The organism is Bradyrhizobium sp. UFLA05-89 (genome assembly GCF_059803475.1).
This window is the reverse complement of record NZ_JBANBA010000012.1, coordinates 57,672-114,638: the sequence shown is the minus strand read 5'-3', so window position 1 is coordinate 114,638 and position 56,967 is coordinate 57,672. Positions and strand designations below refer to the sequence as shown.

General features: G+C 63.8%; 52 protein-coding genes, 1 other RNA gene and 1 pseudogene (1 of these 54 cut by a window edge). 23 read left to right on the top strand and 31 right to left on the bottom strand.

The genetic code is table 11. From position 1 onward, the window contains the following. From SO139_RS09420 to SO139_RS09410, 3 genes are all read right to left on the bottom strand, one after another. A protein-coding gene (locus tag SO139_RS09420; RefSeq protein WP_449379232.1) for a tripartite tricarboxylate transporter TctB family protein crosses the window boundary here: on the bottom strand, positions 1–510 show its 5' portion. It extends 255 nt beyond the left edge of the window; only the first 510 of its 765 coding nucleotides appear in the window; the start codon lies at positions 508–510; the stop codon falls past the left edge of the window. A 93-nt stretch (positions 511–603) separates the two neighbouring features. Continuing rightward, positions 604–1,134, bottom strand: a complete 531-nt coding sequence (locus tag SO139_RS09415; RefSeq protein WP_284266397.1) for a chromate transporter — start codon at positions 1,132–1,134, stop codon at positions 604–606. Then, on the bottom strand, positions 1,131–1,733 hold the full coding sequence (locus SO139_RS09410; protein WP_449379233.1) for a chromate transporter: 603 nt from the start codon (positions 1,731–1,733) through the stop codon (positions 1,131–1,133). The genes SO139_RS09415 and SO139_RS09410 overlap by 4 nt, the downstream gene beginning before the upstream one ends. A gap of 85 nt (positions 1,734–1,818) precedes the next feature. On the opposite strand from SO139_RS09410, the gene ssrA reads away from it, so the two are divergent. The 8 genes from ssrA to SO139_RS09370 all read left to right on the top strand — a co-directional run bounded on the left by ssrA (position 1,819) and on the right by SO139_RS09370 (position 7,871). Further along, positions 1,819–2,184: a transfer-messenger RNA gene (ssrA, locus tag SO139_RS09405) on the top strand. A gap of 134 nt (positions 2,185–2,318) precedes the next feature. Then, positions 2,319–2,837: an SspB family protein gene (locus SO139_RS09400; protein ID WP_449379234.1), complete on the top strand. Its 519-nt coding sequence runs from the start codon at positions 2,319–2,321 to the stop codon at positions 2,835–2,837. Positions 2,838–2,924: 87 nt separating this feature from the next. Beyond that, positions 2,925–4,355, top strand: a complete 1,431-nt coding sequence (gene fumC / locus SO139_RS09395) for a class II fumarate hydratase (protein ID WP_449379235.1) — start codon at positions 2,925–2,927, stop codon at positions 4,353–4,355. Positions 4,356–4,629: 274 nt separating this feature from the next. Beyond that, positions 4,630–4,818, top strand: a complete 189-nt coding sequence (locus tag SO139_RS09390) for a DUF4169 family protein (RefSeq protein ID WP_449379236.1) — start codon at positions 4,630–4,632, stop codon at positions 4,816–4,818. Continuing rightward, a complete protein-coding gene (locus tag SO139_RS09385) occupies positions 4,815–5,069 on the top strand; it encodes a ribbon-helix-helix domain-containing protein (RefSeq protein ID WP_254103758.1) in 255 nt (84 codons plus the stop codon). Before SO139_RS09390 ends, SO139_RS09385 begins: the two co-directional genes overlap by 4 nt. A gap of 114 nt (positions 5,070–5,183) precedes the next feature. Continuing rightward, positions 5,184–5,483, top strand: a complete 300-nt coding sequence (locus SO139_RS09380) for a FeoA family protein (protein WP_449379237.1) — start codon at positions 5,184–5,186, stop codon at positions 5,481–5,483. Positions 5,484–5,519: 36 nt separating this feature from the next. Beyond that, a complete protein-coding gene (feoB, locus tag SO139_RS09375) occupies positions 5,520–7,391 on the top strand; it encodes a ferrous iron transporter B (protein ID WP_449379238.1) in 1,872 nt (623 codons plus the stop codon). A 342-nt stretch (positions 7,392–7,733) separates the two neighbouring features. Further along, positions 7,734–7,871, top strand: coding sequence for a hypothetical protein (locus SO139_RS09370; RefSeq protein ID WP_498539957.1), 138 nt, complete (start codon positions 7,734–7,736; stop codon positions 7,869–7,871). 122 nt (positions 7,872–7,993) lie between these two features. On the opposite strand, the gene SO139_RS09365 is transcribed toward SO139_RS09370, so the two are convergent. After that, on the bottom strand, positions 7,994–8,203 hold the full coding sequence (locus SO139_RS09365) for a hypothetical protein (RefSeq protein ID WP_449379239.1): 210 nt from the start codon (positions 8,201–8,203) through the stop codon (positions 7,994–7,996). A 327-nt stretch (positions 8,204–8,530) separates the two neighbouring features. On the opposite strand from SO139_RS09365, the gene SO139_RS09360 reads away from it, so the two are divergent. Together SO139_RS09360 and SO139_RS09355 are read left to right on the top strand one after the other, a co-directional pair. Then, positions 8,531–8,749 (top strand): hypothetical protein, encoded by a 219-nt coding sequence (locus SO139_RS09360; protein ID WP_449379240.1) that lies wholly within the window; start codon positions 8,531–8,533, stop codon positions 8,747–8,749. A 334-nt stretch (positions 8,750–9,083) separates the two neighbouring features. Continuing rightward, the gene (locus SO139_RS09355; RefSeq protein WP_449379241.1) at positions 9,084–9,365 is read left to right on the top strand and encodes a hypothetical protein; all 282 of its coding nucleotides are present in this window, start codon (positions 9,084–9,086) and stop codon (positions 9,363–9,365) included. A 162-nt stretch (positions 9,366–9,527) separates the two neighbouring features. On the opposite strand, the gene SO139_RS09350 is transcribed toward SO139_RS09355, so the two are convergent. Continuing rightward, positions 9,528–9,875 (bottom strand): hypothetical protein, encoded by a 348-nt coding sequence (locus SO139_RS09350; RefSeq protein ID WP_449379242.1) that lies wholly within the window; start codon positions 9,873–9,875, stop codon positions 9,528–9,530. A gap of 206 nt (positions 9,876–10,081) precedes the next feature. On the opposite strand from SO139_RS09350, the gene SO139_RS09345 reads away from it, so the two are divergent. Genes SO139_RS09345 through SO139_RS09335 form a run of 3 tightly spaced genes read left to right on the top strand, consistent with a single transcriptional unit; the run spans position 10,082 to position 12,703 of the window. Beyond that, complete coding sequence (locus tag SO139_RS09345; RefSeq protein WP_449379243.1) at positions 10,082–11,746, top strand: sulfatase-like hydrolase/transferase; 1,665 nt, start codon at positions 10,082–10,084, stop codon at positions 11,744–11,746. 51 nt (positions 11,747–11,797) lie between these two features. After that, a complete protein-coding gene (locus SO139_RS09340) occupies positions 11,798–12,175 on the top strand; it encodes a nuclear transport factor 2 family protein (RefSeq protein WP_449379244.1) in 378 nt (125 codons plus the stop codon). Between the two features lie 27 nt (positions 12,176–12,202). After that, positions 12,203–12,703, top strand: coding sequence for a GNAT family N-acetyltransferase (locus SO139_RS09335; RefSeq protein WP_449379245.1), 501 nt, complete (start codon positions 12,203–12,205; stop codon positions 12,701–12,703). Between the two features lie 4 nt (positions 12,704–12,707). Here SO139_RS09335 and SO139_RS09330 read toward each other — a convergent pair whose 3' ends face one another. From SO139_RS09330 to SO139_RS09295, 8 genes are all read right to left on the bottom strand, one after another. Continuing rightward, complete coding sequence (locus SO139_RS09330; RefSeq protein ID WP_498539956.1) at positions 12,708–12,842, bottom strand: hypothetical protein; 135 nt, start codon at positions 12,840–12,842, stop codon at positions 12,708–12,710. Further along, complete coding sequence (locus SO139_RS09325) at positions 12,843–13,385, bottom strand: hypothetical protein (RefSeq protein ID WP_498539955.1); 543 nt, start codon at positions 13,383–13,385, stop codon at positions 12,843–12,845. A gap of 82 nt (positions 13,386–13,467) precedes the next feature. Beyond that, positions 13,468–14,901 (bottom strand): DUF2252 domain-containing protein, encoded by a 1,434-nt coding sequence (locus tag SO139_RS09320; RefSeq protein ID WP_449379247.1) that lies wholly within the window; start codon positions 14,899–14,901, stop codon positions 13,468–13,470. Beyond that, complete coding sequence (locus SO139_RS09315; RefSeq protein ID WP_449379248.1) at positions 14,898–16,631, bottom strand: SulP family inorganic anion transporter; 1,734 nt, start codon at positions 16,629–16,631, stop codon at positions 14,898–14,900. Before SO139_RS09315 ends, SO139_RS09320 begins: the two co-directional genes overlap by 4 nt. Positions 16,632–16,920: 289 nt before the next feature. Next, positions 16,921–17,160, bottom strand: a complete 240-nt coding sequence (locus SO139_RS09310) for a hypothetical protein (RefSeq protein WP_449379249.1) — start codon at positions 17,158–17,160, stop codon at positions 16,921–16,923. A 34-nt stretch (positions 17,161–17,194) separates the two neighbouring features. Continuing rightward, on the bottom strand, positions 17,195–18,316 hold the full coding sequence (locus tag SO139_RS09305; protein ID WP_449379250.1) for a DUF2336 domain-containing protein: 1,122 nt from the start codon (positions 18,314–18,316) through the stop codon (positions 17,195–17,197). A 198-nt stretch (positions 18,317–18,514) separates the two neighbouring features. Next, entirely contained in the window at positions 18,515–22,192 is a 3,678-nt protein-coding gene (locus tag SO139_RS09300; protein ID WP_498539954.1) for an AsmA family protein, read from the bottom strand. A 303-nt stretch (positions 22,193–22,495) separates the two neighbouring features. Next, positions 22,496–23,728 carry a cytochrome P450 gene (locus SO139_RS09295; RefSeq protein WP_449379252.1) on the bottom strand — a complete coding sequence of 411 codons (1,233 nt, stop codon included), beginning with the start codon at positions 23,726–23,728 and terminating at the stop codon, positions 22,496–22,498. A gap of 110 nt (positions 23,729–23,838) precedes the next feature. Here SO139_RS09295 and SO139_RS09290 point away from each other — a divergent pair. Continuing rightward, positions 23,839–24,189, top strand: a pseudogene (locus SO139_RS09290) (HAD family hydrolase); the annotation flags it as partial. A gap of 61 nt (positions 24,190–24,250) precedes the next feature. Here SO139_RS09290 and SO139_RS09285 read toward each other — a convergent pair. From SO139_RS09285 to SO139_RS09260, 6 genes are all read right to left on the bottom strand, one after another. Next, on the bottom strand, positions 24,251–25,078 hold the full coding sequence (locus SO139_RS09285) for a potassium channel family protein (RefSeq protein ID WP_449379253.1): 828 nt from the start codon (positions 25,076–25,078) through the stop codon (positions 24,251–24,253). A gap of 6 nt (positions 25,079–25,084) precedes the next feature. Further along, the gene (locus SO139_RS09280; RefSeq protein WP_449379254.1) at positions 25,085–25,240 is read right to left on the bottom strand and encodes a hypothetical protein; all 156 of its coding nucleotides are present in this window, start codon (positions 25,238–25,240) and stop codon (positions 25,085–25,087) included. Positions 25,241–25,263: 23 nt separating this feature from the next. Then, positions 25,264–25,728, bottom strand: a complete 465-nt coding sequence (locus SO139_RS09275; RefSeq protein ID WP_449379255.1) for a YidB family protein — start codon at positions 25,726–25,728, stop codon at positions 25,264–25,266. A gap of 268 nt (positions 25,729–25,996) precedes the next feature. Further along, positions 25,997–28,582, bottom strand: a complete 2,586-nt coding sequence (locus SO139_RS09270; RefSeq protein ID WP_474799406.1) for an EAL domain-containing protein — start codon at positions 28,580–28,582, stop codon at positions 25,997–25,999. 156 nt (positions 28,583–28,738) lie between these two features. Further along, positions 28,739–30,040: an MFS transporter gene (locus tag SO139_RS09265; protein WP_449379257.1), complete on the bottom strand. Its 1,302-nt coding sequence runs from the start codon at positions 30,038–30,040 to the stop codon at positions 28,739–28,741. Positions 30,041–30,261: 221 nt separating this feature from the next. Continuing rightward, positions 30,262–32,664, bottom strand: coding sequence for a bifunctional diguanylate cyclase/phosphodiesterase (locus SO139_RS09260; RefSeq protein ID WP_449379258.1), 2,403 nt, complete (start codon positions 32,662–32,664; stop codon positions 30,262–30,264). A 327-nt stretch (positions 32,665–32,991) separates the two neighbouring features. Between SO139_RS09260 and SO139_RS09255 the strand changes: the two genes are divergently transcribed. Then, on the top strand, positions 32,992–34,152 hold the full coding sequence (locus SO139_RS09255) for an ABC transporter substrate-binding protein (protein ID WP_449379259.1): 1,161 nt from the start codon (positions 32,992–32,994) through the stop codon (positions 34,150–34,152). Positions 34,153–34,269: 117 nt separating this feature from the next. On the opposite strand, the gene SO139_RS09250 is transcribed toward SO139_RS09255, so the two are convergent. The 8 genes from SO139_RS09250 to SO139_RS09215 form a co-directional block, all read right to left on the bottom strand. Continuing rightward, complete coding sequence (locus tag SO139_RS09250) at positions 34,270–35,838, bottom strand: winged helix-turn-helix domain-containing protein (protein WP_449379260.1); 1,569 nt, start codon at positions 35,836–35,838, stop codon at positions 34,270–34,272. Between the two features lie 577 nt (positions 35,839–36,415). Beyond that, complete coding sequence (locus SO139_RS09245; RefSeq protein WP_449379324.1) at positions 36,416–36,502, bottom strand: hypothetical protein; 87 nt, start codon at positions 36,500–36,502, stop codon at positions 36,416–36,418. A 29-nt stretch (positions 36,503–36,531) separates the two neighbouring features. Next, complete coding sequence (locus SO139_RS09240; RefSeq protein WP_474799401.1) at positions 36,532–38,490, bottom strand: caspase family protein; 1,959 nt, start codon at positions 38,488–38,490, stop codon at positions 36,532–36,534. 288 nt (positions 38,491–38,778) lie between these two features. Then, positions 38,779–39,066, bottom strand: coding sequence for a hypothetical protein (locus SO139_RS09235; protein ID WP_449379262.1), 288 nt, complete (start codon positions 39,064–39,066; stop codon positions 38,779–38,781). 272 nt (positions 39,067–39,338) lie between these two features. Further along, positions 39,339–40,316, bottom strand: a complete 978-nt coding sequence (locus tag SO139_RS09230) for a hydroxyacid dehydrogenase (RefSeq protein WP_449379263.1) — start codon at positions 40,314–40,316, stop codon at positions 39,339–39,341. A gap of 14 nt (positions 40,317–40,330) precedes the next feature. Beyond that, a complete protein-coding gene (locus SO139_RS09225) occupies positions 40,331–42,190 on the bottom strand; it encodes a TRAP transporter large permease (protein ID WP_449379264.1) in 1,860 nt (619 codons plus the stop codon). Between the two features lie 7 nt (positions 42,191–42,197). After that, on the bottom strand, positions 42,198–43,229 hold the full coding sequence (locus tag SO139_RS09220) for a TRAP transporter substrate-binding protein (protein ID WP_449379265.1): 1,032 nt from the start codon (positions 43,227–43,229) through the stop codon (positions 42,198–42,200). Between the two features lie 409 nt (positions 43,230–43,638). Further along, positions 43,639–44,079 (bottom strand): DoxX family protein, encoded by a 441-nt coding sequence (locus tag SO139_RS09215; RefSeq protein ID WP_449379266.1) that lies wholly within the window; start codon positions 44,077–44,079, stop codon positions 43,639–43,641. A 96-nt stretch (positions 44,080–44,175) separates the two neighbouring features. On the opposite strand from SO139_RS09215, the gene SO139_RS09210 reads away from it, so the two are divergent. From SO139_RS09210 to SO139_RS09200, 3 genes are all read left to right on the top strand, one after another. Further along, a complete protein-coding gene (locus SO139_RS09210) occupies positions 44,176–45,096 on the top strand; it encodes a LysR family transcriptional regulator (protein ID WP_449379267.1) in 921 nt (306 codons plus the stop codon). 146 nt (positions 45,097–45,242) lie between these two features. Continuing rightward, a complete protein-coding gene (locus tag SO139_RS09205; RefSeq protein WP_498539953.1) occupies positions 45,243–46,727 on the top strand; it encodes a caspase family protein in 1,485 nt (494 codons plus the stop codon). 121 nt (positions 46,728–46,848) lie between these two features. Next, complete coding sequence (locus SO139_RS09200) at positions 46,849–48,528, top strand: SulP family inorganic anion transporter (RefSeq protein ID WP_449379269.1); 1,680 nt, start codon at positions 46,849–46,851, stop codon at positions 48,526–48,528. A gap of 10 nt (positions 48,529–48,538) precedes the next feature. On the opposite strand, the gene SO139_RS09195 is transcribed toward SO139_RS09200, so the two are convergent. Together SO139_RS09195 and SO139_RS09190 are read right to left on the bottom strand one after the other, a co-directional pair. Continuing rightward, positions 48,539–48,940: a hypothetical protein gene (locus SO139_RS09195; RefSeq protein WP_449379270.1), complete on the bottom strand. Its 402-nt coding sequence runs from the start codon at positions 48,938–48,940 to the stop codon at positions 48,539–48,541. Between the two features lie 97 nt (positions 48,941–49,037). Beyond that, on the bottom strand, positions 49,038–50,084 hold the full coding sequence (locus tag SO139_RS09190) for a Spy/CpxP family protein refolding chaperone (RefSeq protein ID WP_449379271.1): 1,047 nt from the start codon (positions 50,082–50,084) through the stop codon (positions 49,038–49,040). A gap of 36 nt (positions 50,085–50,120) precedes the next feature. Between SO139_RS09190 and SO139_RS09185 the strand changes: the two genes are divergently transcribed. Beyond that, positions 50,121–50,402, top strand: a complete 282-nt coding sequence (locus SO139_RS09185; RefSeq protein WP_449379272.1) for a hypothetical protein — start codon at positions 50,121–50,123, stop codon at positions 50,400–50,402. A gap of 70 nt (positions 50,403–50,472) precedes the next feature. Here the strand turns inward: SO139_RS09185 and SO139_RS09180 are convergent, their stop codons facing one another. Beyond that, a complete protein-coding gene (locus tag SO139_RS09180) occupies positions 50,473–51,897 on the bottom strand; it encodes an FAD-binding oxidoreductase (protein ID WP_449379273.1) in 1,425 nt (474 codons plus the stop codon). Positions 51,898–52,095: 198 nt separating this feature from the next. Here SO139_RS09180 and SO139_RS09175 point away from each other — a divergent pair, with 198 nt between their 5' ends. Continuing rightward, positions 52,096–52,602: a thioesterase family protein gene (locus SO139_RS09175; protein ID WP_449379274.1), complete on the top strand. Its 507-nt coding sequence runs from the start codon at positions 52,096–52,098 to the stop codon at positions 52,600–52,602. 130 nt (positions 52,603–52,732) lie between these two features. On the opposite strand, the gene SO139_RS09170 is transcribed toward SO139_RS09175, so the two are convergent. Next, positions 52,733–52,906, bottom strand: a complete 174-nt coding sequence (locus SO139_RS09170) for a DUF1328 domain-containing protein (RefSeq protein ID WP_449379275.1) — start codon at positions 52,904–52,906, stop codon at positions 52,733–52,735. Between the two features lie 254 nt (positions 52,907–53,160). Here SO139_RS09170 and SO139_RS09165 point away from each other — a divergent pair, with 254 nt between their 5' ends. From SO139_RS09165 to SO139_RS09155, 3 genes are all read left to right on the top strand, one after another. After that, positions 53,161–55,746 carry an ATP-dependent helicase gene (locus SO139_RS09165; RefSeq protein ID WP_449379276.1) on the top strand — a complete coding sequence of 862 codons (2,586 nt, stop codon included), beginning with the start codon at positions 53,161–53,163 and terminating at the stop codon, positions 55,744–55,746. A 91-nt stretch (positions 55,747–55,837) separates the two neighbouring features. Beyond that, positions 55,838–56,254: a hypothetical protein gene (locus SO139_RS09160; protein WP_449379277.1), complete on the top strand. Its 417-nt coding sequence runs from the start codon at positions 55,838–55,840 to the stop codon at positions 56,252–56,254. Beyond that, positions 56,254–56,922, top strand: a complete 669-nt coding sequence (locus SO139_RS09155; RefSeq protein WP_449379278.1) for an OmpA family protein — start codon at positions 56,254–56,256, stop codon at positions 56,920–56,922. The genes SO139_RS09160 and SO139_RS09155 overlap by 1 nt, the downstream gene beginning before the upstream one ends. Positions 56,923–56,967: the final 45 nt, after the last annotated feature.

Sequence of the window (56,967 nt, the reverse complement as noted above, 5' to 3'; positions counted from 1 at the left end):
CGCTCCCTCGGTCAGCAGTCCCGTCAGCGCGATGGCCGCAGACAGCACTACCAAGAGCCCGCCGAACATGCGCGGCGCCGTGCCGGCTCCGAAGGAGAAGCCGCGCATGCCCTGCAAGTCACTCGACGCCCACAACGCGAACAGCGCGACCGCCATCAGCACGATGCCGCCGATATAATCCTGCGGCGCGCGGATGGTCATGAAGAGCGTGAGGATTGCGACCGCAAACAGCGGATAGGAGTAGATCAGCGCCAGCAGAACGTCCGAGGACAGCGCCTTCTTGGCATCAGCGCCGAACGTCCCGAGGACCGCGCCGGGCGCCCCAGCCAAAAGCGCGGTCGCATGGCTGATCAGGACGGTCGCCGGGCCGCGCCCGCTCCCCCATCCGAAGATCGTGCCAATCGACCAGATGAATTCGAATATCTGCGGCGCGAGCGCCAGCAGGACGATGCCGATGGCGACCGATGTGTTTCGCGTCGTTGTCGCCGAGTGGCCCATTATGTCGGCCATGCATGTCTCCTCCGCGACCCCGTAAGTCACGAGCCCTGTTGTTCTATTGGATGGAATTGGATCCCCACCAGCATCATTGCCTAGCGATTTTCATTAGACAACGCCAGCAAAACCCAAGACGCCCCCGGCAAGCAACAGCCAGAGCGGATTGACGCGCGACACCGAGGCGAGCACCGCAACGCCCGCCATCAGCAGCGCGGCAATCACGGTGTGCGTGGTGGATTGGGCCAGGATCAGAGCGCTTGCCGCCATCAGGCCGATCGACAGCGGAACCAGCGCAGCCTGGATCATGGCGGGCCAGCGCGATTGGCTGGGACGGTTGAGGAGGCGGCTCACATAGTAGGCAAGCAGGGCGGTCGGAAGGCACATCGCGAGCGTTGCCGCGAGCGCGCCGGGAATGCCGGCGACCGCATAGCCGATCAGCGTGACAATCAGGACGTTCGGTCCGGGCGAGAGCTGCGAGATCGCAAAGGCATCCGCGAACTGCTTGTCGGTCATCCAGTGATGCACGTCCACGGCGATGCGGTGCATCTCGGGCACCGCCGCGGCCGCACCGCCGACCGCGAACAGCGACATCAGGCCGAAAGTCGAGATCAGCGCCCAGATCGGATTCTCGCTGTTCATGCTGCTACCTTCCGTCGCAGGACAACCGTGATGGCGATGCTGGCAGGGATCGCGACCAGCAACACGGCTTGCAGCGGCAGCCGCAGCACGCCGATCGCGACGAACACGGCGGCCATCAGGACGAGGGCGATGGCATCGGCGCGCTTCAACAGCGGTGTCATCATACGAAAGACCACCGCGATCAGCAGCCCGACGGCCGCGCAAGATACCCCGGCAAGAGTGCGGCGCAAAACCTCGAGCTCGCCGAAATGGGCGTAGAGTACGGCGAGAGCCGTCATGATCAGCGTCGGCGGCACCAACAGCCCGGCGAAGGCGGCGACGCCGCCGGCAAGCCCGCGCAGGCGCGAGCCGAACACCATCGACAGGTTGACGATGTTCGGACCGGGGAGGAAGTGGCAGAGGGCGAAGGTCTCGTTGAACTCGTCCGCCGTCATCCAGCGGTGGTCGTCCACGATCGCCCGCCGCGCGAACACCAGGACGCCGCCGAACCCGGCCAGCGACATCCGGGCAAAGGCCATGAACAGGGCGAAGAGGCCCGGTGGGTCGGTCTTGACGGGGATATCCGGCTCTTGAACGGCCGGTGCGGAATCCGAGGACATCGTGGCAGCTTAAGGGGGCCGCTATCCCCGCGCCAAGGCTGGCCATCCGGGCGGCCAGCACCTATCCAAAGGAACTCTCGCCAAACCCCTGTCTTTCCCGATCTTTGCCGCCTATATTGGGGGTGCCGGCTTGCCGGCTATGGAAATAAACGGTCGTCGCAATAAACCATTCGGACCCGGGGGCGGTACCCGGCGCCTCCACCAAAGCCCACCAGCGGGCTACCCGAGAGCGGGCTTTGGCGGGGGCGAAATAGGATCGACGAGGGCGTAAAGGGCGTGCTTTTTCCCGGTATTGTTCCGCCGTTATCGGGCTACTGCAATAGTTGCCAACGACAACTTTGCTCCGGTTGCTCAGGCTGCGTAACGCAGTTTGAAAGACCACTTTAAAGTCCTAGCGGGTTAAGCTCCGCTAGGCGGGGTTCGGAGGCACCTGGCAACAGAAGCCTCCACTTCCATTTTTCTCCCGCCTTTTTTCTCGTGGGCGGGGACTCCTTCTGGCCGGTCGGGCGCGGTACCATTGCGGCCTGGCGAGTCGGCGCGGCACCGGCTCGGGAAATACGACAGGACCGATAGTCAGGATCCATAATGGCGACCGATCATATCCGATACGACGTGCTGGCACGCGACGCATTGCGCGGCGTGCTGCGGAAGGTGCTGAGCGATGCCGCAGCGCACGGATTGCCGGGCGAGCATCACTTCTTCATCACCTTCGTATCGAAGGCGGAGGGCGCAAAGCTGTCGCCGCGGCTGCTCGCGCAATACCCCGACGAGATGACCATCATCCTGCAGCACCAGTTCTGGGATCTGACCGTGCTCGAGGACCGTTTCGAGGTCGGCCTGTCCTTTGGCGGCATCCCGGAGCGGCTGGTGGTGCCGTTCAGTGCGATCAAGAGCTTCCTCGATCCGTCGGTGAAATTCGGCCTCCAGTTCGACACCTCCGATGTCGCGGAAGTGCCGCCCGCGGCACTCCCCGCGGCGCCTGCCCCCTCGGCTGTCGCGGTCCCCGCGCCGGCTGCCGAGAAGGCGGAAGCCGAGGACGAACCCACCGCGCCCAACCAAGGCGGCGCCGAGGTCGTCCGACTGGATCGCTTCCGCAAGAAATGATCGAGTTCGCTGGGCACGAGCGCCCAAGCGCAGCCAAACCACCTATATAGATGAGCTCGAGAAGCCGCGCGCATTCCGCGCGGCAGAATGGATGCGCTCATGGACAAGACGACCCGGCCCTCGCGCCGCTCTGCCACCCGAATCGAGACCGACAGTTTTGGTCCGATCGAGGTCCCTGCCGACCGTTACTGGGGCGCGCAGACTGAACGCTCCCGGCAGAATTTCCGCATCGGGGAAGACCGCATGCCGATCTCGCTCGTGCATGCGCTCGGCATCGTCAAGCTGGCCGCAGCCCAGACCAATCGCGAACTCGGCCTTCTCGACCAGCGCCGGGCGAACGCGATCATCCGCGCCGCGCGCGAGGTGGTCGAGGGCAAGCTCGACGACCACTTTCCGCTGGTGGTGTGGCAGACCGGCTCGGGCACCCAGAGCAACATGAACCTCAACGAGGTGATCGCCAACCGCGCCAACGAGCTCTTGGGCGGCGAGCTCGGCGCCAAGAAGCCGGTGCATCCCAACGACCACGTCAACATGAGCCAGTCGTCGAACGACTCTTTTCCGACCGCGATGCACATCGCGGCCGCCGGCCGGATCACGGCCGATCTCATTCCTGCACTCTCCGAGCTGCTCGTCGCGCTGCACAAGAAGGAGAAGGCGTTCGCTGGGATCGTCAAGATCGGCCGCACGCACACCCAGGATGCGACGCCGCTGACGCTCGGCCAGGAGTTTTCCGGCTATGCCGCACAGGTCGAAAGCGGCATCGCGCGATTGAAGGTCGCGGTAAAGGATCTCTATCCGCTGGCGCAAGGCGGTACCGCGGTCGGCACCGGTCTCAACTCAAAGCCGCGCTTTGCAAGGCTGTTCGCCAAGCAGGTCGCCGGCATCACGAAACTCCCCTTCACCAGCGCCGCCAACAAGTTCGAGGCGCTGGCGTCGAACGACGCCTATGTGCTCGTGCATGGCGCCATCAATTCAGTAGCGACGGGGCTGTTCAAGATCGCCAATGACATCCGCCTGCTGGGATCAGGCCCGCGCTCGGGGCTGGGCGAACTGATCCTTCCCGAGAACGAGCCGGGATCCTCGATCATGCCCGGCAAGGTCAACCCGACCCAGTGCGAGGCGATGACCATGGTGTGCTGCCAGGTGTTCGGCAATCACACCGCGATCACGGTCGCCGGCAGCCAGGGGCATTTCGAGCTCAACGTCTTCAAGCCCGTGCTCGCCTACAACATGCTGCATTCGATCCGGCTGATGGCCGATGCCGCGCGCTCCTTTACCGAGCATTGCGTATCGGGCATCCGCGCCGACGAGAAGCGGATCCGCGAGCTGATGGAGCGCTCCTTGATGCTGGTGACGGCGCTGGCGCCGAAGATCGGCTACGACAACGCGGCCAAGGTGGCGAAAACGGCGCATGCCAACGGCACCACGCTCAAGGAAGAGGCGCTCCGGCTCGGCTTGGTGTCGGCGGACGAGTTCGAGCGGCTGGTCCAGCCCGAAAAGATGACCCATCCCGGCTGATTTCCGAATTTCGATAGGCCTCCGTAAAGATACGGAGGAAAAAACGGCATGAAATTTGGGGTCCGGGCAAGGGGATTTGATTACCGTCAATGTTCTGGCCTTGGCGCATGCTAGGCGAGTGTTTGCCCCTGACCGGGCGAAATTGATTGTTTGATGGTACCAGAGGCCGATTGACGAGGATCAAATGGCGATCAAGTGTCATGGAGCGCGGCGCAACGCCTTATTTCCGCATGTTTCACCCCGCCCGCCGAGGATCGAGTGATGGAGACGCGGCATGGGGAACGTCATCAACCTGAACCGCTTCCGGAAGCGCGCCGAGCGGGAAGCCTCGGCGAAGCAGGCGGAGGCCAACCGGACGAAGTTCGGCCGCAGCAAGGCCGAGCGATCGGCGGAGGAGAAGCGCGAGGCCCAAGCGAAGGAGCGCCTGGATCAGCATCGGATCGAGCGCGAGGAACAGCCATGAAATCGCCCGTCGTCAAGCGATCGATCGTCGTCGCCGGCCACAAGACAAGTGTCAGCCTGGAAGAGGCCTTCTGGAATGGCATGAAGGAGATCTCCGGCCTGCGCAACATGACGCTGTCGGAGCTGGTCGGAGAGATCGACGGCAATCGCCAGCAGGGCAACCTGTCGTCCGCGATCCGGCTGTTCGTGCTCGATTACTTCAAGAACCGCGCTGCAGCGGTCCTGCCCGAGCAAAAAGTGCCGGCCCAATAGGCCGGAGCCGTCAGGTAAAGCATCCGCGAGGCCGCACTTTATAATCACTCTAAGGTGCGGTCCCGGCTGCGTGAGCGCGCTTGACCTGTCTCGCTGCCGTTGAAAATACAGGGCATGACCGACGACAACATCACGCTCCCGCAGACATCCACGCACCTGCCCTCGGGTTCGCCTCTGGGGCTGGCCGAACGCGGCTATTCGGGCGTCATCCAGCATCTTTCCGCCAACGGTGCGGGCTCGGCCCTGTCGGACGTCGAGCTGGAAAGCCGCCTGATCGAGCTCGGCTTCGTCGAGGGTGCCAAAGTCGAGATCCTGCACGAGGGCATCGTCGGCCGTGACCCGATTGCGGTTCGCGTCGACAACGTCACCATCGCGGTGCGCCGTCGCGAAGCCATGGCCATCATCGTCGCGTAACGAGCGACCGGACCGCTGACCCAGGCCTTTAATCCCATGGAAGCTCCCCTGCTGCATCTGGCCCTGGTGGGCACGCCGAACAGCGGCAAGACCTCGCTGTTCAATGCGTTGACCGGCAGCCGGCAGAAGGTCGCGAACTATCCCGGCGTCACCGTCGAGCGCAAGGAAGGCTTTTTCGTCACTCCCTTGGGACGCCAGGTCTCGGTTGTCGACCTGCCCGGCACCTATTCGCTGCGCGGCCGCAGCCCGGATGAGGAGATCACCCGCGACATCGTGCTCGGCAAGGCCTCGGGCGAGACGAAGCCCGATCTCGTGCTGTGCGTGGCCGACTCCACCAATCTGCGCCTGACCATCCGCCTCCTGCTCGAGCTCAAGCGCACCGGACGACCGATCGTGCTGGTGCTCAACATGTTCGACATCGCGACCCGCCGCGGCATCACGGTGGACGTGGCGCGGATGGCCGACGCGCTCGGCGTACCCGTGGTCACCTCGATCGCGGTGCGCAAAGGCGGCACCGCCGATCTGCTCAAGCTGACCGACGAGATCTCCGCGCAGGTGAAGCCGCAGCCCCAGGAGAACAACTGGCGGCCGCTCGGCGTCGCCGAACTGCGCGCCACGCAGCGCGAGGCCGACCGGATCATCGCTTCCACCGTCAGCCTGCCTGCTAGCCCCGACACCTGGACCGCGCGGATCGACGCCGTGGTGCTGCATCCCGTCGGCGGCCTCATCGTGCTCGCCCTGATCCTGTTCGTGATGTTCCAGGCGGTGTTCGCCTGGGCGCAGCCGCTGATGGAGCTCTTGTCCTCCTCCTTCGACGCGCTCGGGCAGTTCGTGCACGACACCCTGCCCGCCGGCCTGTTGCAGAGCTTCCTGCAGAACGGCGTGATCTCCGGCGTCGGCAGCGTCATCGTGTTCCTGCCGCAGATCATCATCATCTTCCTGTTCATCCTGCTGCTGGAAGATTTCGGCTACATGGCGCGCGCGGCCTTCCTGATGGACCGCATCATGGGCGGCGCCGGGCTACACGGGCGCGCCTTCATTCCGCTGCTGTCGAGCTTTGCCTGCGCCATTCCCGGCATCATGGCGACACGGGTGATCGACAACCGGCGCGACCGGCTGACCACGATCCTGATCGCGCCGCTGATGACCTGCTCGGCGCGCATTCCCGTCTATACGCTGATCATCTCCGCCTTCATTCCGGCAAAACAGCTCTGGGGCTTCGTCAACCTCCAGGGCTTCGTGATGTTCGGCCTCTACGCCGCAGGCATCATCAGCGCGCTTTTCGTCTCGTTCCTGATCAAGTTCTTCATGCTGCGCGACTATGCGCCGGCACCGTTCATGCTGGAGCTGCCCGACTACAAGATGCCGCGGCCGAAATCGATCGCGATCGGCATCTTCACGCGCGCCAAGATGTTCTTGCAACGCGCCGGCACCACGATCTTCTCGATGATGGTGCTGATCTGGTTCCTGGCTTCGTTCCCACAGCCGCCGGCTGGCGCAGCGGACCCCGCCATCAACTACAGCCTCGCTGCGATCCTCGGCAAGGCGATCGCGCCGCTGCTCGCGCCCGTCGGCTTCAACTGGCAGATCGCGGTGGCGCTGATCCCGGGCATGGCGGCGCGCGAGGTCGCGGTGGCAGCCCTCGGCACCGTCTATGCCATCGAGGGTGGCAAGGAAGCGGCCGAGCAGATCGGCCAGGTGCTGGCGACGAAATGGTCGCTGGCGACCGCCCTGTCGCTGCTCGCCTGGTACATCTTCGCCCCGCAATGCGCCTCGACGCTGGCGGTGATCCGGCGCGAGACCGGAAGCTGGAAATGGATGGCGACCACCTTCGCCTACATGCTGGCGCTCGCTTATGCGGCGAGCCTTGCGACCTACAACATCGCGATGGCGCTGGGCGCGGGGTAGCTCTTCGTGCTCAACGGGCTCGCATTCGCAGAGCCTTCATCCCCAAAACCAAAAATCTCGAAAACAACCCCATGCAAAGTAAGCCGGCGGCGGCCGACGCCCTCCTTTTGATTCGGAAAATCCGTTGACACGTCGGGCAAATCACCGGCACGATGCCATCCTGGGGGGCTTGGCAGCTGCCGCGACGCGGGGAACACAGAAACCCCGTCGGCGTATTGATCGACGATCGGCCGGAACCGTACCGGCCGGACGCACAACTTGGGGAACATTCATCGCGGGGAGACCTGTCGCCAATAGGAACCACCTCCTTCCTCTGCCGTTGGGCGGCGCGGAGGAGAGCCGATGGATCAGGATGAAGACCAGAAGCCGCCACGGGAACGAGAGCGTACGGACCGTACCGAAGACGCGCGCAAAGTCGCGGAAGAATACGCCGAATTGCAGCGTCAGATCGCGGAGAGGCTCCGCAGGAAGATGAACTAAAGCGCGACGAGATTGAATCGTCATCGCGCTCTAGGTTGTTGTCTGCGCATGACCTCCGCGTGGACGCGTCTCGCGTTTATCGCGAGGAGAACCGCTCCACACGTTCCCGGATCATGCTCCGGTCAACGGGCGCGCGAGGCGCGCCAGCTTTCGACGCCATCATTTGGATGACGCTCGTGTTTGCGCAGCTCATCGACGAGACGCTCGAGATAGGGCGGCAGGGGCGACATTTCGCGAGATAGGTCCTGTTGCAACCTGTCGCCCACCTCGTCACAGATCGACCGGGCAGTCTTATGGTCGATGCGGTCCGATATTCGGCTGATCGGTTCCATAACGCGACTTCTTTGATCGGCCCCACGATTAACTCAAGTTACAGGGTGAGAAAATGTTTCGCGTCAACCGATGGGTCACTGGAACGAAGGCCGATTTTGCGGATGTTGGAACCGGCGACGCTCAAACTGGGAAACAGACATCAAGTTGAACCTTGGACTCGTTCACAGGCGATATGAAGTCGCCATGCTATCGCCTTCCGACTTTCCGCCCTTGTGACCAGTCCGCAATCGGCGCTAAACCTTTGCTTATCACCGGCTAAGGCTCTGCCCATAGGCGTCGAGTGGCTGAGAGACCACTTCGCTTCCGCCTATGGCGAGGAGAGCAAGATGGATCGGTCCCGGCAACTTCAACATCTCGAACAAGCTGAGCGCCACCTATTGCGTGGCGAGCAGAGCGTTTCGGACCAAGAGCAGCGTATCGAAGACCTCAAACATCATGGGCATGATACAACTCTGGCCCGCGCACTCCTGGAAACATTCCTCTGCACGCAGATGCAATTTCTCGCGCACCGCGATCAAATCCTCCGAGAACTAGATCGCGCTTGAACTGACTAAAGCGCGATGAGATTGGGCTGAATTTCGATCGGCCCTTATGGTGTTGTCTGAGCATGATCTCCGCGCAAACGCGTTCCGCCTTGGGTCGCGAGGGAAAACCGCTCCACACTGTTCCCGATCATGCGAGCGTCGCGATCGCGCCAAACGCGACTCCAAGCCGCTACAGCATGCATCATCCGGCTTGCATGCAAGGCACTGGGTCGCGCCCGGCTTGCAAGATCAAGGCTCGTCAACCCGGACAGAAACTGGTTCCGCATTGATTTCGATCAATGGTGGGACCCGGTCGCATGTCAGGTCTTCTCATTGTCCTGCAAGGAGAAAGCAAATGACTGGACATGCCAGACTTCTTGGACTGATCGTGAGTGCCGCGCTCCTGACGGCAGCCCCTCTGTCGTTCCGCTATTCACCCACGGAGACGCTATCCGTGTCCATTGATCGCGCCGAAGCGCGCGTTGGGCGGCCGCTGACGCCCATGAGCGTTGCAGGCGTCAACCGCCGAGTGCATCGGCGCGCCTATTACGGTGCGGCGGCGGCGGGAGCTGCAGCCTATGGTGCCTATGGCTATCGCCGGGCTTGTGGCTACTATCCCTATCCGCCCTGCTATTGAGCTTGCGCGAGCCTCGTCGCTTGTCCGCGACGAGCCGCGTCGTTTCTTCCCCATTGTACCGGCCGGCGTGCGGCGTACGCCTTCTTGCGCACGTACGCCGCCCCTGGGCCGCCCAAACAACCTCTCGACCATGACCGCGCCACACGAACTGGCTGATGCCCGTCAGGCGTGATGCGAATTCACTCTCTCACGCATCCTGTGACACAGCTCTTCCAGCTGACGCTGGAGAATTTCGAAGTTCGCAAGCAGCCTGTCGGCTCGTTCGCGATCCGCTGACCCCACGACAAAGTGGTTTCGCAGATTTGTAAGATAGCTCACGCGACTTCGGCCCGTGGCCGCTCTGCGCTCGGCGAATTCAAGCTGCTCGAGATCGTAGCTCAGCGCGTCCTCGGTGGCGATGAGCAGCTTCATGATCGTATCGCGATTTTTCTCGCTGAGATCAGCGCTGTTCAGGAGGCTGAGATAGTGGTCGATGTTGGCCTGGGCGATATACCGGTCCATCCTGTCCATCGCGCCCTCCTTGGGACGCACAATGCTATTCGGTAATATCTGCCGACGCCACCTCTCCGATGAGCGCCCTCACGAGCCATTGAGCTAGATCAATGCCCGGCCGGTTCCCGGCATCAGCGCCGAGGTCCGACCGCGGAGGATCTGGGCGGCGATCAGAGCCTGAGAGCCGAATTGAAGAAATCGAAGGCTCAGGGCATTCTGCTCCCATGGCTTTGACCTTGGCACTTGTGACGACCATCTGCGTCGTTGCGCTAACGGAACGCAGCGTTGAACACCTGCTGTTTGCGATCGCGGCGCTCTTCCTCAACGCGGCTCTGCTGCTGGTTTTCGTTGCCGATTTCGAGAGAGCGATCCTGCTGTCCGGTACGCTGGCAGTCGCAATCGCCGGTGTATCGATCGTGAAGTTCAAACACAGCGCACTCAAACTGATCGTTTCCGATGTGCCGCTCGCGTTTGCAGGCACGGTCCCGTTCTTCGTGTTGCAATACCCACGCATGATGTTGGGTGTTCTCGCCGCGGGATTCCTGCTCGCTTTCGCTTCCGTCGCGATCCTGGTCTACGCCGCCGGATCTCCGATTTCCGTCGCTTTTCGAATCCCCTTGTTCTGCCTTGCGCTCATCGGCTTCGCGAAGGTCTCCGCCATCAAGGGAGCCACGTCCTTGCGGCTGACGCTGACGCAAGGCCGGTGCTTTTATTCCACCTTCATGGCCTCGCTCGTCGACCCCGCGTCCTGGCGACAGTTCAATGGGCTGGCTCTGAGCGATATCGCAAACGAACCGCTGCCGCTGAAGGAAGCGGTGCCTGCGCGCTCCAGCGACCGTCCAGACATTATCGTCATCCAGCACGAGTCGGTCTTCGACCCGCGCATGTTCGGGCTGCCGATCGAGCCGGTCCTCGAAGCGTTCCTGTCTCCTGCAGAAGGGGAGTCCGGGTGCCTCAACGTGGACATCTACGGTGGCGGCTCGTGGCAGTCCGAATTCAGCCTGCTGACCGGTCTTTCAAGTGCCAGTTTCGGTTCGGGCGCCTACTACCTCTTCAGGAAAGGCGCCGGCCGGTTCCACAGCAGCCTGCCGCGCTCGTTGGCCTCGCTCGGTTACAAGACGACACTCACATCGAGCTGTCGCCGCAACTTTCTCGACTATGATGAATTTTACAGCTCGATCGGCATCGACGAACGCATTTTCATCGACGACTTTCCGCTGCCCTTTGACATCAGGCGTTTCGAGGCGACGAATTCCGATGCAACATTTCTACAGGCGGTGATCGACGCTCATACCAAAAGGGTTACCAACGACCAGTCACCTCAATTTCTTTATGTGCTGACCAACTTCAATCACGGTCCGCATAATCGGCGGCTTGTGCCGCCCGGACAGCTTGAGCGGGAGCGCGCCTTTGCATTGGCGAGCCTTCCCGACGCCGGATACGCTGAATATTACGCGCGACTCGTGGAGACCGCCTCGACCTGGCAAAAGCTCAGGGAGAAGCTGGCAAGCAGTTTTCCGGGGCGCCCTGTTCTCGTGGTGCACTATGGGGACCATCAACCCGTGCTAACGAGACGGATCGATCGGCACCTGGAAGGCCCGGGAGACGGCCGGAGTCCGTTTCGTACATTTTACGCGATCGAGGCTTTGAACATCCCTCACTTTGAGCCTGGACGGGGCGCGGACCTCGATATCGCGTTTCTTGGAACTGTCGCCTTACGACGGGCGGGTCTCCCGCTTGACCCAATATTCGCTACGCGTGCAAGCTTGCTTGACGATTGCGGAGCATCCTACTTTGCATCGGCCTCCGAACGGAAACGCCGATTCCACCGCACGCTCGTGGATCGGGGCCTGATAGACTTGAAACCGCGCGTTCGGCACGCTCGCTAGCCGGGCGCATTTTTCCGTGCTTTGCTCGGCGCCACCATGCAGGAGGTTCATATGGATGACCGAACCAAGCGGCTTGCGCTGGAGCGTCACTGGAATGCGTCGGATGCCGGCGATTTCGACGTCGAGCATGACATCTACCGCGAGGATGCCGTGCTTGATTATCCGCAATCCGGCGAGCGAATCCGTGGCCGGCATAACATCAGGGAGAGCCGGTTCGTGCAGCCGAACAAGAAGCGCTTTGCGGTCCGGCGAATCGTTGGAAGCGGCGATCTCTGGGTGACTGAATTCACGCTCAGCTATGATGATATCCCGTCCTATGCAGTGAGCATCATGGAGTTCCGCGAAGGACTGGTGGCGCACGAGACGCAATATTTCGCCGACCGGTTCGAGCCAGCGCCGTCGCGTGCGCATCTCGTCGCGCGCGTTTGAATGGACGGCGCGCGGCGGTCTGCTTCCATGCAATCCTTCAGCACCGAGAGATTGACCGCCGAGCGGCTGCATGAAGGTCACCTCGCCGACCTGGTCGCACTGCACCTCGACCCCGAGGTGTCCCGCTATCTCGGCGGAGTGCGCTCTCCCGAGGCGACGAAGGCCTATCTCGCAGTCAACATGGCCCATTGGGACCGCCACGGCTTTGGGCTCTGGGCGCTGAGAATGCCGACGGGGGAGTTCGCCGGGCGGGCAGGAATTCGGCATATTCTCGTGGATGACGTCGACGAGACCGAGATCGCCTACACGTTCAAGCGCAGTCTTTGGGGCCAGGGATTGGCGAGCGAGATCGCGAGCGCGCTGACGAGCATCGGACTGGCACGGCTCGAGCTGCCGTCCCTTATCGGCCTGGTTTTCGTCGAGAACCACGCATCCCGTCGCGTGCTGGAGAAATCCAGCTTCAGCCTGGAGCGGCACACGATCTATCGCGGCGAGGACGTCGTGATTTACCGGGCCCAGCAGGTCTAGCCCGTCATCGGACCTGCCCGGTCGCCGCGGCATTCTTGTCGGTCAGAATGCTGATGCTGATCAAGAGAACCCAGACCGGGAACACCACGATGCTCCAGTCGAAATAGTAGCTGCCGATCAGAAGGATCGCCGCGATCACCTATCCGCCAAGCGCCAGCCAGCGCGGCGTGAAACCGGTGTAGACGCCGATCGTCGACGTCGTGATCATGAAAACGGATGCTGTCTTCACCACGTAGATGTTGATCATGCCGTAGGCCAGCGCGCGTCCGAAATGGAACGTCGCCGAATTGACCAGGACCTCGGGGGCGGCGTGAAACGCGAGGATGATCGCCCCCACGACGGCCGCTGCTGCAAACAGCATCGCCAGGAGCAGAAGGCCGCTGCCAAGAAATACGGTTGCGAAGAACTGGTCCTCGCGCTCCCCAAGCTTGTCACGGAGCGCACCGACGAACCAGAGAAAGGCTATTCCAGCAAAGGGCACCAGATTCAACGCGATCAAAACGTTGGTAGCTCCGGTATGCAGCCAGGCGCCCGTTTCCAGGGGATCTCGCGGCACCGAATGCCGCATCAGCACAAACACTGCAAAGAGCAGGATCGAGAACACGACACCGGCGATCGCGGCGGCTCTCGGGGTTCGCAAATGGGCGTGCATCACGCCTGCCCTGTCAGCGGAATCGCGCATAGCAGAACTCCCTCAGATGGCCGGCGAAGATGACGCGAAATCCCGGTGGCACGATATGGCCGGCACTTGCTGCGAGGAGACGTCACGCAAGAACCGATGCGACCTTGATCCGGCCTGTTCTCCTCGATTTGGCAAACAACTCGAAGTCCCGTTCGGTCTGCCCGGCATAGCCGATCGCAAATTTGCCGATCGCGTCATCTAGTGCATCGCTCTTGCCGCAATAACCTGCGATCGTCGCGGCATCGCCTGACTTGGCGTGCGCCAGTGCCAGGGCCCAGCCGCACATGCCGCAATAGTCGGGCAGCGACTCCAGATCCTCGAGTGCGGCCCCACCCTTCAGTTCCGAAAGCTGCCGAACGTAGAAATCCCGTCCATCGGCCCGTCCCCAGCCGAGGAAGATGTCGGGCGATCCCTGCATCAGTCGCTGGCCGACCACCACCCTGCGCCCCTGGTGCTCGAAGGGCAGCTTGATCCCGACATGGGACGCAAGCACGGAGCGTTGTGCTTCCTTGATCTGGAGAAAGAGCGGGTCGCTCTCGTCGACACCCTGAAGCAAAAGTACCCAGCACCGCGTGCCGACGCTTCCGATCCCGACCACCTTGCGCGCGAAATCGACCAGTTGGTAACGCGACAGCAGCAGCCTCCGATCGTAAGTCATGGAATCGATGTAGGCCTGGAGAAGACGGTCCAGGAACACCCGCGCGGGCGTACCGGATGAGCTCCGCGTCGTGCGCTCGATCAGGGGAATGTGCTCGATGAAGCGGTGCTTGCCGTTCACTTGCTCGGTCAGCTTTTCGAGCGGCCGGATGTGTCGCACCTTGTCGATGACGTCGAGGGCTATACGGCGCATCCTGGACGGCAGGCCGTCAAGAATGGCGCGCTCGTCGATCCGATCATACCAGACTTCCAGATAGCCCATTTCAGCGTAGCGAAAGATGCGCTCACGATAAATGGCGACACATTCGCGGGCGGCCTGTTCGCATTTCACTCTGTCACCGCCGAGGCATTGCGCCGCCACCGCCGCGCTCGCTGCCAGCCGCTTGAGGTCCCATTCCCACGGAGCCACATAGACTTCATCGTAGTCGTTGATTGCAAAGATGAGATTACGTTCGGCCGAAGCATAGACGCCGAAGTTCTTGACGTGCGCGTCACCGCATCCAACCACGGCAGTGCCTGAGATCGGCAGGCCCGCCAGATCGCTCGCCATGATGGCCGCAGCTCCGCGAAAGAATGCAAAGGGATTTTCGAGCATGCGGCCGTATTTGATCGGCAGGAGCTCCTTGACCCGGCCGGCATCCTGCTGCGCCAGAATGTCGACGGGATCCGCGCGCCTCGCTGCTGGCTCGAAGTTAGCCTGCGCCGAGCGGGGAACCTGTTTTCGCAACGCCTTGCCCGCCGCCAGGCGCTCTCTGACGGACGGCCGCTTCAGCAGGAAGCTGTCGATCAGGGCACGATCGCCATGCGCCTCGATCATGCGGTAGAATGTGGACGGCGGCTGCAGATTGGCCACTCTCATGATTGGCTCCCGGAGCTGCGACCGCTGCAGGGGAAATCACCGGCGCGCTGGTGCCAGGCGCGCACGCCGTCCGTGATGCGCTCATAGAATCCGTCCGGCCCTACGGCCGCTTCTATGCCGGCGCGCCGCATGTCCTCGCGAATGGGATCACGAACGCGGACGAATGCCACGCCGATCCCCTTCTTCTGCAGCTCCCGGACCAGCCGCAGCAGCTCATCACCTCCGGTGATATCCATGAAATCCACCGAGGCGAGATCGAAGAGCACGCGTTTTACCGGCGGCGGCGCCGCGATCGAGGCGCGCAGCCCGGCGCCGATGTGACCAACGCTCGCGAAGAAGAGGTCGCCGCCGACGCGCCAGATCAGGAGCCCTGGAAACGTGATTGCTTCCGGATGAACCCGGACATCACGGTAGGCTTCCGTGCCTGGCAGTTGTCCCAGCGCGGCGCCCTTGGGACGGCTGGCCAGATAGATCAACCTCAGGAGCGACAGCACGACTCCGATCGCGATGCCCTGCAACACGCCCAACGTCAGTTCGCCCGTGATGACGATAAGCGCGACCGCAAACGACCAGCGGCTGCGGACCAACACGTCATGCAGGTAGGTCGGCTTTGTGAGGTGCAGCATCGCCGCAATGACAATGGCTGCCAGCGCCGGCTCGGGCATGTTTCGGAATAACGGTGTCAGCAGGATCAGGGTCAGGAAGCAGAATACCGCGGCGATCAGGTTGGCGATCTGGCTGCGCGCGCCAGCCGCCATGGCCACCGACGTCTTCGAAAGGCTGCCGACAACGAGAAATCCTCCGAACAGGCCGGTCAGGATGTTTGCAGGCCCATGAGCGATCAGCTCCTGGTTCGGATCGATATCGTTTCCATCCTGCAGGGCCGCCGCTTTCGCGGCGCCCAAAGCCTCGGCATAGCCAACCAGGACGATCGCAAGCGCGCCCGGCGCGAGTTCGCGCAGGACCGGACCGTCCAGGTTTGGCATTGTGAACCCTGGCAGGCCGGAGGGGATATGGCCGGCGACGTGTACGCCAACGGCCTCTCCTCCGAGCAGTCCGACCAGGATCGTTGCCAAGGACATGACCACGAGCGCCGCCGGAATGCTCGGCGCCCAATGACGGAGCAACAACATCGCCGCGAGGCACAACAGTCCGGTCAGGGCCGGCGCGAGCGAAACTTCCGCGAGATGCTGCAGGACGTGCCAGAGCTTTTCGAAGAAATTGCCGGACACGCCGCTGATCCCGAGCAGATGAGGCACCTGGCCGATGATGGTCACGTAGACCAGGCCTTCGATGAAGCCGCGCATGACAGGCGTAGGGATAAAGCTCGCGACCCATCCCATGCGCGCGATGCCGAAGAACAGGAAGAGGACCCCGATCATGACGGCCAGGGTGGACGTAAGGGAATTGAACTCGGTCGTGCCGTGCGCCGCGACGGCGCCGACCGTCAATGCAGAGATCAGGCCGGTCGCGGTATCCGGTCCGACAACGAGCTGGCGCGACGTGCCAAACAGCGCATAGGCGAGCAACGCCGGTACGATCGTATAGAGCCCCATGATCGGCGGTACGCCGACGATCCCGGCGTAAGCCATTCCTTCGGGCACCATCACTGCCCAGAGCGCGACACCTGCAAGCGCGTCCGGCACCAGCCATTCGCGCCGATAGCCCGGTATCCAATCGAGCATCGGAAGCAGTCTGTGAGGCACCGAGACGAGGCCGGAAATCGCCATGATCCAACTGTCCGCGGACGGAAGCAGTCATTGCATGTGGTTCTCAGCCCAAACCATTGATCAAGATCAACGCCGCCTCTCCGGGATCGCCAGCCGGAGCCAGGGACGATGACAGTGGCGTGCTTGATCGGGGGAGAGATGATGGGTTTCGCTCCATCCACAATCCCTGATTATCGAGAAGGGCGCGTAGCCCGGTGGAGCGTAGCGAAATCCGGGATCTTGTGCCGGCGGATCAGACCGTCCCGGATTGCGCTGCGCTCCATCCGGGCTTCTGGACTGCTCTCTCGACCTACCGAAAATAATCCAGCACGAGGTCGAGGTCGGAGCGGCCGGCGGCGGTGCCGTTGAGGTCGGCGTCGATCACCCGGCGGCAGGCTTCCACCGCGGCATGGTCGCCGAGATCGTTGGCGGCCTCGAGCACGAGCCACGCTGCGTCGACCGAGGCCTTGTCGGGCTTCGCGCCGCCGGCGTCGGTGCTCAGCGACTTGTTGAGTTTCTTGCGAGCTGCGGTGCCGAATTGAGGCAACATGGCAAATACTCCCCTCTCGATTTCCCGATGGCGCTCAGTGCATCTGGAGTTCGGCGCGGCCTGCCGTCGGATCGGCGGCGGTGCTGTTCTTGCGCGACTGGTAGAATTTCAGGATGCTGCGTGACGTCTCGATCTTGAGGCGGCCGAACTCGCGCTCGTTGTCCTTGAGATCGCGCGCAGTGATCAGATGATCCTTGGCGCCGAGGAACAACAGCGACATCGTCGTGTCCCACGAGAAATTCAGCGCCTTGCACAGCACGAGCAGCATCTCGCGATTGCGGTCCATCAGCGCCCGCTCGATCACGTCGACCGGCAGCGCCGAGAGCAGCGACAGGCCGATCTGCACCTCGTCGAAACGGTGCTGGCGCGCATAGTTCGAGATCGAATCCTGGTTGAGGTTGCCCTGGCGGTGCTGCGTCGTCACCACGCGCTTGGCGACGAAATAGGTCCGCGACGACGGCCCGAATTTCGATTGCAGGTCGCCGGTGACGTCGGTCACCGAGCTCTGGATCTGAGACATCATCTCCGGCCGCTCGCTCGCGAGCCGGCGGCGGACGTCCTCCGACGCTTTCGCAATGAGCTGCTGGAAGATGTGCCGCGGCACGTCCTTGCGCAGGCCGAGCTGCTCGGCGAGGATCGAATCGCCGTCGGCGCGCCTCACCATGTGCAGCAGGCTGGAGCCCGAGAAGCGTGCGCCCTCATTCCTGGCGACCGAGGTCACGACCTCCTGGTTGCCACGCTTGACCAGCACGTCGGTCACGGCCTCGCCGATCGACTTGCGCTGAGAGATCGCCAGAAGGTGATCCTGCCCCTTGCTCAGGGCATTCTCGATCAGCGTTTTCTCGTCGAGCCGGTCGGACTCGCGCAGCACGGGGCCGGCGACCGCGATCTCGTCGTCGAAGGCGAGCTGATGCAGCACGTTGAGCGGGGCGTGGTCGCAGGCGACCATCAGGTCGGAGAGCTGCGCCCGCGCCGCCACCTCGATCTCGTCCGCGAGCTTGCCGATCACCTCGCCGAACATGCTGATCTCGTCGGCACTGTAGCGGCCGGTCATCAACAGGTCGGTCGCATGCCACAATGCACGTGCACGGCTTTCGTCGGTGCCGCGCGCGATCGCGTCGTCCAGATCCTGCAGAAGCGATTTCGCTTCGTTCATGGCGAATGTCCCCAGTTCTTGGCGGGCCGTCCTGTCCGCTTTGGCAGGACGCCGAATTCCTCTGGGAACCACGCTAGCGGTCAAACGCGAGAATTCGGTAAAATCGGCAAATCAGTTTTTCCGAGCAAAATTCGCTAAAGTTTACGCGAATGGCTTTACGCCCGCGCAACGCCCCACGCCTGCGCCAGCATGCGAGTTTTACGGATTGGACTGCGGCACCAGGACCAGCGGCGGCTTCGGCTTGGGCCTTGGCGGCGGAGGACCGGGCGCGGGCCTGACCTCGATCGGCGGCGGCAGCGGCGCCACCTGCTGGCTCGCGATCGGCGGGCTTGAAATCGAAGGGCCCGAAGGACCCGGTGCAGCCAGTGACGAGCGCGGTGTCGGCGCGGCCTTGGGCTCGACTTTAGCCTTGGGCTGGGCGCGTCGAGGATCGCGGCCGGGCATCGGCACGTCGACCGGCGGCGGCTCGGGCGCTGCGTCAGGTGACACGAGTCGCGGCAGTGCCGCGGTCGCCGGCGGCGGCTCGCCGCGCTCGATCGCGTCGAGGCGCCGCGTCTCGCGGTCGATCGTCCGCACCGCCAGCCACGAGGACAGCGGCGTGAGATCGACGGTACGGTTGAGCTTGTCCGGCGGGCCCGCCGCGAACACTTGGATTTCCGGAGGCGCGCCGGAGAGGCCGGTCATGATCGGCGTCAGGCTGGCGCGGATGTCGGCCTGGTCGGCGGGAATGTCATAGCCGCCGGAGACGATGGCGCGGGCGTTCTTTGCCTCTAGCGTGGTCGCGCCGACGCGCAGGCGGCCGTCGCGGATCGTGAACGGGATCTGCGCCGAGCCGATCCTCAGCGGGCCTGCCGACAGCGCAGACTCGACGAGCTGCCTGAGCCTTGAGTCGTCGGCGACCTGGCCGCCATCGCTGGCGCGGATCGCGAGCTCGAAGGCGCGCGGATCGAGCCCGGCAAGCTCGGCCGACTCCAGCGTCACGGTGCCGTTGCCGGCGAGCGCGCCGGTCAGCGCCGCAATGCTGCGGCCCTGGGCCGACAGCGCCATCTGCACCGAGGCGCGGCCCTTCGGCATCGTGAGATTGCGATAGCGCAGCACCGTCGCATCGACATTGGCAAGCTGGATGCGCGCGTTCAGCGACAGCCCGTTGGGACTGTCACGTGCATCGATGCTTGCGGTCATCTCGCCGCCGCCGATGCCGCCTTTCAGGGAATCCAGTGCCAGCGACTGGCCGTCATTGCGGATCGCGCCGCTGAAGGGCCGCATCTCGACGCCACCGGGCAGACCGCCGCGCAGGGCCTGGAAGACAATGCGGCCGCGCCAGCCGTTGAGAAGCCCCGCCGCGAGCGGCTGGTCTGCGTCGCGCCCGGTCGCCCCGATGGCCACCGCCAGGGCCGGCACGAGATCGAGCGTATCGAGCCCGACCTCGCCATCGATGGTTTTCTCCGGGTCCAGCGTCATCGCGAGACGACCCCGCAAGTGCGAGCCCGAGGCGGCGCTGTCGAGATCATCGAAGATCAGCCTGTTGCCGGACAAGGTCACGCGCGAGGACAGATTGACGTTTTGTGCTGACTTCTCGCCCGCACCGATCCCGAACAGCGGCGCGAGGTTGGCGTTGAGCACGCGCAAGTTCACGCTGGCCTTCGGATCGGGCAAGGACAATTCGACGCTGCCCTGCGCGTCCGCATCCAGTCCGCCTCCCGCGATCTTCGCGTTGAGCTGAAGCGGCCGGCCCCAGACGCCGCTCACCTTGCCTTCTGCCTGCGAAGCCCCCTCGCCCGCCGCGACCACGCGGTCGAGGCCGAACAGCGTCAACAGCGAGCTCGCCTGCGGCGCGGAGAGTTTTGATTCCAGCGTGAAGTCGCTGTTGCGCAGCCTGTCGAGGTCGAGCCCGTTGATCGCCGCCACCAACGTCTGCGCTGACAGCGTCGCCGTTCCCTTCAATTGCGGCGCTTCGAGATCGAGCGCGGCGCGCGCATTGGTGCGGTCGGCATGCTCGGCGTTCTTGTCCAGGTTCAGGTCGAGCTTGAGGCGCGCCGGCCCGGGCAGCGCGTCGAGGCGCTCAAAGCGCGCGCCAATCGCCGGCGCGATCGGGTTGATCAGGGCCGTGAGCTGAGAAAGGGAATTGGCCGCCGACTTCAGCGTCAGCCTGCCGGTCGCATGCGCACGATCGAAGCTGCCGCTCGCTTCCGTCGTCACGCCGCTCGCCTGGCCGAACTGCAACTGCTCTAGCGCCAGCGTGGCCGGGCTGTAACCGAATTTGGCGGCGAACGGCCGCAGTTCCTGCCCAGCCGAGATCGCACGGCCGACGTCGAGTGACAGTTTGGCTTCGTCCGGCCATTCGCCTTGCGGCCCGGCAAGGCCGCGCACGAAACTTGCGGCGGCGTCGAGGTCGAGCCGGTCGGCCTTCAGCTCGGCATCAAACCGCGAGCCTTTGTTGGCAGCGGTCTGCGCGAAGGCGATGCGGCCCTCGACCGCGCCACCCTCGATCTCGGCGTTCAGCTTGTCGATCGCGAGATGGTTGGCGGCGACCGTGACGTCGCCGCTCAGGCGCAACGGCTTCGTGCTGCGGCGATTGATCTCGCTGCGGCCCTGAAGCCAGGCCACAAGCGTATCAGGATCGGAGGATTCGATGCTGAGCCGGCCGCTGAAGCTGTCCGATCCTGGCGTTGCGCCGTTGAGCGCGACCTGGGTCATGCCCGGCGCGCGCAGATCGAGCCGCTGGAAGGTCCAGGACCTGCCGTCGGTCTGCAACTCCGCGGCGATGTTTTGCAGCGGCCGGCCGCCGAGCATGATCTGCTCGGAACTGAACGAGATCTGCGCCGGGATTGGCGCCTGCGGAATCGCGGCGAGCCCTGCGCGCAGCGCCGGCAGGATGCGTAGCGGCTCGGTATTGTCCTTGGCCGCGAGCTTGTCGGCATCGAGCTGCCGCGCCGACAAATTCGCGCGCAGCAGGGGTGCGGCGCCGAATTTGAGGTCGCCGACGCCGGCAACCTTGAGGGCGGTGTCTTCGGGGCCAAAGCTCGCATCGATCTGGTCGAACTTTGCGAGCGACGGATCGGCCTTGAGCCTCGTCGTGAGCTTCCACGGCGTCGGCGCGGGGGCTGCCGGCCTGTCCTTCGACGTTTCCTTCGACGTTTCCTTCGGCGGAGGCACGGCCAGCGTGAGCGCGCCGTCGAATTTCGGCAGCCGGCCGTCAAAGGCCAGCACGCCTTCGAGATCGGCCAGGATCGCGCGCTCGCCGGGATCGATATTGATGTGGAGACGGGTGGCGGTGCCGTCGGGGCTCGGCCCGGAGGAGATTCGGAACGGGTAGCGCGTGCCGGACAGGGTGACGTTGCCATCGCCCCGCACCGAGCCCGCAAGCGAGCGGACGTCGCCGGCGAACGCGATGTCGCTGAGCTCCAGCGTCGAGCGGCTGGCGGCATCATGAAGCGCGATGCGGCCCGTGAGATTCAGCCGCTCGATCGCCAGCGAGGCGAAGTTGAAGGTGCCGCTCGCCGTGGACGGCAGGTCGACCCGGCCCTTGGCATCGAGGCCGAGGTCGGCCGCCATGCCGTTGACCGTGAGCTCGGTGGCCCGCCACTCGCCGCGCATCAGCGAAGAGAGGCTGAACTCGACGTCGAGCTTGTCGGCGCGCAGCTTGCCGAGGTCGTTGTTGCCGCCGAAGGTGACCGAGCGCAGCCGCAGCGTCGGCGCCGGCAACAGCCGCGCATCGAGCTGGCCGGCCACCCGCACCGGGACACCGATGATCCGGCTCGCCTCCGCCTCGAACTGGGGCCGGAACTGGTTCCAGTCGATGAAGTAAGGCCCGATCAGCGCGGCCAGCAGCGCAATGATGAAGGCAATCGCCAATCCGAGCAGCGTCGTCTGCACGGGTCTCCCCTCGGCCAAAACCGGCACCCGGGCCAAACCCAAGCCTACGTCTAAGCCAAATCGAAGCCTAAGCCGCGCCGGAACTGCCCCTTATATAGGGGCAAGTGTGGCAATGTCACAGCGACTGTTGCGCGCGGAGGTTAACGCTGGTGCTCAATCAGACCCTCATGGTGAGGAGGCGCGCTAAGCGCCATCTCGAACCGTAGAGGCCCCGCTCCCGCCCGCGGCCATCCTTCGAGACGCCCGCCTTAGGCGGGCTCCTCAGGATGAGGAGGGGGCTCCCAGAAACAGCAGTGAGGGCTATCACCAGCTCGCCGGCAGCCGCTTCAGACCGCGCAGGACGAAGGTCGGCCGCCATTCGGGGTTTTGGACATCGTCGATCCGCAAGTCCGGCAGCCGCCTGAGCAGGGTGTTGATGGCGATCTCGGCCTCGATGCGCGCCAATTGGGCGCCCAGGCAGAAATGGATGCCGCCACCGAACGACACCGGCTTGACGTTGTCTCTGAGGATGTCGAGGCGTTCGGGGCTATCGGGATAGACAGCCGGATCGCGGTTGGCCGAGCCCAGGAGGCACAGCACGCTCTCGCCCTTGGGGATTCGCTTGCCGCCGAGATCGTGGATATCCCCCAGCGTGACGCGCCCGGTCATCTGCACCGAGGAATCATAGCGCAGGAACTCCTCGATCGCGTTGGTGATCAGCTCCGGCCGCGATCTCAGCAGTGCGAGCTGGTCCGGATTGCGGTGCAGGGCCAACAAGCCGTTGCCGATGAGATTGACGGTGGTCTCGTGACCGGCCACGAACAGCAACATGATGTTCGCGGTCAATTCCTCGTTGGTGAGCTTGTTGCCGTCTTCCTCGGCCAGCACCAGCTGGGTCGTGAGGTCGTCTCCCGGATTGCGGCGACGCAGCTCGAACAATTGGTGGAAATACATCTGCGCCATCAGGTTGCGTGCGTTGCCCTGCTTGATCTCGTCCGGCGTCATGGGAACAGGATCCAGGATTCGCACACCATCGCTCGAACCCTTGTGGAACCCCTCGCGGTGCTCTTCCGGGATGCCAAGCATGTCGCAGATGATCGTGACCGGCAGACGGAAGGCGAAATCCCCGATCAGGTCCATCTGACCGCGATCGATCATCGCATCGAGCGTCTGATCGACGATTTCCTGGATACGCGGCCGCATGTCTTCCACGCGCCGCGCGGTGAAGGCCTTGACCACGAGACCGCGCAACCGGGTGTGATCCGGCGGATCGGCCTGGAGCATCGTGTGACCCAAATTCCGGAAGACCGGCTCCTCCATGATCTCAGGACCGTAGCGGCGCCTCGAGCGCTCAGCGAAATCCTTCCCGAAGCGCTTGTCGCGCAGCACGAGGCTCACCTCGGCATGACGGCTGGCGACGAACGAGCCGAATGGGGTCAGATGCATCGGATCGACCGCGCGCAGCCGCTCGTAATGGGGATAGGGATCCCTGATGAAGTCGGGGGCCAGTGGATTGAACAGCGGATCGGTTGCTGCCGGCTGCGCATGCTCGTTCATGGTGACCTCAAATCGTTCGCCGCATGACATCGAACACGCCGCGGGGCCGGAAAACGTGCGGCGTGACCATCTAGATCCCGCAACTCAATACATTATTGTATCGAGTTGCAATGCAGTGTGCAGTCTTCTTCGATCTGGAGGGCACGCTCCATGATCGTACAGCCAGTGTTGAAGTCTTCATCCTTTCCCAGGCACGGCGAGTCCTGGCTATGCGAGAAGCCGACGCCTGCCGGTTCGCAGAACGTTTCATTCAACTCGAAGAGCGCGGTAGAGTCTGGAAGGATCAGGTCTACCAAGCCTTGAGCCAGGAGTTTCCGCAAGCACGTCACGCCTGCGACAACCTTCTCAGCGATTATCTGCTCTCATTTCCCAAACAGTGTCGTCTGCGGCAGGGAGCGGCTGACCTCTTGCGTGATCTTCGGCATAACGCCTTCAAACTCGGCATTGTCACCAACGGCCGCTCAGACATGCAGCTCGCTGCGCCCTGGCATCGACGCCTTCTGCAACCATGGCGGCATGTGACTAGTCGGAGCCTTCGTCAGGAATGTTCAATACCGTGCCACACGCCTTGCAATGCACGGCATCGATATCATGGCGCTGCAGGCCGCAGACCGGACACGGAAACCGCACCTTCGCCGGCGCCAACAGGGCCTTGGCGAGATTCAGGAAAAGCGTCACGCCGAAGATCATTATGACAACGGTTATCAGGCGACCAGTCGTTCCCGGCAGGGTGATGTCGCCGAAGCCGGTCGTGGTCAGCGCCGTGACCGTGAAGTAGAGCGCATCGGCGTAATTGGCGATCTGTTTATTGTGAGATTCTTGAGTCTCGTAGACAACGCCCGTCATCACGAAGATAAATACGGCGAGCTTTGCCACGGCAAAGACAACTTCCTCATTTTGCCGAAAGAAGGAGCTGTCGGTGCGAAGCCGCGCCACCATCCGAACGTCGCGGAGCAATCGCAATGTTCGAAGCGTGCGCAGGAAGCCGCCAGCTTCTCCGGCAAGCGGCGCAAGAAATGAAATGATCACGACGATATCCGTCCATGTCGACAGACGGACGAACTCCTGCAGCGGATGTCGGCTGATAATCAAACGCGCCGAGAAATCCGCAAGGATCAGGACACCGAACACCAGGTCGAGCGATTCAATGGCTCGGCTGCGAGGCAGGAACGATGTCACGATGATAAACAAGACCGTGACGGCATCGAGCAGGAGCAAGGCGTACCTGAACCGCACGCCGACGGAAGATTCGCCCTCATATAGTTGCCGAATCCCGGTCTTCAGTAGCTCAAATGGGCTGGCGACAGAGTCGAGCAACCCGTGTTTATCCGGGGTTTGAGGAAGCGCCATGGCCGATCAGATCAAACAGCCAGCTCGACGCTTCCCGGCAAAGAATCCGCATATCACCAGCAGGATGACCGCTCCGACAACGGGTTCAGTGCTTGCGGGCATGATGATCTTCGCAACGACGCCCGCCAGACATCCAACAATGATGGTCCATACGATGCTCATCCTGTTGTTTCCCTATGCGGTGATCAGGCGTCCCGAGGAGGCAAACGACCATCCGGCGTATATTTATCGACGGCTGTCGGCAGCTCCCGCGAAAGTCGGGCAAGGAGTTCTTCCTGCGACAGTCCGGTCTGCTTTACCAGCGTCGCCAAAACATCCTGACCTATCGCTTGCTTGAGCTCAGGAGGCGCTATTTCCTTGTTTTGGCCCGGCCCCACCCATGACTCGGCAGCTTCGCCCTGTCCGTTTTTCGTGAATTGATCGAACAATTCGTTGAGCCCGCCACCAAGAAGACTTCCGGCGCCTCCGCCGCCCAGCAGACCGCCGAAGACACTCGACAAATCGCCTTGCGCCTGCGGCTGTCCGCCGCCGGGCTTGGACGAGGCGCCCGTCGCGTTGTTGAACATTTCCATCAGCTTGTCCCGGTTCTGATATCCCGCAAGGGCAAGCATTCCAAGGAGCGCAGTCATCGATGGCATGCCACGGCTCATTTCACCCTCCTTGTGATCGACAGATTTAGCTCATGGATTCTCCAATCCGCGCATCTGAAATCGCCACGGGATTGATCCGGTCGACCGTAGTGGGCCTTTGACAGGCGCGGTCTTGATCTGAATCAATGAAGCGATGTTCTTCGTGCTGTGGCCGTTGCCTGCCCGTTCGGGTCAAAACCGGCAAAGCTCAATCGGAGCGGCTACTTTCTACTTGGCCGTCAGAAAGCGACATTGCCTTGATGAGCACACGGCCCGGGCATTGTTGCCGTCAGGCCGTGCGCTTGACTGGCGCGGCATCGGCTTGCGCGCGATCGAGATGGTCGCGCATCGCCCTCGCTCTGTCGGCGCCATGGTCGGTCAGCCAGCGTTCGAACGCGACAGGTGTCAGCGCCGGGGCGTAGAGGAAGCCCTGCACGACGTCGCAGCCGAGCTCGGCCAGCACCTTGCGCTGCGCCTCGGTCTCGACGCCTTCGGCAACCACGGTCATGCCAAGGCCCTGACCAACGCGCACGACAGCGGTCGCGATGGCGAGCGCACCGGCGTCGGCTTCGATATCACGCATGAAACTGCGGTCGATCTTCAGCTCGCGGATCGGCAAATGCGCCAGCCGGCTCAGGCTGGAATAGCCGGTCCCGAAATCGTCCAGCGACAGCCCGACGCCGAGCTCGCGGATCGCCTTCATGGTCTCGAGCGCAACCGCCCGCTCCTGCATGAACGCGCCCTCGGTGATCTCGAGCATCAACGCGTCCGGCGGCAGATCATGCGCTGCGAGGACACTTCCGACATGCTTTGCCAGCACGAGGTTGCGGAAATTGATCGGAGAGAGGTTGACCGATACGCTGGGGATGTCGAGCCCGGCGCGACGCCAGCCTGCCATCTGGCGGCAGGCCTCGCGGATCGACCACAGCCCGATTTGCTCGATCAAGCCGCATTCCTCGGCGAGCGGAATGAACTTGGCCGGCGAAACGTCGCCGAGATCAACGTCATGCCAGCGCGCCAGCGCCTCGACGCCATGGATCGCGCCGTCGGCGGTGCGAATCTGCGGCTGGTAGCGCAGGCTGAGCTTGTCCTCGGCGATGGCGCTGCGCAGCGCCGCGGTGAGAGCGAGGCGCTGCTCGGTCAGCCCGTTCATGTCGGCGCAGAAGAAGCGATGGGTGGAACGTCCCGCCTGCTTGGCGTTGTACATCGCCGCATCGGCCTGCTGCATCAGCGTGTCGATATCGGTGGCGTGATCAGGATAGAGGCTGATGCCGATGCTGGCGGACATCTGCATCTGCCGCGCGCCTAGCCGCAGCGGCTCCGCGAGCGACTGGGTGATCCGGCTCGCGACGCGCGCGGCACTTTCGGCGTCGCGGTTCGGCAACAGGATGACGAATTCGTCGCCGCCGAGCCGGCCGAGCATGTCGCTGGGCTCGATCTGCGCGCGCAGGCGATGCGCCAGCTCGACCAGCAGCTCGTCGCCCGCGGCGTGGCCGAGCGTGTCATTGACGTCCTTGAAATGGTCGAGATCGAGAAACGCCAGCGCGACATGGCTGCCGGGTCGACAATCGTCGATCGCGGCCGTGATCAGGTGGCGCAATTGCACGCGGTTCGGCAGGCCGGTGAGGATGTCGTGATAGGCGAGCCGCGCGATCTCAGCGCGTGCTTCCTTGCGCTCGATTGCGAGCGCGCCGAGATTGACGCAGGCATCGACGATGCGCCGGTGCCAGCGGCTCGGCGCGCGCGGCTCCCTGTAGTAGAAGGCGAAGGTGGCAATGACCCTTCCTTCCTTGGACTTGATCGGCGTCGACCAGCAAGCGCGCAAGCCGATCGACAGCGGCATCGCCTTGTATGGCTGCCAGCGCGGATCTCTGTCGATATCAACCGCGAGCACCGGCTTGCCGTAGTAGGCCGCCGTTCCGCAGGAGCCGACATCGGGTCCGATCGCGACGCCGTCCAGCGCCCGCGAATAGTCCTCGGGAAGGCTGGGACCGCCGAGGGGATGCACGAAACCGGCGGCATCGACATGAAGCAGCGAGCAGACGACATCGGGCGCGATCTCCTCGACGCGCCGGCACAGCCGGTCGGCGATCTCGGTGATCGGGACTTCGTCGGCAAGCGCGCACGTGATCAATTGCTGGAGCGATCGCAACTGCTTGGTTTCGGTGATGTCCTCGATCAGGGCGAAGATATGCTTGACCCGGCCTCTGCGATCGCGGAAGGCATCGATCCTGGCAGCGACCCAGATCTCCTCGCCATCCTTGCTGTAGAGCATCACCTCGGCTTCGCCGCCCCGGCCACCCGCCATCAGCCGTTTGCCGAGCCTTGCAAGCGCCCTGCGGTTGGTGTGGCGTCCGGCCACGAGCTCGCTCACGCGCCGCCCATTGGCCTCGTCGGAGGCATAGCCGAACACAGCGGCGAAGGCCGCGTTGGTGTAGCGGATATTCAGCTCGGTATCGGTGATGATCACCGCGCGATTGGTCTGGTCGGAGACCGCGTTGAGCAGCCCGATCCGCACGCGACGTTCGGCCTCCTCGGTGACGTCGCGAACGAAGACGACATGGTGGGTCGCGCCGTCGGCAGTGATGGTCGAAAGCGAGATGGCCGCCCTGAGCCGCGTGCCGTCGCAACGCACGAGGCTGATCTCGTCGCGGACATCCGTGACCGGGTCGGCCTGCAAGCATTTGAGCGAGAGGACGCCGACGTCGCGTCCGAGCGCGTCCGCCCGCGGGAGCTTCCAGAGCTGCTGCGCAGCCGCGTTGAAATGCGTGATCCGGCGATCGGCATCGACGATGACAACGCCGTCCTCGGCCAGCTCAAGCGCAGCCAGCAGGACTTCCGGAGTTCCGATTGCAGGGCAATCCTCAGCCGACATTGTTGGACTCGGGCGCGTCGCAAGGTGCGACAAGGGCGGCGAGCCTAGCGGTCCGATGGTGTCCAAGTAGTTGGCTCAACCTGGCGTAGGCTCGTCAAGATGAGACATGCTTAAGATTCCGCAAAGACGAGCCGCGGAATTGCGAAGGGAGGCGACTTATCGGGCGCCGGTTCCGGGCTGAAGCTTGTGCAGCCGGCCGGCGACCGCCCTCACCTTGCCCGGCGCCGCCTGCCAGATCGACAGCGCCGACAATCCGCTGACGACCATCGCGATGGCAAAGGCGAGCGTGTAGTCGCCGGCAAGATCATAGAGGATGCCCGTCACCCAGGGCCCGGCCGCGCCGCCCGCAAGCGCGGCCAGCATGATCATGCCGAAGATGCTGCCCTGATTCCTACCCCCGAAAATCTCGAACACCACCGCGCCCATGATCGAGGTCAGCCCGTAGCCGAGCGCACCTTGCGTAAACACCATCAGGTAGACGAGCCAGAGTGAGGCTTCGAATTTCAGGCCGATCAGCGCAGCAAAGCAGATCGCAAAGCCTGCGCAGCTTGTCGCCCAGACCCATTCCCGGCCGATCCGGTCCGAGACATGGCCGAGCAGGATCTGGCCGGGAATGCCGAGCAGGCTGACGGCGCCGAGCGCCCACACTGCGACGCTCGGGCTAAAGCCGATATCCAGCAGGAATTTGGTCTGGTGCACCTGCACCGCGTACCAGATGTACAGGCCGCAGAAATAGCCGAGCGCGATCCACCAGAACCGCGCCGTGCGCAGCGCACTCTTCAGCGTCCATTCGGTACCGGCCCAGACCGGATCGACGATGTTGGAAACAGGCCGTGCCGCGCTCGGCGACAGCGCCGCGTCGCCGTCCGGCCGCAAACCGAGATCCTCAGGCCGCTTGCGGAGCAGCAGGTTGATCGGCGCCAGCGCGATCAACAGCAACAGTCCCATCGCGGTGCAGGCGCTGCGCCAGCCGCTCTGCTCGATCATGTGCTGCGCCCAGGGCAGCAGGGTCACCGAACCGATGCCGACGCCGGCAAAGGCAATCCCGATGGCGAAGCCGCGCTTGCGGATGAACCAGTTCGGCAGGAACAGCGACTGGCCGGAATAGCCCAGGCAGACGCTGCCGGCGCCGACCATGACGCCGATGGTGACATAGAGATGCCAAGGCTGGCTCGTGAGCGGCGCGAGCAGGAGGCCGCCCGCCATCAGCGCGACACCGACCTCCATCACCGCGCGGGGGCCTGCGCGATCCATCAGCCGCCCGATCAGCGGACTAACCACGCCCGAGACCACGAAGCCGAACGAGAAGGCGCCCGCGGTGACGCCGCGCTCCCAGCCGAACTCGGAGATAATGGGAGGAAAGAACAGTGAAAAGGCGGTGCGCGCATTGACGCCGATGGCCATGGTGACGAAGGTCACCGCGACTACGACCCAGCCATAGAAGAACGGAAGCCGCATTGTGATGGTTTCATCCCTGGACGATCTTTCCGACCATTAAGGGGATGTCCGGGTCAAGCGCTTTTCGCGCATGCCCGGCCCACGCTAAAGCGCGATGAGATCAGGATGAATCGTCATCCCGCTTTGGGCTGTTGTTTGAGCAATGATCTTTTCGGAAAACCGCTCCACACTTTTCCGGATCATGCTGTGGCGCACGACTGACCTTTGCGCGGCGGTCGGTCTCAGGCCGCGTCGAGCTGCGAGCCGGAGACCCGCTCCTCAAGCGCCATCCGTTCGATCGGCTGCGGCCTTCCCAGGAGATAGCCTTGTGCGAAATTCACGCCGAGCCCCTTCAGCCGCTCGAACTGTTCGCTGGTCTCGACGCCCTCTGCCGTCACCGACATGTCGAGGCCGCGCGCCAACGTCACGATCGAGGAGATGATGGCCGAGCTGCGCGGCCGATGGCTGAGATTGCAGATGAAGGACTTGTCGATCTTGATCTTGTCGAACGGAAACGCCGTCAGGTAGCTGAGCGACGAATAGCCGGTGCCAAAATCGTCGAGCGCCAGCTCGATGCCGATGCTCTTGAGCCGCTCCATGAAGGCGTGGTTCTCGATACCGCGTTCCAAGAGGACGGACTCGGTGATCTCGATCTCGAGGCGCTCCGGCGGCAGGCCGGAATCCTGCAGCGCCGCGCAGATCACGTCGAACAGCTCGGCCTCCTTGAACTGCACCGGCGACAGGTTGACGGCGACTCGCGTGTCCGAAGGCCATGACGCCGCGTCCTCGCAGGCGCGCCGCAGCACCCATTCGCCGAGCGCCACGATCAGGCCGGTCTCCTCCGCGAGCGGAATGAACTGGTCCGGCGGGATCAGCCCGCGCGTCGGATGACGCCAGCGCACCAGCGCTTCGAAGCCGCGGCGCTCGGCGTTGGCGACGTCGACGAAGGGCTGGTAGTGCAGCTCGAACTGACAGCGCGCGATGGCGTCGCGCAGGTCGCCCTCGAGCACGTTGCGCGCCTCGAGATCGGCCGACATCGCCTCATCATAGATCGTGAAGCAGTTGCGCCCTGCACCTTTCGAGCGGTAGAGCGCGAGATCGGCCTTCTTCAGCAGCTGTTCCTGATTGCTGCCGTGCTCCGGCGCGATCGCGATGCCGATGCTGGTGCCGATCTCCACGCGGTGGCCGGGCAGGAAGAACGGCTCGGTGACGAGCTTGGCGATCCGGCCTGCGAGCTCGGTCGAGCACACCCGCTGATCGTCGCAACCTTCCTGGATGATCGCGAACTCGTCGCCGCCGAGCCGCGCCAGCACGTCGCTGGCCCGCAGCGCGGATTTCAGGCGCTGCGCCACCTGGCGCAGCAAGAGGTCGCCGGCGCCATGGCCAAGCGAGTCGTTGACGTTCTTGAAGCGGTCGAGATCGAGCATCAGGATCGAGAACGTCAGCCCGTCCTCGCGCATCTGACGGTTGATCTCGTCCAGCCGCGCGAGGAAGAAGGCGCGGTTCGGCAGGCCGGTCAGGATGTCGGTCTGGGCGAGCTCGAGCACCCGGCGGTTGGCAAGCGACAGCCGCCGCGAATTGCGGCTTGCGAGCACGAGATAGCTCGCCAGCGACAGCGTCAGAAGCATGCCCACAACCAGCACCGTGAGCGCGCGATCATAGGCGGTTTCCAGCGGACCGCCAGCAGTCGGCACGGCACGCACCTGCCAATCGGTGTCGCCGATCCGCAAGCCACCCGACCAGTGCACGCTTTTCGACACGTCGCTCATCGATTGCGGCGCGGTTGCCGAGGACGAGAAATCCGGCAGCGACTGCTCGAGGCTGACGATCTGCGCCGTGAAGGGCGGATAGACGTTGACGCTGATCGCGGGACTCGCCGCCGTCGTGGTCCGGATGGCGCGCAGCAGCAGCGGCAGATCGAACACGGCGACGATGACGCCCGCCTGGTTGCGGCGGCGATCGGCAACCGTGTCGCGCGAGGTGCCCTTGGCGTAGACGGGAACGACGACGAGGACGTTGGGCGACTGGCCGCCTTCCCGCGGCTCGTAGAGTTGCGTGCGCAGCGCTGCGATCCGGTCATGGTCGCGCGCGCGCTCGATCGCGGCATGGCGATCCGGAATGCTGGCATAGTCCATCCCGTAGACGAGCGAGGTCTTCGGCTGCGTGGAATAGAAGACCGGGAAATACTCCTCGCCCTGCGGCGCGGTCGCAAAGCCCTGATCGCTTCCTTGGCCCTGAAACGATTTGATGCGATAGCCGGACACGCCGTCCGCGACCGCGGCGGCCTCGTATTCGGCGCGCTCCTTGCGGTTGATGCGCGGCAGCCAGGCGACGCGGAGCATGCCGGGGTGATGCTCGAACAGTCGGCCGGCGAAAGTCTCGAACTCGCTGCGGGTGACGTCCTCGTTGGCCGACTCGAACAGGGTACGCAGCGCCACGAGCCGGCTGATATATTCGTTCATGCCGTTCTGCATGACGATGGCTTCGGTTTCGGCCGCGCTCTCGAACTCGACCTTGTTGACGCGGTCCTCCCAGCGCCCGACCGCGGCCGCGCCCACCACCGAGAACAAGACGCCTAGGCCTGCTGCGACGAGCGCAGGACGATAGATCCCGGCTAGCTTCGCAGGGCTCCATCGCCCGATCATGCGCTTCCGATCCTGATCATTCTGATCGCGATCGCCCATCTCTCTCAGCCGTCCCTCTGGCGTGACGGATCGAACTTCTGGTTGAGCCGTCGGGACGCCGATGGGACATGGAGCTCGGTTAAGAAGTGCACAATTTCACTGCGAGACCACACGCGACTGCGGGGCTTAGTTAACGGTTACCCCGCAAGTCGCCGCATCTTGGAAACAATCTGCACGGATTTCACCGGAGTAATACGGAGTGCGGTCAGCCTCGCGGTTAGCGAGCTGTTCAGAACAGCGGAACTATCGTCTTCCCGTAATTACCGCAAATCCCCTATCAACTTCGTCATGACACGAGTCCGTTCCGCGACATGCATCGTTCTGGCCGTCGCGCTGGTCGCGCTCACCGCGCCGACGGCGCGAAGCGAGGAGGCCGGCGTCAGCGCCGACGCGATCCTGTTCGGCCAGGCTGCGGCGCTTGAAGGGCCCTCCTCCGCGCTTGGCTTGCGCATGCGGCAAGGCATCGTCGCCGCTTTCACCGAGATCAATGCCAAGGGCGGCGTCCATGGCCGCAAGCTGCAACTCATCAGCCGCGATGACGGTTATGATCCCGACCGGTCGGTGGCGCAGACGCTGCGGCTGATCGACGAGGACAAGGTGTTCGCACTGATCGGCGCGGTGGGCACGCCGACCGCGATGGCGACCATTCCGATCACCAGCCTCAGGAACATTCCCTTCATCGGCCCGTTCAGCGGCGCGGAATTCCTGCGCGATCTGGAGCTCGGCAACGTCGTCAACATCCGCGCCTCCTACGGCGCGGAGGCCGAGGCCTGGATCAAGCATCTCACCGAAGACCGCAAGTTCAGCCGCATCGGCATCTTCTACCAGGATGACGCCTTCGGGCGCGACGGTCTCCTGGGCGTGAAACGCGCGCTCGCCAAGCGCGGCCTCGAGCTTGCGGCCGAAGGCACCTTTGAGCGTAACACCAAGGCCGTTGCGTCTGCCTGGCGGATGCTCAGGCGCGCCGAGCCGGAAGCCATCGTCATGGTCGGGACCTACGGCCCGTGCGCGGAGTTCATCAAGCTCGTGCACCGCAGCGGTCTCAATCCGACCTTCGTCAACATCTCCTTCGTCGGCGCCAACGCGCTGGCCAAGGAGCTCGGGCCCGAGGGCGAAGGCGTCATCGTCTCGCAGGTCGTGCCGTTTCCCTGGGACGCATCGCAAGAGCTCGTTGCCGACTACCAGGCGGCGCAGACGACGCTCGACCCGACGCTGACGCCGGACTTCGTGTCGCTCGAAGGTTATATCTCCGCGCGCCTTGCCGCCGCGGCGCTGGAGAAGGCCGGACCGAACCCGACGCGTGCGGGGCTGTTGCGCGCCATCAACGACGTCGGCCGCTTCGAGATCAGCGGAAGCAGCATCACCGTTGGCATCCGCATGATCGACACGCCACCAAAAGTGTTCTTGACGATGATCCAGAAGGACGGGACGTTCAAGCCGATCGACTAGAGCTTGTACCCCGCACCGCAGTCAGGGCGCGTGCGAGGTCCGCTGCACCCCTTATGGCGGCGCTATGGCGGACCTCACGAAAGATCCCTGCCGGGCAAATAGCAGACGAACGGTCGCTCAGTCCGGCATTCCAGCAAGGCGATAGGCTTCCTCCAATCTCGCAACGTCCTGATCTCTCCATGGAGCGCGCTCTCGCCTCCCGGACAAACAATCAGACGGAGAGAGAAGGGCAACTTGCTGCCAGAGCTTTTGTGCAGCTTCTATGTTGCCCAACATGGCATGACAAGCCATTGCCATGCGTAGGCCCTGCGTGTAGGTCGAATGATGACGCAACATGTTGGCTGCGAACGCAAGCCCCTCCTTATAGTTGCCGAGAAAGAAGTGGGCGAAAGCTAATCCTTCGTGTGCGAAGATGATGCGCACATCCAGCGGGCTTAGTCTCAATGCGCGCTGATGGTAGTCAATCGCGGTTCGCGAGTCGCCCAAGATGGTTTTGGTCCATCCACCCCACATCCATCCCGACATTCCGTTTGGATCAAGGTGAATTGCCTCATCCAGAAGACTATCGGCCAGTTCGACTTCATTGCTGTTGAATGTCAGAACCAGTGCCGATCGCGCCAACACCAAAGCGTCTTGCCTCTCCAGACGCAAAGCGGTCTTGGCGTACGCGATGGCCTGAGATTTGTCGGATTCTGGATCGGTACTCCATCCCCAGGATTTGCGGGTGCTCAACGTCGCTGCCAGTGCAGCGTTGGCCAGTGCAAACTGCGGATCCAGCGCAATCGCCCGCTCGTAGAGACCAATGGCTCGATCCGTGGCGTCCCTCGTGTATTCGAAATGTGCCGCCTCCCCACGCAGATAGTAGTCGTACGCATCAAGATTACTGGTGGGCTTTCGTTTGGCACGTTCTATTTCAGCTTGGTTCACGCTTGGCGCAATTGCGCCAGCCACCTTGGCGGCGACTTGATCCTGCAGCTCAAAGATATCCTCGAGCGCTCCATCGTACCTGTCAGCCCAGAGATGCGTGCCGGAAGCTGCATCTATCAACTGACCGGTTATCCTGACGCGACTACCGGATTTCCGGACGCTCCCTTCGAGAATATATCGAACCCCCAAATCCCTAGCCACTTGCTTGATCTCGACAGATCTGTCCTTGAAGGCAAAACTAGAGTTCCGGGCAATGACGAATAGCTGCTTGTTTCGAGAGAGGGCCGTGACAATTTCCTCCGCCATTCCGTCCGCGAAATACTCCTGCTCGGGATCGCCGCTCAGGTTCTCGAACGGCAGCACGGCGATAGAGGGCTTATCCGGGAGAGTGAGCGTGGGCGTTGTCGGTTCTATCCCGTTGTCGGTGACTGCAGCGCCCTTGCTTTCTTGCGCTACCTGCACTCGTCCGACGAAGCGGAAGCCCTTCCGCGGCAATGTCTTGATGAGGCGCTGTTCCCCGCCGGAATCGCCAATTGCGATCCGGGCAACATTCAGGCGGGTCGTCAGCGCTGCGTCCGAGACGACACGTCCTTTCCATATGGCGTTGATGAGGTCGTCCTTGCTGACGACGCGCTCCCTGTGCCGGATCAGGTAATCGAGCAGGTCGAAAACCTGAGGCGTCGTAGGCACCACGTCAGATCCGCGCAGCAGCTCGCGCCGGTCAGTGTCGAACGCGTAGTGTTCGAAGAAATAGCGCAAGGGACGTTCCCCCCGTTGCCCTTTGAGGCCGCTATGGTGACGTCTGACGCCAGAAGAATAGGCCGCCGGCAAGGAAAATGTAAGCCGTTCGTCGACCCCGCGGTCGGCGTGCGGATGCTCGACGCGCCACCAAGAGTATTTCTGACGATGATCCAGAGGAACGGGATGTTCAGGTCGATCGACTAGGGCGTGCACTCGTAAACCCATCCGCTTCGGGGCTCAGACCTTGCGGTATAGCCTCGCTCTCGTTCGCCGGGCGATAGCCGACCCAAGCCGAGCTGCCCCCTGAGCTGCTTTGTCGGGAGATCTTCACCGGCGACCCACAATTTGAAATCAACGTCCAGCATATCCTCATCGAGCGCGGCGGCATCGCCGCCGATGCCGATCAAGAGCTGTCGCCTGACCGGCTCGGCAACGGTGGTGTGCAGCGTCTGGGCGTTGCCGTAGTTGTGGAAGGCCGGTGAGGCGGAGAAGTTCAGCGCCGTGAACGTCTGTTCGGCACTGAGCTTCCGCGCGGCCCAGCCTTCGAGCGGCGGCAGCCGGTCAATCGCGTGCGCAACGCGGCGGTTCAGGCGCCTCAGTTGCGACGTCTGGAAATGAGGCCGGGCGATCGCGGTCGCGCCTTCACGAGATGCAGGCCGATGGCGAGCCCGTGCTCGTTCATGCCGTCCAGCCGCCCAGTGCCGCTGGAGTTCAATGGCGCTGGCGCGCAATCGCGTCAGTGTCGACGACGAAGCTATCGTTGATCGCAATGACACGGCATGTGGCCTGGACCAGGAATCCGCAACGTTCAAGCGCCAGGCGCGCTGCCTCGTTCTCGGATCTCAGTAGCGCGCCATACCCGTAGCCGTAAAAGCCACCTTCGCCGTAGGCTATCGCCTTTGGGCCGGAAGCGGGAGAATAGAACTTCTCGACGTACGTCCGTGCCCTTTCCGAGAAGATGGGATCGGCGACCGCCAGCGGTGTCTCGCCTGCGTGACTGAACCAGGGGGCTGGCGGAACGTCCAGCGGAGCTTCCTTCCACACCACCTTTCCGTCGACGGCATAGACAAAACACATTGTTTGGCTGGCCCCTAGGCATGCGCCCAGGACGCGCGTCCGAGCCTCCTCTGCGCTGCCCCGCCCCCATGTCGGCCAGAAGCCTCCGGACAAGGAAATGGCGAGCGCGGTGTGACCCGGCTTGGCGCTCAACTGCTGCTCGATCTGCTCGCGGCACTGATCACAGACGAATGGAATTTCGCTTGACCGGAATTGCGGTCCCGTCAGCGCGTAGTCGGGTCCCGTCACGTTTTGCGTCAGGGGTCTTGCGGGTATCGAGCGGGGCACAAAATCGAGGAGGTTGCGGTCGACGACTAACGAATCGGCAATCGCGGCGACACGGCACGGCGAATGGGTGATGTAGCCACATCTCTGCAATGCGATACGAGCAGCTTCGTTATCGGAGTCGGCCCGGCCAGTTAGAGACCATTGCCAGTCCGGCCCGACGGCGAGAGCCTTGCCGTGAAACTCCCGATAGAGCCGGGCGACCTTGTCCCGATCGCTCGCATGAATCGCGCCGATGTCTTGGATGTTCAAGGGCCGGGCTACGCCGGAGCTCGATGAAAACCAGGGCTCGATCGGAAGGGGCGGCGGCGGTTCGTCCCAGCTGATCCGGCCATCGATGGCATAGACGAGGCAGCCTTGCCGGTTGGCATTCAAACATAGAGCCAGCGCGTTGGCGCGTGCCTCCAGAGCGGTGCGTCGTGCCGTCGACCAGTAATATCCCCCGTCGATCGCCACGACCAGAGCGGAATGCAATGGCTTGCCCGCGAAGGCAGCCTTGATCTGCGCACGGCATTGATCGCATAGGAAGGGGACTTCGTCGGCATTGAACTGCGTGCCAAGCAACGTTCGGGACAAGCCGGACTGCTCAGGCGCCGACGAGACCTCCACCTTTCCACGCAGGTAGAACTCCCCGATGATCGACAGGGAAAGTTCGGGCAATTGACTGTGCTTGGTCGACTCATAGACGTCCGAGCTGATCCTGCGGAAGATTGTCCCAATCTCCTCCGGTGCCTTGATGTTCGCGAGAAACGCCGTGGTGTATGGGCTGTTGCGTCCATCGCCGTCCTCCGCGGTCTGCCCGGCCTGGGTGGCGTAGGCGACGATCATGCCTTGCGCGTTGTCCAACTTGGCCAATCCCCGCTGGAGCGGAACGGCTCGGCTGGCGCCGAGCGAGCGCCGGAGTTCGTTGGCAAACGGGTTGTCGCGACAGGCATCGAGCACCAGAACGCGCAAGTTCTTGGCTTGCTGTAGGTCGGCAATGATGTCGTCGAGGCGCACCAGACGCCGCAGGTCCGCGACATCCGTCAGTTGCGTGTCAATCGGCGCCAGATAATTGACTCCGCCGAACTGAAGCGCATGACCACTGTAGTACAGCAGTGCGACATCGGCGCCGCGCGCCGCGCGCGCGAAGCGGATCGCAACCTCGTCCATGCCGGCCCGATCGAGATCTGTTGCCACGATGGTTTCGAATCCGAGAAGCTTGAGCGCGGCGGCAACATCGGCGGCGTCGTTCGCCGGATTGGTCAGGCGCGGTACGTTGCGATAGGCCCCGTTTCCGAGGACCAGGGCCACCCTCGTATCGGCAAGGCACCGGTCGGTGATCGCCATAAACAGGAGTGGAAGCAGGCTTAAGAGAAGCGCTGAAAGGGACGACCGGATTTTCACCCGTGCCTCCTACGGAGAACAATGCTTCAATAAGAATATGATATGAGCCGAAAGGCAAATTGTGATCTTCGGCACGGTCCGTTGGCCACTCACACGTCAGAGACCGGGCGACTTGCCGCTTGGACCGCTATCGATCAAGAGCCCCGTCGAGCTTCACGGGAGACAGGCCGATCCATTCCCGAGCAGCCGGTCCGGGGCGGCATCCCAGTTTCTTCAGCCATCAGCGGATGCTCAGGTGTTTGGGTGAAACCAGCCGAATATCGCAACGACGGAGCATCCAACCAGGCTGACTGTCTGCAGACCCATTTCGAGCCAATACCGAACCGGAGCGGTGTCTCTATGAACAACCTGCTTCGACAATCCTGCAAGACTGTCGACAATCCAGTCCAGAATACCAGTACTATGCGGGTAAGCCGTGATCTTTCTCTCGAGAAGGCCAGATCGCACGGTGCGGAAGCAATCGACGCAAAGATAGATTGCGACGATGCGTGCGACGATTTCATAAAGAAAGAACTGCATTCAAACATCCGCTCATCAAGTAACCGGTTTGATGACCAGGCCGTGTTGCGCGTCAATCGGCAGGGTTAAAGCCAGGTGCGTCCACGAGCGCTACTTGGTCTTGGTGTGGCCGGATTTGATGTTGGTTCAATTGCAGAAATGATCACGGCGCCGGTCGCGCCCAATACAGGGCATGAGCGCAAAAGCCATGACTGATCGTAAGGATTTGCGCTTGGCCGCCAGGAAGTTGGCGTCCGCCTCTTTATGAGCACACGCCAGGACTCAAGTGCTCTTCACGGACGGCGCGTCCAGCGTTCGGCATTGACGGCGCCCGGCGGGATCTTGCCCTTGATGATCGCCTCCACCTGACGCACGGTTTCCAGCGACTGATATTCGATCGCCTGCGGCGTCAGGCCGCCGACATGCGGTGTGGCGATGACGTTGGGAAGCCGTGCCAGCTCCGGCGTCGGCATCTGGTCCGGAGCGCGGCCGACATCCATCGCGGCGCCGGCGATTCGCCTCTCGCGCAGCGCGGCCGCAAGCGCCGCCTCGTCGACGAGGTTGCCCCGTGAGAGATTGATGAAGACGGCGTGCTGCTGCATGCGCGCCAACGCCGCCGCGCCGATCAGATTCTCCGTCTGTTCGTTGGCGATGGCGAGGCAGACGACATAATCCGATGCCGCCAGGAGTTCGTCGAGCAGGACATGCCTGATCGCGCTATCGTCGATCGCCACGAAGGGATCGGCGACCAGCACCTCCATGCGCAGCACTTTTGCGACCTCGGCAAGATAGCGCCCGATGCTGCCAAAGCCGATGATGCCGAGCTTGCTGCCGGCGAGCTGACGCCCCATCCGCGCTTCGGGCTTGCGGCCCGCCTGGTAGTCCGCCGTGGTTCGCGACACGCCGCGGGAAAGATCAACCATGAAGCCGAGCGCGAGCTCGGCCACCGCCTGCACGAAGCCGGGACCGGCGCGCGTCACCAGCACGCCAACTTCAGAAGCGGCCTCGACATTGACATTGCGGATGTCGACGGCGCAGCGGACGAAGGCGGAGAGGCGCGGCAATTGCGCAAAGATCTCGCCGCGCCCCTCGGTCATGCGGTCGGCGACGATGATATCCGCTTCTGCCGCGGCGCGGACGAGACCGACGGCATCGAGCGGCTGCTCGCCCTCGTGCATGATCACCTCGGCGAGCGCCAGCAAGCCTTTCAGGCTGCGCTCGCCGTAGTAATTCCTGCGCATCTCCGGCGTATGAGCCAGCAGAACCTTCACTGCGAAAACTCCCTCTAATAGCCGAATGCGCGCGGCAACGCGGTCGAGATCGACGGCACGAAGGCGATCACGAGCAGGCAGAGCATCAACAGCCCGAGATACCCCATGATCGGCTTCACCGTCCGCTCGATCGGCACATTGCCGATCAGGCAGGCACCGTAAAGACCGAGCCCGAGCGGCGGCGCGAACAGGCCGATGCCCATCGCGATCACCAGCACGACGCCGAAATGCAGGGGATCGATGCCGAGCTGGACCGCGACCGGCAAGAGCAGCGGCCCGAAGATGATCAGCGCGGCCGCGCCCTCCAGCACCGAGCCCATCACGATCAGGACGAGGATCGCGAGCAGCATGAACAGCCAGACGCCGGAGGTCTTGGACAGGCCCAGCATGAAATCGCCGACCGCGTGCGGGACCTGCTGCAAGGTCAGCGTGAAGGCGAGCGACTGAGCGGCAGCGACGATGAAGAGCACGAGCCCGGCGCGTGTCGCCGCCTGCACGAAACTGTGCGCGGCGGCTTTCAGCGTGAGCTCGCGGAACACGAGGCTGCCGACCAGGACGGCATACACCGCGGCGAAGGCGGAGATCTCGGTTGCGGTGGCAAAGCCGGTCTTGAAACCGGTGAAGATCATGAAGATCAGGCCGAAGGATGCGATCGCACCGCTCCAGAGGCCAGAGACGGGAATCTGCGGCTCGAGATCCTCGGCCTCAGTCGACGCCGCCGGCTTGCCGAAAATGATGGACACGGCGATCAGCACCAGCGCCATGAGGGCCGCCGGCAGCAGGCCCGCCATGAACAGGCCGCCGATCGAGAGGTTCGCGACGAAGCCGAGGATGATCAGGTTGATGCAGGGCGGAATGGTTTCGGCCATCACGGCGGAGGCCGCGAGCAGTGCCACTGCGCTGCCCGGATTCTGCCGCGAGCGGCGCGCCGCCGGGATCAGCACCGAGCCGACCGCGGCGACATCGGCCATCTTCGACCCGGAAATGCCGGAGAACAGCACCATCGAGGTGACCATCACGACGTTGAGGCCGCCGCGCATGCGGCCGACCGCGCGCTGCAACAGCTCGATCAGGCGTACCGACATGCCGTTGGCTTCCATGAGGTAGCCGACCAGGATGAAGAAGGGGATCGCGAGCAGCACGAAATTGTCGATGCCGCGCGCCATCTGCTGGGCGAAGATGACGCCGGGCAGCGCGCCCTCCACCCAGATGAAGAGCAACGCCGCCAGTGCCAGCGCAAAGCCGATCGGCAGGCCGCCGAACAGCGTGACGAAGAAGCCGATCAGCATCAGCGTGCCCGACGACGGCACCGACGCGGGCAGCAGCGCGTCCCAGGCGAGATAGAGGCCGGTGACGATGACGATCGCAAAGAGACCCTTGGCGATCTCGGAAAGCGGCCTTGCGCAAAGCTGGTCGATCGCGAACACGGTCATGAAAAGCGCGCCGACGCCCATCGGATAGAACGTCAGCTCGAGCGGCAGCCCGGATCCCGTGGTCTGGCCCGTGGTCAGCGTCCCCAGCTTGATCGCATTGTAGGCGACATAGGCCGAGATCAGCACGATCAGCAGCGCACTCGCGGCATCGACCAGCGCCCGAAGCCGCGGAGCCAGCATGTCGCGGAAAAAGGACACGCCGACATTCTCACCGCGCGCGAGCGCGCTCGCCGCGCCGAAGAAGGCCGATCCGACCATCAGACCGCGCGCGACGTCGTCGGACCATTCGACCGGCGCATTGAAGAGGAAGCGCAGCAGCACCGAGATGCAGACCACCACGAGGTCAGCGGCCAGCAGGATGGCCGCGACCCCGTCGCTCACGCGCAGCAAAAGGGCGATGCTCCCGCGGCGGCCGCCTGAGAGGGACGCGGCGGCGGTCATCGTCATCTCAGGCCTGGGTCGCGCGGATCATGTCGATGACAGGCTTGGATTCAGGCCGCGCCTTGATGAAGTTATCGGTCTGCGGCATGACGCGCTTCCTGAACGCTTCGCGGTCGCATTCGGCCACCGTCACGCCCTTCTCGGTCAGCGCCGCCAGCGCCTCCTTCTCGACCGCAAGCCCGTGCGTACGCGTGTCGGCCGCGGCCTTCTTCGCAGCATCGAGAAAGCCGTCGCGCAGCTTCGGATCCATGCGGTTGTAGGTCATGTCACTGAAGTAGATCGCGAGCGGCGAGAAGTTGTGCTGCGTCAACGCATAAAACTTTGCCGTTTCGAAGAACTTGCTGGCGAGGATGGTCGGTGGGTCGTGCTCGAGCCCGTCGAGCACGCCGGCCTGTAGCGCCGTGTAGATTTCGCCAAACGCCAGCGGCGTCGCCGCTGCGCCCATCAATCGCAGGCATTCCGTGATGACGGGATTGGGCAGTGTCCTGATCTTCAGGCCCGCGAGATCCTCGGGCGTCTTCACCGGCTTCTTCGCGAGCACGCTGCGCGAGCCGAAATTATACGCCCAGGCGATGATGCGGATGTTGGCGCCCTTGAGCAGCGCATCCTCGATCGGCTTGGCGGCGCCGGCATCGAACGCCTTGGTCTGCTGCGGGAAGCTCGCAAAGAGATAGCCGAGGTCGAAGGTGCCGACGAGCGGCACCAGATTGGCCGAGATCGACGAGCCTGACACCATCAGGTCGATGACGCCGAGCTTCACCGAATTGATGACGTCGATTTCCTGGCCCAGCTGGTTGTCAGGGAAGAAGGCGACCTCGACCTGCTCACCGAGGCCGTTGGCCTTCAGTTGCTTGACCAGATTGTCGTAATAGACACGGCCGTTGGCAAATTTGGGATCGTTGGGCAGCGACGAGGAGCATTTCAGCTTCAATGTCGCGGCTTCGGCTCGGCCGATGATGGCGGGAGAGAAGACGAGGCCGGCGGTTATCGCCGTCGAGGACTTGATGAACGCGCGACGGCTCACTGGCACAATTGTCATGGTGCTCTCTCTCCCCAAGTCTTTTTTATTCGTGCCACGGTCGTTGCCGCAGCCGTCTGTCGGACTGTAGGACCAAAGCGACAAAGCAGGCAAGGGTAGCGGACCATCGGCGGGGGTCGCGGCAATCGTGAGCACGTCGGTAGAACGACGCGCGATTGGCCTATGTTTGCAGCCGTTTCCAGCGGGCCGCGCGATGAACGGTACGGCGTTCAGCCAGGCCCATAATCGATCGATCCAATTCGGGTATGGATCGATGCAGAAGTCATATTGGTTGCGATCGGGCTCTCGCTGCTCGCGCAACGAAACGCGAAAAAGGCTGCGGGATGTCATCCCGCAGCCTTTGTCGCTCAATCAGTACTTGCAATCAGTCCTGGCAATCAGTCCTGGCAATAGGTCCTGGCGAACGGCGTCAGCGCGAATGCGCGCCGCTCAACTCGCCGAGCGCGGCGTCCTGGCGCGAGGGGCGAAGCGCATAGGCGCCGTCGCCGAGCAGCGCCTGCGCAAACAGCGCGATGGCCCAGAAGGCCGGGAATTCCCAGCCGCCCTTCGGATTGGTGAAGAAGAAGCCGGCGGCGCCGTGAACGGTGAAGATGGCGCCGAGCAGGATCGGAATGCCGGCGAGCGCGGCGTAGCGGGTCCAGACGCCGAGAATCAGGGCGATGCCGCTCAGCACCTCAACCGTCATCACGAGATAGGCGAGTTCCGGCGGAAAGCCGAGGCTGCCGAAGAACTTTGCTGTCCCGGCCGGGGTAAAGACGAAAAACTTCAAGCTGGCATGGGCGAGAAACAGCGCCCCCAGTGTCACGCGCAACACCAGCGCCGCATAGGGCGCGGTACGGGAATCGATCATAGCAGTCTCCTTTGATGGCCCGCCTTATGATCTATTCTCAATTTGGTGATAATCTGCTATTTTGGAACAATAGTTCACACCCAGAGAGTGAGATCATTGCTTGACCGCCTGACCAGCCTGGAAGTCTTCGCGAAGGTGGCGGCGGTCGGCAGCCTCACCGGCGCCGCGCGCGCGATGGGCCTGTCGCAGACCATGGTCACCAAGCACGTTGCGTCGCTTGAAGCCCGCCTCGGCATCAAGCTGTTCCATCGCACCACGCGGCGACTGTCGATCACCGAGGCCGGACGCAGCTATCTCGAATCCTCCGAGCGTATCCTGGCCGACATGGAGACTGCCGACGCCGCGGTCACCGCCGAACGGGTCGAGCCGCGCGGCCTGCTCCGCGTCAACGTGCCGGTGGTGTTCGGCACACGGCAGATCGCGCCGCTGCTCGGTGATTTTGCCGAGCGCTATCCCAAGGTCACGGCAGAGCTCGGGCTCAACGACCGGCTGGTCGATCTCGCCGAGGAAGGCTGGGACCTCGCGATCCGCATCGGGCGCCTACGCGACTCCAGCATGGTGGCGCGGCGCTTGGCACCGAACCGTCTCGTCGTGTGCGCCGCGCCGTCTTACCTCGCCAAACATGGCACGCCGCGTACCGTCGCCGACCTCGCTGCCCATAACTGCCTTGGCTACACGCTGTCGCAGCAGGCGAGCGCCGCCGAGTGGCTGTTCGGCGCGGATGGCGAGATCCGCGTCCAGGTGAGCGGCAACCTCCGCGCCAACAATGGCGATGCGCTGCGCGCCGCGAGCCTCGCCGGCCTGGGCCTGGCGCGGCAGCCGACCTTCATCGTCGCCGATGATTTGCGCGCCGGAACCCTGGTGGCGCTGCCGCTCGACCAGCCGGAGGTCCAGTCGTCGGCGGTGCATGCGGTCTATCTGCCCGATCGGCGGCCGCCGGCGAAGGTCCGCGCCTTCATCGATTTCCTGGCGGCGCGCTTTTCGCCGGAGCCGCCCTGGGATCGTGGCCTGTTCTGACGACGCCACCACGTGAGGGGCGCCCCTGGGCAAGAGAACTGCCCAATTTGCCGCACATCCCAGAGTGAGCTAGCGCACAGACTCAGTCTTGGTACGCGGCTAGACAAGCTGTCACCCTCGCGCGCATTGCCGATGGAGGTGACTTCATGCGCCGTCCCGCCCTTTGCCATTTGTTTCTTGCGTCCAGCCTTCTCGTTCTTTTCCAGCTCATCACACTGACGTACGCCTCCGCCGAAACGCGGCTCGCGCTCGTGATCGGTCAGTCCGCCTATCGCGCAGTGCCCGAACTGCCCAACGCCGCCAACGACGCCAAGGGCATGACGGAGCTGCTCGGCAGCGCCGGGTTCGACGTCACCACCGCGCCCAATCTGGCGCAGAACGAGATGCGCCAGACGATCAGCGATTTCGCCGGCAAGGTCAGCGCCAGCGGCGCCGAAACGGTCGCGCTGGTGTTCTATGCCGGCCACGGCCTGCAGATCGACGGCGAGAACTATCTGGTGCCGGTCGATCTCGATCCGAAGCGCGAGGCCGACATTCCCTTGCAGGGCGTGCGGCTGAACGACCTGCTCAACACACTGGGCGCACTGCCGACGCGCGCGCGCATCTTCATGCTCGATGCCTGTCGCAACAATCCCTTCCCGGCACTTAGCGGCGCCGGCCACGGGCTTGCGATCGTCGACACCAAGGCCGGCGCGCCAGGCACCTTCATTTCCTACTCGACCTCACCCGGCGCGGAAGCCGAGGACGGCTCCGGCGTCGACAGTCCCTACACCACGGCGACGCTGACGATCACCAAGCAGCCGAACCTGCCGATCGAGGAAGTCTTCAAGCGCATCCGCGTCGCCGTCGCCCAGTCGACGGACGGCCGGCAGATCCCGTGGGAAAGCTCGTCGCTGACGGCCGACTTCAAGTTCTTCGGCGACGGCAGCGGTCAGCCGCCTTCCGTTCCCGGTGCGGGTTCGCCGACACTGGCCAGCGCGAGCCGCACCGTCGAGGACTGGCGTCAGGAGTTGCGGGGCAAGGAGCCCAAGGTCGCCTATGATCTCGTGATCGCCGACGACACCGTCGCCGCGTACCAAGCCTATGTCGAGCTGTTCGCGCAGGCACCTGCCACTCCGCGCCTGCGCACGATCCTGGAGCGACGGCGCCAGATGCTGGCCTGGGAGCTGGCGGTCGCGATCAACACCCGCGCCTCGTACGAGACGTATCTCACGAACTGGAGCAGCAGCGACCTCGCGGCAACCGCGCGCAGGCTGCTGCTGCGCGTGCAGAACCGCAACTACGGGCCGACGGCTGCGGCCGTCGCAGTACCGGTCGCCGTCGCGATGGCGCCGACCTGCCCGTGCTCGACGCCGTCGACACCGGCGACGCCGATCAACCCGATCGTCGCGCCGATCATCAAGAAACGCGTCGACGACGCGCCGCCGAAGAGGAAGGTCGTCGACACCCCCAAGCGCAAGCCGCCGCCGGACGAGGTCGTGGTCGATCGCCGTCCGCCGCCGCCGGACCGCGGTCCACCGCCCGGCGCCATCATGGAAGGCATCGGCATCGGCGTCGGAATTGGCCTCGGCATGGGCATGGGCGGCGGCCGCGGCGGCGAGATGAACCACGGCGATTATCGCAGGTATTAGAGCTCGAGATCGAAAAGGCGCCCGCAGATGCATACAGCGTCTGCGGGCATCTTCATGGGCGCCTGACATCGCCAGATTCCTGTTAGTCTGTTCCCCGCATTGTCGCCGGGGATTCGTATCGATGCCGCATGACGCTGACGCCAAGCCATCCTGGCCGTTGTTCCGCTCGCTCTCGTCCTACCAGGTCGGCCTGCTCCCTGGAGACCTGATGGCGGGCCTGACGCTGGCGGCGATCGCCATCCCCGAGCAGATGGCAACGTCGCGGCTCGGCGGCTTCGCGCCGCAGATCGGCTTCTTCGCCTTCATGGCGGGCTCGCTCGGCTTTGCGCTGCTCGGCAGCAACCGCTTCCTGTCCTGCGGCGCCGATTCCACGATCACGCCGATCTTCGCCGGCGGCCTTGCCGCGGCCGCCGCGACCGGCTCGCCGGAATATCAATCGCTTGCGATCGCGCTCGCGCTGATGGTCGGCGCGATGCTGGTCGCGAGCGGTATCTTCCGGCTTGGCGGCATCGCCAATCTGTTGTCGGTGCCGGTGATGGTGGGCTTCCTCGCCGGCATCTCCGTCCACATCATCGTCTCGCAACTGCCGGGCGTGCTCGGCGTGGAGGCGCCAGGCGGACCGACGCTCGACCGCATCGGCACGCTGGCGCGCGAGCTCGGCCGGTCCAATCCCTACACGATCTTTATCGGCTTCGGCGTGCTCGCCGTCGTCTTCCTCGCCGAGGCGATCAGCCCCAAGATTCCCGGAGCGCTGATCGGACTCGTCGGCGCAACGCTCGCGGTGATCGGGGCCGGGCTCGAAGCCAAAGGCGTGAAGGTGGTCGGCACAGTCCCGGGCACGTTGCCGATGCCGACCTTGCCGGAGCTTGCCCCCGAGGCGTGGGTGCGCCTCGTTCCGCTGGCCTTCGTGGTCACCGTCGTCGTGATGGTCCAAACCGCAGCGACGACGCGATCGTTTCCCTCCGATCCCGACAAGCCCGCCGACGTCGACCGCGATTTCCTCGGCGCCGGCGCCGGCAGCCTTCTTGCGGGCGTGTTCGGCGCGTTTCCGGTCAATGCCAGCCCGCCGCGCACGGGCATCGTGGTCGAGACCGGCGGGCGGTCGCAACTGTCGGGGCTTGCCGCGGCGCTGATCGTGCTGGCGCTGCTCGCGTTCGGGACCGGCCTGTTGCAGCACGTGCCGGATGCAGCGCTCGGCGGCATCCTGCTGTTCGTGGCGCTGCGGATCATTCGCGTGAAGCAGATCGCGACCATCTATCGCCAGTCCTTCAGCGAGTTCCTGCTGATCCTTGCGACCGCAGCGCTGATCATCGTGCTGCCGATCCAGCAGGGTGCGTTCCTCGGCATCGTGCTCTCGCTGCTGCACGGCATCTGGAGCACGACGCGCGCCAAACTCGTCGAGTTCGATCGCGTGCCGGGCACCACGATCTGGTGGCCGACCCACCCGCATATCCCGGGCGAACGCCTTCCCGACGTCGCCGTGATCGGATTGCAGGCGCCACTGTCGTTCCTCAATGCGCCCGGTTTCCGCAACGACGTTGCGGACCTGCTGAAGACCTCGACGCCAAAACTCCTGGTGCTGGAGGCAAGCGGCATGGTCGAGATCGACTTCACCGCGGCGCAGGCTCTGCTGGAGATCTTCAGGGCGTGCAGCGAACAGGGCGTCAGCGTCGCAGTGGCGCGGCTGGAATCGGTGCGGGCGCAGAACGCGTTCGAGCGTTTTGCGCTGTTCGACATCCTGCCACGGCAGCATGTCTTCCACAGCGTCGACGAAGCCATCCACGCGCTGGCAAAGCAATGAATTCGGCACGCTAGCCCAGCGCCGGATAATCCCGGCGGATCGCTTCCCTGACCCAGGCGGTCTGCACGGCGCGGTTCAATATCTGAGCCGTCTCGACATCGTTGGCCTTCATGCAGAGCTCCACGATCCGCCGAACGGCGTCGTCGCGCATGAGATCGTCAGACATCTTCATTGCGATTCCCATCGCGGCTCTTGCGGCACGCTGATAGCGTTCGCTCTCGTGCTTCCTCTGTTTCTGCACCGATTTTTCACGATTGTCGGGGCGCGCGGCAAAGTCGCCGATCAGCTCGGCGCTCGCAGTCGCGGACTGGCAAATATTCCGGATCCGGTCGGCGGCCTCAATGTCGCCGATCGGGCCCGAAACCGGCTCGTCCCAGATGTCTCCGGGCTTTTGTCGCGCTAACCACTTCATCGCTCTACCCGTGGCCTTCAGACACCCCCCAGCATATTGAACTCGACCGCGCTCGGCGAGACGGTTTTTCCCGCCACGCCTTTGGCTTGCGACGCGCTCAGGACGTCCGACGCGGACCGATCGCCTCGAATTGCGCCTTCTGCTCGTCATTGAGCGTCGCATAGAAATCCTCAAGCGCTGATCGCACCGACTTGACGCCGTCGAGCATCACATCGAGCCGCTTGCGGATCGCAGCCATGCGCGCCGGCGGCGTCATCACGTCGCTGGGCTGGCAGGCCGCCTTGAGCGATGCGCTGACCTTGGCGCTGGTATCCTGGAGCACTTGCAACGCGCCGCGCTGGGTGTCGTCGGGGTGAAGCCTCGCTTCGATTTCTGCGCCTGGCCAATCGAGCCCAACAGGCGTACCGCAATTCTGCACGAGCGATGCATTGGCGTTGCTTGAAGCCGCTGCGCGGCGCTGGTCTTCGGCCAGCGCATTGAAGCGCGCCTTCTGCTCGTCGGTGAGCGCACCGTAGAATTTGTCGAGCGTGGGCTGGACGAGATCGACGGCCTTCGTCATCGCCTCGACGCGCTGCTGCATGGCCGCGAGCCGGCCGGGCGCCGTCGCCGCGACCTGCGTTGGACAGGATGCGCGGATCAACTCGGCGGCCTGGATCGAGGCATTGCCGAGAGCATCGAGATCGGCGCCTTGTGCGTCAGTCGGCTGCACCGCATCCGCGATCTGGTCGATCGGCAGACCGACGATCTCGCGGCGATCGCTGCCGCAGAGTTGATCGAGGCCAACGCCGCGCGGCTGCCGTCGTCCATACGAGCGTTGCGGCAGATAGGTTGCGAGGCCATCATAGCCGTATGGGCCGAAGATGCCGGCATAGATGTCGGGATAGCCGTAGCCCCAGAAGCCGAGACCATCGCCCCAAATGGTGTAGTCGTAGAGATCGTTATAGGCGAACGGCCAGAACAACGGTCCCACCCAGCCATAGAAGCCGCCGGGATGCTGCCACCATCCGCTGCTTGCGCCGTGCCAGCCGGCGAGCGCAGCCGCGGCTGCGATCTGGGCCCGCGCCGCCGGATTGCTGATCAGCCGACCGTTGCGGAAGGCACTGGAGTGGACGTTCAGCGCGTTGCGGAAGTTTGCAGGGCGCACTGCCGCATTGCGGATCTGACCAAAGCTCGAGCGGCCATGTCGGGCACCGGTTGCAAACCGCATCCCGCCGTGATGCCCGCCGAAATGCGCGTGACCGAAACCATGACCGCCGAAATGGCCGCCACCATGATGACCACCGCCATGCCCGCCGCCGCGATGTCCACCACCGTGCCCGCCGCCATGTCCGCCACCATGGCCACCGCCGCCATGTCCGCCCTTCGCCAGCGCCGCGCCCGCCAGCATGCAGGCAAGCACCATTGCGGCAATTCCAATGACCGGTCGCAACATCGCATCCTCCCGAAGGTGCCGCGCCATTGAGGCATCGGAACGTGTCGGGAATTGGAACCGGCCGACTTGCCAAAAGTTCCCGCAGGTGGAGCCCGCGGCGCTACGCCGCCGGCACGATCTTGCCCGGATTGAAGATGTTCTGCGGGTCGAGCGCCTTCTTCAGCGCCCGCATCGCATCCAGCGCCTCGGGACCGAGCTCGGCCTTGAGGTATTTCTGCTTGCCCTGGCCGATGCCGTGCTCGCCAGTGCAGGTGCCGTCCATCGCCTGCGCGCGCTCGACAAGGCGATGCATGAACTCCTCGCCGCGCGCCATCTCGTCTGCGTCGTTGGTGTCGCATACCAGCGAGCAATGGAAATTGCCGTCGCCGACATGGCCGACGATCGGCGACAACAGGTTGAGACGCTTGAGATCTTCCTCGGTCTCGCTGACGCAATCCGCAAGCCGCGAGATCGGCACGCAGACGTCGGTTGCGACCACCCCGATGCTGTCGCCGGGCCGCAGCGCCTTGACGGACCAGTAGGCGTCGTGCCGCGCCTGCCACAGTTTTGTGCGATCCTCGGGTTTGGTGGTCCAGGAGAAATCACCGCCGCCGCAATCCCTGGCGATCTCGCCGAACGCCTTGGACTGCTCGGCGACCTCGATCTCGCTGCCGTGGAATTCGACCAGTAGTAGCGGCGTCTCCGGCAGCGTCAATTTCGAATAGGCGTTGCAAGCCTTCACCTGCGCGGCGTTGAGCAGCTCGATGCGCGCCACGGGAATGCCGGTCTGGATCGCGAGGATCACCGCCTGGCAGGCGCCATGCACCGTTTCAAACGAGACCGCGCCGGCCGCGATCATCTCGGGGATGCCGCGCAGGCGGATGGTGAGCTCCGAGATGATGCCGAGCGTACCTTCGGCGCCGACGAAGAGATGCGTCAGATCGTAACCGGCCGACGACTTCTTCGCGCGCGTGCCGGTCGTGATGATTTCGCCATCGCCGCGCACGACCTTCAGCGCCAGCACGCTCTCGCGTATGGTGCCGTAGCGTACCGCATTGGTGCCTGAGGCGCGCGTCGAGGCCATGCCGCCGAGCGACGCATCCGCGCCGGGATCAATCGGAAAGAACAGGCCCTGGTCGCGCAGATGCTCGTTGAGCGCCTTGCGCGTCACGCCGGGCTCAATCACGCAATCGAGGTCCTCGGCATGCACCGCGAGCACCTTGTTCATGTCGCGCAGGTCGATGCAGATGCCGCCGGCCGGCGCATTCACCTGGCCCTCGAGCGAGGTGCCGGTGCCGAACGCGATCACGGGCACGCCGTTTCCAGCGCAGATCCGCACCACGTCCTGGATGTCTTTGGTCTCCTGCGCCATCACCACGCCATCCGGCGGCTGGTTGGCGAGCCAGGTCGTGGTGTGACCGTGCTGCTCGCGCACGGCCTGCGAGGTGATGAAGCGGTTGCCGAAGCGCGCGGCGAGCGCTTCGAGCGCACTCGCCAGGGCTTTCGGCTCGGGCCGCGGCGGATTATTGGTGATGGTCATACCCACGGACATTCCTCCCGACTCAAGCGCGATGAAATCAGGATGAATCGTCATCGCGCTTTAGCTTGTTGTTTGAGCATGATCCTTTCGGAAAACCGCTGCACACTTTTGCGGATCATGATCTAAGGACCGTGGCAAAGGACATATGACCGGTCAAGTCAAGCGACCGGACGCATGTCGGGAAGAAATTGGCAGGAAGGAAAGATGACCGAGGCAGCCGCCCACGAGCCGAACGCCGAGCCGTTCCGTTCCTCGATCATGCAGATCGAGCCGAAATGGATCGACTATAACGGCCATCTCAACATGGCCTATTACAACGTGATGTTCGACAGGGCGATCGACCAGCTCTGGCTGAAGCTCGGGATCGGGCCGACCTATATGAAGGAACGTCACGGCTCGACCTTCACCGCCGAGTGCCATGTGCGCTATCTGCGCGAGATCCATCTCGGCGATCCCGTGCAGATCTCGGTGTGGCTGCTCGAAGCCGACGACAAGCGGCTGCACACCTTCGAGGAGCTTCGTCACGCGACCGAGGGCTGGCTGTCGGCGACTTCCGAAAACATGTCACTGCACATGGACATGACCTCGCGAAAAGTGGCGCCCTTCCCGGCCGACATTCGCGAAAACATCGCCTCCGTGGTCAAGGACCACAGCGCAGTAACGCGGCCTGAGGGCATCGGGAGAAACGTCGCGATGCCCTCGAAGCGGTAGTGCCTTAGAATGCTGTAACTCCTCATCCTGAGGAGCCCGCGAAGCGGGCGTCTCGAAGGATGCAGGTCAACAGTCGGGCCTCATGGTTCGAGACGCGCTTCGCGCTCCTCACCATGAGGGGCTTGTCACGCTAGACCCTGGTGCGGCCGCGGGCCAATCCGACCACGGCCGAGACCAGGAACAGCACGACCGCAATGAAGAAGATGACCTTGGCGATTTCGATCGAAGCGCCGGCGATGCCGCCGAAGCCCAGGATACCGGCGATCAGTGCGATAACCAGAAACGTCACAACCCAGCCAAGCATGGTCAAAACCTCCGTCTCGATGTTTGTCTTCCGATCGGCACGGCCTCGCGCCACGCCTCGTTTGCAAAGACAATCTCGACCTCGAAACGAAGGTTCCGGGCTGACAGGGGCGGAAATTCGCTGAGCGGACTGGAACAAATCGGCCCTCTGCGTACGTGGAAAACCCCTCGCCGCCGCCCCATATAGGGGCTAATCCCTGTTATGAAGGCTCCCTTCCGCCACCCCGCGGTGCCATCGTGGGGCCACTGATTCGCATGACCGAGCCGAGCAAAATCACCTCTCACAGCGTTCCCGACCACCAGCCCGCGGCCGGCGGCATTGCCGCGCGCGCCCGTGCCTCGGTGGGCCCGAAATATCTGGCCGGCCTCAATCCCGAGCAGCGCGACGCGGTGGAGACGCTGGACGGCCCCGTGCTGGTGCTCGCCGGCGCCGGCACCGGCAAGACGCGCGTGCTCACCACGCGCATCGCCCATATCCTGAGCCAGGGCCGCGCGCGCCCCGGCGAGATCCTGTCGGTGACCTTCACCAACAAGGCCGCGCGCGAGATGAAGCACCGGCTCGGCCAGATGCTGGGACAGGCGGTCGAGGGCATGCCGTGGCTCGGCACCTTCCACTCGATCGGCGGCCGGATCCTGCGGACGCACGCCGAGCTCGCACAGCTCAAGTCGAATTTCACCGTGCTCGATGTCGACGATCAGGTCCGGCTGTTGAAGCAGCTCCTGCAAGCCGAGAACATCGACGACAAGCGCTGGCCCGCGCGCATGCTGGCCGGCCTGATCGACGGCTGGAAGAACCGCGGGCTTAGCCCGGCGCAGGTGCCATCGGGCGAAGCCGCGATGTTCGCCAACGGCAAGGGCGGCAAGCTCTATGCGAGCTACCAGGAGCGGCTGAAGATCTTGAACGCCGCCGATTTCGGCGATCTGCTGCTGGAGAACATCCGCATCTTCCGCGAGCACCCGGATATCCTGCGGCAGTACCAGCAGCGCTTCAAGTACATCCTGGTCGACGAATATCAGGACACCAACGTCGCGCAGTATCTGTGGCTGCGATTGTTGTCGCCGGCGCCTTCAGCAACCAGGGCCGTCATTCCGGGGCGCGTCGAAGACGCGAACCACGACATGCAAATGCACGTCGGGGAATCTCCTGATGAGTCCACGGATCGAGATTCCGGGTTCGATGCTGCGCATCGCCCCGGAACGACGGTTACTCCTGCGACTCACGTCAAAAACATCTGCTGCGTCGGCGACGACGACCAGTCGATCTATGGCTGGCGCGGCGCGGAGGTCGACAACATCCTGCGCTTCGAGCACGATTTTCCCGGCGCCAAGGTCATCCGGCTCGAACGCAATTACCGCTCGACCGGCCACATCCTCGCCGCCGCCTCGCATCTGATCGCGCACAACGAAGGCCGGCTCGGCAAGACGCTGCGCACCGAGGACGAGGACGGCGAGAAGGTCACGGTCACCGGCGCCTGGGATTCGGAAGAGGAAGCCCGCGGCATCGGCGAGGAGATCGAGCAGCTCCAGCGCCAGGGCGAGAAGCTCAACGAGATCGCGATCCTGGTCCGCGCGTCCTACCAGATGCGCGAGTTCGAAGATCGTTTCGTCACGCTCGGCCTGCCCTACCGCGTGATCGGCGGCCCGCGCTTCTATGAGCGCGCCGAAATCCGCGACGCGCTGGCCTACCTGCGCGTCATCAACTCGCCGGCGGACGATCTCGCCTTCGAGCGCATCGTCAACACGCCCAAGCGCGGGCTTGGCGATGCCACGGTGCAGATGCTGCACGATCATGCCCGCAAGCGCCGCATTCCGTTGTTCGAGGCGGCGCGCGCCGTGGTCGAGACCGACGAATTGAAGCCGAAGGCGCGTGGCTCCTTGCGCGATCTCGTCACGCAATTCGACCGCTGGCGCGCCCAGCGCGAGGTGACCACGCATACTGATCTCGCGCAGATCGTGCTCGACGAGAGCGGCTATACCGAGATGTGGCAGAAGGACCGCTCCGCGGATGCCGCGGGCCGGCTCGAAAACCTCAAGGAGCTGGTGCGCTCGATGGAAGAGTTTGAGAACCTGCAAGGGTTCCTCGAGCACATCTCGCTGGTGATGGATCGCGACGGCGGCGCTGAGGAAGATGCGGTATCGCTCATGACGCTGCATTCGGCCAAGGGGCTCGAGTTCGACAACGTGTTCCTGCCGGGCTGGGAGGAAGGCCTGTTCCCGAGCCAGCGTACCCTGGACGAACAGGGCCGCGCCGGTCTCGAGGAAGAGCGCCGGCTCGGCCATGTCGGCCTGACCCGCGCCCGGCGTCGCGCAAAGCTTTATTTCGCGACCAACCGCCGGATCCATGGCACCTGGTCGACCACGATTCCCTCGCGCTTCCTCGACGAATTGCCGGCGGCCAATGTCGAGATCACGGAATCCAAGGGCGGCTCGGCCTGGGGCGGCACCGGCGGCTACGGCGCCTCGCGCTTCGATGACATGGAAGCCTTCGGCTCCAGCTATTCGACGCCGGGCTGGCAGCGCGCCCAGGCGAATCGCAATCGTGGCCAGGGCGGCCGCAACGGCGGCGGACGCGGCGGCCTCGAGGAAGAGCCCTCGCCGTTTTCCTCCGCGCCCGATTTCGGCGGCAGTTTTTCATCGCGCCGGCGCGGCCCGATGACGATCGAGGGCGAGCTGGTGGCAAAATCGACCGGCACGACGTCGGAATTCTCGATTGGCGACCGCGTCTTCCACCAGAAATTCGGCTACGGCCGCGTCGCCAAGATCGACGGCAACAAGCTCACCATCGCCTTCGACAAGGCCGGCGAGAAGAAGGTCGTGGACAGTTTTGTGCAGCGGGCATGAGACCGCGCCCTGTTGCGGCGGCGTTACGCCGCCAGCTTTCCTTGCTCCGCGCCCCTTGACCCTGGCGAACTTCCCCGTATCAGATGCGGCCATGGCCCGGGGCTTCATCACACTCGCCGTCCTTGCATTTGGCATGCCGTCGCTTGCGGCAGCCGAGACGATGAGCTTTGGCGATGCGATCGGCATGCTGGCCAAGAGCTGCGGTGCGGAGATCGTGGCCAATTGCCGCGGCGTGAACCCTGATTCGACGCGACTGAAGGAATGCTTGTCGCGTAACCGCGACGTGCTGTCACCGCAGTGCCAGACCGCTTACCTCGCGGCCTTCGACGCGATCCAGAAGCGTGTCGCCGCGCGCGTGACCGCGGCGAACGCCTGCCAGCGCGAGATCGTCAAGGTGTGCGGCGGCTCGACCAAGGAGACCAGCAAGTCGATCCCCTGCCTGATCTCGACGCCCAAGGGCATCAGCAACAACTGCCTGAAGGCGGTGGACGACGCGGGGTATCGCTGATGCGCCCGGCTCGACTCAGCCTGCAATCGATCGGCCTCGCTCTGGCGCTCGCGGCAGGACCTGTGGGCGCACAGACGGCGCCGCCGACACGGGACGACATCGTCGCCAAGCTCAACCATTTTGAGCAGGCACCCGATCTCGACCTCGCGGCGCTGAAGCAGCAGGTGATGGAGCGGGCCAAGACGCGGATCAAGAATGATCCGGGTCCGGTGAATCGCCCGCTGATCGCGCCTGACCTTGCGAGCCTGCCGGCCTTCAATACGCCGATCCAGTTCGACGACGACACGCCGATCATCCAGCCCTCGTCCTACCAGACGGTCGGCCGCACCGCGGATGCGCTGGTTCACGCCTCGCTGCTGCCCTACACCTTCCTGATCGTCGGCCACGTCGAATCCAATTCGAAGACACGGGAAGCCAATGCGATCCTGAGCCAGCGCCGCGCGGATGCGATCCGCGATGTGCTCGTCAACACGTTCAAGATTTCTGCCAAGCGCATCCAGTCGATCGGCCTTGGCGAGGAGCAATTCCTCGACCGTGCGCGTCCGACCTCGGCAGCGAACGGGCAGTTGCAGATCCTGACGCTTGCCAAGCTCCCCGAGGAGCAGGCCAGCCAGCCAGCCGCGCCCAAACCTGCGGCACCGGCCAAGAAGCCGGCAAAAAAACGCTAATTGATCGCATCTGGCAGCGCTCGGAACCCTTTGAGCCCCTGACTG

Coding starts and splice junctions, on each gene's coding strand:
- SO139_RS09415 (WP_284266397.1), bottom strand. CDS start 1,134: ATGAACAGCGAGAATCCGATCTGGGCGCTGATCTCGACTTTCGGCCTG.
- SO139_RS09410 (WP_449379233.1), bottom strand. CDS start 1,733: ATGTCCTCGGATTCCGCACCGGCCGTTCAAGAGCCGGATATCCCCGTC.
- SO139_RS09400 (WP_449379234.1), top strand. CDS start 2,319: ATGGCGACCGATCATATCCGATACGACGTGCTGGCACGCGACGCATTG.
- fumC (WP_449379235.1), top strand. CDS start 2,925: ATGGATGCGCTCATGGACAAGACGACCCGGCCCTCGCGCCGCTCTGCC.
- SO139_RS09390 (WP_449379236.1), top strand. CDS start 4,630: ATGGGGAACGTCATCAACCTGAACCGCTTCCGGAAGCGCGCCGAGCGG.
- SO139_RS09385 (WP_254103758.1), top strand. CDS start 4,815: ATGAAATCGCCCGTCGTCAAGCGATCGATCGTCGTCGCCGGCCACAAG.
- SO139_RS09380 (WP_449379237.1), top strand. CDS start 5,184: ATGACCGACGACAACATCACGCTCCCGCAGACATCCACGCACCTGCCC.
- feoB (WP_449379238.1), top strand. CDS start 5,520: ATGGAAGCTCCCCTGCTGCATCTGGCCCTGGTGGGCACGCCGAACAGC.
- SO139_RS09370 (WP_498539957.1), top strand. CDS start 7,734: ATGGATCAGGATGAAGACCAGAAGCCGCCACGGGAACGAGAGCGTACG.
- SO139_RS09365 (WP_449379239.1), bottom strand. CDS start 8,203: ATGGAACCGATCAGCCGAATATCGGACCGCATCGACCATAAGACTGCC.
- SO139_RS09360 (WP_449379240.1), top strand. CDS start 8,531: ATGGATCGGTCCCGGCAACTTCAACATCTCGAACAAGCTGAGCGCCAC.
- SO139_RS09355 (WP_449379241.1), top strand. CDS start 9,084: ATGACTGGACATGCCAGACTTCTTGGACTGATCGTGAGTGCCGCGCTC.
- SO139_RS09350 (WP_449379242.1), bottom strand. CDS start 9,875: ATGGACAGGATGGACCGGTATATCGCCCAGGCCAACATCGACCACTAT.
- SO139_RS09345 (WP_449379243.1), top strand. CDS start 10,082: ATGGCTTTGACCTTGGCACTTGTGACGACCATCTGCGTCGTTGCGCTA.
- SO139_RS09340 (WP_449379244.1), top strand. CDS start 11,798: ATGGATGACCGAACCAAGCGGCTTGCGCTGGAGCGTCACTGGAATGCG.
- SO139_RS09335 (WP_449379245.1), top strand. CDS start 12,203: ATGCAATCCTTCAGCACCGAGAGATTGACCGCCGAGCGGCTGCATGAA.
- SO139_RS09325 (WP_498539955.1), bottom strand. CDS start 13,385: ATGCGCGATTCCGCTGACAGGGCAGGCGTGATGCACGCCCATTTGCGA.
- SO139_RS09320 (WP_449379247.1), bottom strand. CDS start 14,901: ATGAGAGTGGCCAATCTGCAGCCGCCGTCCACATTCTACCGCATGATC.
- SO139_RS09315 (WP_449379248.1), bottom strand. CDS start 16,631: ATGGCGATTTCCGGCCTCGTCTCGGTGCCTCACAGACTGCTTCCGATG.
- SO139_RS09310 (WP_449379249.1), bottom strand. CDS start 17,160: ATGTTGCCTCAATTCGGCACCGCAGCTCGCAAGAAACTCAACAAGTCG.
- SO139_RS09305 (WP_449379250.1), bottom strand. CDS start 18,316: ATGAACGAAGCGAAATCGCTTCTGCAGGATCTGGACGACGCGATCGCG.
- SO139_RS09295 (WP_449379252.1), bottom strand. CDS start 23,728: ATGAACGAGCATGCGCAGCCGGCAGCAACCGATCCGCTGTTCAATCCA.
- SO139_RS09285 (WP_449379253.1), bottom strand. CDS start 25,078: ATGGCGCTTCCTCAAACCCCGGATAAACACGGGTTGCTCGACTCTGTC.
- SO139_RS09280 (WP_449379254.1), bottom strand. CDS start 25,240: ATGAGCATCGTATGGACCATCATTGTTGGATGTCTGGCGGGCGTCGTT.
- SO139_RS09275 (WP_449379255.1), bottom strand. CDS start 25,728: ATGAGCCGTGGCATGCCATCGATGACTGCGCTCCTTGGAATGCTTGCC.
- SO139_RS09270 (WP_474799406.1), bottom strand. CDS start 28,582: ATGTCGGCTGAGGATTGCCCTGCAATCGGAACTCCGGAAGTCCTGCTG.
- SO139_RS09265 (WP_449379257.1), bottom strand. CDS start 30,040: ATGCGGCTTCCGTTCTTCTATGGCTGGGTCGTAGTCGCGGTGACCTTC.
- SO139_RS09260 (WP_449379258.1), bottom strand. CDS start 32,664: ATGATCGGGCGATGGAGCCCTGCGAAGCTAGCCGGGATCTATCGTCCT.
- SO139_RS09255 (WP_449379259.1), top strand. CDS start 32,992: ATGACACGAGTCCGTTCCGCGACATGCATCGTTCTGGCCGTCGCGCTG.
- SO139_RS09245 (WP_449379324.1), bottom strand. CDS start 36,502: ATGAACGAGCACGGGCTCGCCATCGGCCTGCATCTCGTGAAGGCGCGA.
- SO139_RS09240 (WP_474799401.1), bottom strand. CDS start 38,490: ATGGCGATCACCGACCGGTGCCTTGCCGATACGAGGGTGGCCCTGGTC.
- SO139_RS09235 (WP_449379262.1), bottom strand. CDS start 39,066: ATGCAGTTCTTTCTTTATGAAATCGTCGCACGCATCGTCGCAATCTAT.
- SO139_RS09225 (WP_449379264.1), bottom strand. CDS start 42,190: ATGACCGCCGCCGCGTCCCTCTCAGGCGGCCGCCGCGGGAGCATCGCC.
- SO139_RS09220 (WP_449379265.1), bottom strand. CDS start 43,229: ATGACAATTGTGCCAGTGAGCCGTCGCGCGTTCATCAAGTCCTCGACG.
- SO139_RS09215 (WP_449379266.1), bottom strand. CDS start 44,079: ATGATCGATTCCCGTACCGCGCCCTATGCGGCGCTGGTGTTGCGCGTG.
- SO139_RS09205 (WP_498539953.1), top strand. CDS start 45,243: ATGCGCCGTCCCGCCCTTTGCCATTTGTTTCTTGCGTCCAGCCTTCTC.
- SO139_RS09200 (WP_449379269.1), top strand. CDS start 46,849: ATGCCGCATGACGCTGACGCCAAGCCATCCTGGCCGTTGTTCCGCTCG.
- SO139_RS09195 (WP_449379270.1), bottom strand. CDS start 48,940: ATGAAGTGGTTAGCGCGACAAAAGCCCGGAGACATCTGGGACGAGCCG.
- SO139_RS09185 (WP_449379272.1), top strand. CDS start 50,121: ATGTCGGGCACCGGTTGCAAACCGCATCCCGCCGTGATGCCCGCCGAA.
- SO139_RS09175 (WP_449379274.1), top strand. CDS start 52,096: ATGACCGAGGCAGCCGCCCACGAGCCGAACGCCGAGCCGTTCCGTTCC.
- SO139_RS09170 (WP_449379275.1), bottom strand. CDS start 52,906: ATGCTTGGCTGGGTTGTGACGTTTCTGGTTATCGCACTGATCGCCGGT.
- SO139_RS09165 (WP_449379276.1), top strand. CDS start 53,161: ATGACCGAGCCGAGCAAAATCACCTCTCACAGCGTTCCCGACCACCAG.
- SO139_RS09160 (WP_449379277.1), top strand. CDS start 55,838: ATGGCCCGGGGCTTCATCACACTCGCCGTCCTTGCATTTGGCATGCCG.
- SO139_RS09155 (WP_449379278.1), top strand. CDS start 56,254: ATGCGCCCGGCTCGACTCAGCCTGCAATCGATCGGCCTCGCTCTGGCG.